Below are 55,480 nucleotides of genomic sequence, written 5' to 3' on the forward strand. Positions count from 1 at the left end.
GGTGCAAGCGTTAATCGGAATTACTGGGCGTAAAGCGCGCGTAGGTGGCTTGGTAAGTTGAATGTGAAATCCCCGGGCTCAACCTGGGAACTGCATCCAAAACTGCCTGGCTAGAGTACGGTAGAGGGTGGTGGAATTTCCTGTGTAGCGGTGAAATGCGTAGATATAGGAAGGAACACCAGTGGCGAAGGCGACCACCTGGACTGATACTGACACTGAGGTGCGAAAGCGTGGGGAGCAAACAGGATTAGATACCCTGGTAGTCCACGCCGTAAACGATGTCAACTAGCCGTTGGGGTCCTTGAGACTTTAGTGGCGCAGCTAACGCAATAAGTTGACCGCCTGGGGAGTACGGCCGCAAGGTTAAAACTCAAATGAATTGACGGGGGCCCGCACAAGCGGTGGAGCATGTGGTTTAATTCGAAGCAACGCGAAGAACCTTACCAGGCCTTGACATGCAGAGAACTTTCCAGAGATGGAGAGGTGCCTTCGGGAACTCTGACACAGGTGCTGCATGGCTGTCGTCAGCTCGTGTCGTGAGATGTTGGGTTAAGTCCCGTAACGAGCGCAACCCTTGTCCTTAGTTACCAGCACATCATGGTGGGCACTCTAAGGAGACTGCCGGTGACAAACCGGAGGAAGGTGGGGATGACGTCAAGTCATCATGGCCCTTACGGCCTGGGCTACACACGTGCTACAATGGTCGGTACAAAGGGTTGCCAAACCGCGAGGTGGAGCTAATCCCATAAAACCGATCGTAGTCCGGATCGCAGTCTGCAACTCGACTGCGTGAAGTCGGAATCGCTAGTAATCGTGAATCAGAACGTCACGGTGAATACGTTCCCGGGCCTTGTACACACCGCCCGTCACACCATGGGAGTGGGTTGCACCAGAAGTAGCTAGTCTAACCTTCGGGAGGACGGTTACCACGGTGTGATTCATGACTGGGGTGAAGTCGTAACAAGGTAGCCGTAGGGGAACCTGCGGCTGGATCACCTCCTTAATCGATAGATCCCAGCTTTGGCATAAGCTCCCACACGAATTGCTTGATTCACTGAAATAAAGACGCGAGATGAGTCAAGACTCAAGCGTTAGACGATTGGGTCTGTAGCTCAGTTGGTTAGAGCGCACCCCTGATAAGGGTGAGGTCGGCAGTTCGAATCTGCCCAGACCCACCAATCGATGGGGCCATAGCTCAGCTGGGAGAGCGCCTGCTTTGCACGCAGGAGGTCAGGAGTTCGATCCTCCTTGGCTCCACCATCTAACACCGCGTTAAAGCTCAGAACTGAGTGCTTACCCCCCCCCTAAGGGTTGGGTCGGAGCATTGACTTCTGAACTTTGTTTTCAGACTGTTCTTTAAAAATTTGGGTATGTGATAGAAGTACGAACACATAGGCTGTTTCACTGCAGACTATGTGGTCAAGGTAAATTTGCGAGTTCAAGCGCAAGTTTTCGGCGAATGTCGTGTTCCAAACCAGACATAACTTCAGATTCTTTGGGGTTATATGGTCAAGTGAATAAGCGCATACGGTGGATGCCTTGGCAGTCAGAGGCGATGAAAGACGTGATAGCCTGCGATAAGCTTCGGGGAGTCGGCAAATAGACTGTGATCCGGAGATCTCTGAATGGGGGAACCCACCTGACATAAGTCAGGTATCTCACACTGAATCCATAGGTGTGAGAGGCGAACCAGGGGAACTGAAACATCTAAGTACCCTGAGGAAAAGAAATCAACCGAGATTCCCTAAGTAGTGGCGAGCGAACGGGGGCTAGCCCTTAAGCTCAATTGATTTTAACCGAACGCTCTGGAAAGTGCGGCCATAGTGGGTGATAGCCCCGTAGGTGAAAGGATCTTTTGAGTGAAATCGAGTAGGACGGCGCACGTGAAACGTTGTCTGAATATGGGGGGACCATCCTCCAAGGCTAAATACTACTGACTGACCGATAGTGAACCAGTACCGTGAGGGAAAGGCGAAAAGAACCCCGGAGAGGGGAGTGAAATAGAACCTGAAACCGTATGCGTACAAGCAGTGGGAGCCTACTTTGTTGGGTGACTGCGTACCTTTTGTATAATGGGTCAGCGACTTATATTCAGTGGCAAGCTTAACCGTATAGGGAAGGCGTAGCGAAAGCGAGTCTTAATAGGGCGTTTTAGTCGCTGGGTATAGACCCGAAACCGGGCGATCTATCCATGAGCAGGTTGAAGGTTAGGTAACACTGACTGGAGGACCGAACCCACTTCCGTTGAAAAGGCAGGGGATGACTTGTGGATCGGAGTGAAAGGCTAATCAAGCTCGGAGATAGCTGGTTCTCCTCGAAAGCTATTTAGGTAGCGCCTCATGTATCACTCTGGGGGGTAGAGCACTGTTTCGGCTAGGGGGTCATCCCGACTTACCAAACCGATGCAAACTCCGAATACCCAGAAGTGCAAGCATGGGAGACACACGGCGGGTGCTAACGTCCGTCGTGAAAAGGGAAACAACCCAGACCGTCAGCTAAGGTCCCAAAGTTGTAGTTAAGTGGTAAACGATGTGGGAAGGCTTAGACAGCTAGGAGGTTGGCTTAGAAGCAGCCACCCTTTAAAGAAAGCGTAATAGCTCACTAGTCGAGTCGGCCTGCGCGGAAGATGTAACGGGGCTCAAACTACACACCGAAGCTACGGGTTCATCGCAAGATGAGCGGTAGAGGAGCGTTCTGTAAGCCTGTGAAGGTGAGTTGAGAAGCTTGCTGGAGGTATCAGAAGTGCGAATGCTGACATGAGTAACGACAATGCGAGTGAAAAACTCGCACGCTGAAAGACCAAGGGTTCCTGCGCAACGTTAATCGACGCAGGGTGAGTCGACCCCTAAGGCGAGGCTGAAAGGCGTAGTCGATGGGAAACAGGTTAATATTCCTGTACTTCTAATTACTGCGATGGGGGGACGGAGAAGGCTAGGCCAGCTTGGCGTTGGTTGTCCAAGTTTAAGGCGGTAGGCTGACTGTTTAGGTAAATCCGGACAGTTAAGGCCGAGAGCTGATGACGACTCTTCTTATGAAGAGGAAGTGGTTGATGCCATGCTTCCAGGAAAAGCCTCTAAGCTTCAGGTAATTAGAAATCGTACCCCAAACCGACACAGGTGGTCGGGTAGAGAATACCAAGGCGCTTGAGAGAACTCGGGTGAAGGAACTAGGCAAAATGGCACCGTAACTTCGGGAGAAGGTGCGCCGGTGAGGGTGAAGGACTTGCTCCGTAAGCCCATGCCGGTCGAAGATACCAGGCCGCTGCGACTGTTTATTAAAAACACAGCACTCTGCAAACACGAAAGTGGACGTATAGGGTGTGACGCCTGCCCGGTGCCGGAAGGTTAATTGATGGGGTTAGCGCAAGCGAAGCTCTTGATCGAAGCCCCGGTAAACGGCGGCCGTAACTATAACGGTCCTAAGGTAGCGAAATTCCTTGTCGGGTAAGTTCCGACCTGCACGAATGGCGTAACGATGGCGGCGCTGTCTCCACCCGAGACTCAGTGAAATTGAAATCGCTGTGAAGATGCAGTGTATCCGCGGCTAGACGGAAAGACCCCGTGAACCTTTACTGTAGCTTTGCACTGGACTTTGAGCCTGCTTGTGTAGGATAGGTGGGAGGCATTGAAGCGAGGACGCCAGTTCTCGTGGAGCCATCCTTGAAATACCACCCTGGCATGCTTGAGGTTCTAACTCTGGTCCGTTATCCGGATCGAGGACAGTGTATGGTGGGCAGTTTGACTGGGGCGGTCTCCTCCTAAAGAGTAACGGAGGAGTACGAAGGTGCGCTCAGACCGGTCGGAAATCGGTCGCAGAGTATAAAGGCAAAAGCGCGCTTGACTGCGAGACAGACACGTCGAGCAGGTACGAAAGTAGGTCTTAGTGATCCGGTGGTTCTGTATGGAAGGGCCATCGCTCAACGGATAAAAGGTACTCCGGGGATAACAGGCTGATACCGCCCAAGAGTTCATATCGACGGCGGTGTTTGGCACCTCGATGTCGGCTCATCACATCCTGGGGCTGAAGCCGGTCCCAAGGGTATGGCTGTTCGCCATTTAAAGTGGTACGCGAGCTGGGTTTAGAACGTCGTGAGACAGTTCGGTCCCTATCTGCCGTGGACGTTTGAGATTTGAGAGGGGCTGCTCCTAGTACGAGAGGACCGGAGTGGACGAACCTCTGGTGTTCCGGTTGTCACGCCAGTGGCATTGCCGGGTAGCTATGTTCGGAAAAGATAACCGCTGAAAGCATCTAAGCGGGAAACTTGCCTCAAGATGAGATCTCACTGGAGCCTTGAGCTTCCTGAAGGGCCGTTGAAGACTACAACGTTGATAGGTCGGGTGTGTAAGCGCTGTGAGGCGTTGAGCTAACCGATACTAATTGCCCGTGAGGCTTGACCATATAACACCCAAACAATCTGTTGTTTGGTAAAGACCAGCCGAAAGCTTGGTTGAACCGCAAAATACCAATCACATACCCATTCGGGGAAACGACTAGACACCGGTTCCCCACCCGAATTGCTTGACGACCATAGAGCGTTGGAACCACCTGATCCCTTTCCGAACTCAGAAGTGAAACGATGCATCGCCGATGGTAGTGTGGGGTTTCCCCATGTGAGAGTAGGTCATCGTCAAGCACCTATACCCAAAACCCCCAGGCCTAACCGCCCGGGGGTTTTGCTTTTGTGGCAGGAAATAAAAAAGATAGGCTGCTTTTCCTACGCGGCCTACAAGAGCTGCTTATTTGCTGCCACCTGTCTCTCCGCCTGGTTTGCGGATCAGGGATAATGCCTGGTTGGCCGAGGCGATGCACTTCTTGGTATCACCTGCTTGTTGATGCTTTACCGCCTCTTCATGAAGCTCTTTGATACGTTGCACCTGGACATTGGAGTCTGTTGCGGTAGCGGTTGCCATTGATGGTGTGGTTTTCATGGCGTCATCAATTTTTTGCAGCTGAATAGCGCAAAGATCTTCAGCAAAAACAGGTGAAGCCATTAGGGCAGCTACGGCAGCTACTAAAGCGGTGCGTTTCATAGACATCTCCTTGAACATGAATGACGTAAGCGAATTTCCAGGCTAAGTCAGAAGGACCTTGCTGGCTCCATTAAAGGACTAACCAGCCTCATACGAGTGGACTGCTATCGGCCGCTTACGTTTCATTTATCTTTTAAAGAAATACTTCAAATACCCTTACAGAAGCGCGCTCCAAACCGCTATGTAAGTTAAGCATCTTCAATTATTAGGACGACCAAATCCTTGGGACCATGTGCGCCGTACGCTAGTACTTGTTCTATGTCAGCGGTTTTGGATGGCCCGGAGATGAGCAATGCATTGGTAGGCATACTTTCCGGCCACTGGTATTTGTCGTGAAACGTATAAAGGTTGTCTTCGATCTTGCTGGCCTGTAGGAGAGCAATGTGAACGGGTGGAACCAGACTCATTAGTCGAGGTTCTTCACGGGTTGGCCAGAGCACTAGGCTACCTGTTGCTGCTATGGCTCCGAGCGTCCCCGTTAAGCTGGCTGGGGTCTCGTTGAAGAGTTCCGCTTTCCATTCCTCAATTGGGCGGTCATAGGCCTTGAGAAAAGGAAGTCCCGCTTTATCTTTCCAATAGGCCGTAAGCTGGTCGCCATGGGGTGTCTGAGGGGCTATAAGCAGGCTAGGAATTTGTTTGTCGTGAAGAAGTTGTTCGACCAGTGCGGGCCAACGTTCTTTTGTGGTGAGGTGTATCTCTGTATGAACCGCCTCCATAAGTGCTCGTAGTCGACTGATGCGCTCCTCAGGCGCATAGCTCCAGGGTTGGGTTACTAGTGATACGTCATAGTCATCTTTCACAGGCGTTGTGCCAGCCAAGCTTTTCCGAAGTTTGCCTAAAATATTGCTGCGGGCATTCATGCTTTGTCCTCCCCTAGGTGCTCACGAGCCAACTCGTGAAGTGATCTTGAGGCGGGTTTGGGCGCAGCATGGTTCTCGCTCCATGGCCCAACATTTCCGGGAGTAAGATTTCGAAAGCGTGTTGCGAGGTAGGCAAAAGATTTATAGAGCGTTGGGGATGTGTAGAGTGTCTTCCAGCCTTTCCAGGTCAGTCTTTCACGCGGAGAGAACTTGCTGCCTTGGCCGCGCATGAGATAAGGGGTAGCTTCCGGTGGCTTAACGTTTTCTTCCCTTAAGCGGCGTAACAGCGCGGGAATGGGGATTTTTACGGGGCAGACTTCTCCGCAGGCACCACACAGCGATGAAGCACTGGGGTGATCCGGCGTGTTTTCCAGCCCCAGTAAGTGTGGCGATATGATCTTCCCAATAGGGCCAGGGTATACCGTGCCGTAGGCGTGACCACCAATACGGGTATAGACCGGGCAGTGATTCATGCAGGCCCCACAGCGAATGCAGTTAAGTGTCTGTCGCAACTCTCCATCAGCAAAGGCCTGACTGCGGCCATTGTCTAGAAGAACAAGGTGCACTTCTCGTGGCCCATCCAGCTCATCGGATTTGCGTGGGCTTGAGATCATATTCACGTAGGTAGTTATCGGCTGGCCTAATGCTGAGCGTGTCAAAAGCGATAGCAACGGCACGACGTCACGCAGGTTTTCCACAACTTTTTCTATTCCAGTGACAGCGATATGTACGTTAGGAACGCTTGTGGACATGCGGCCGTTCCCTTCGTTTTCAACAAGCAGCAGAGTGCCTGTTTCAGCTACTGCGAAGTTAACGCCTGATATGCCGATATCTGCTTCGAAAAATTTTTGTCGTAATACGCGCCGGCCCGTTTGAATTAGTTCATCGACATCTGTGGTGTATTCGGTGCCAAGGGTGTTGCTGAATAGTGAGGCCACCTGGGCAGCATTCATGTGAATCGCAGGCATGATGATATGCGAAGGTTTCTGCCCGGCCAGCTGGATGATGTACTCACCCATGTCTGACTCAAGGCACTCTATACCTTGCTTTTCCAGCACATGGTTCATGTTCATCTCTTCGCTGACCATGGACTTTCCCTTGATCAGGCGTGTGGCCTTGTGTGCCTCGGCGATTGACTGAACGATAGCGTTGGCTTCGTCTGTCGTTTCTGCCCAATGAACCTGAATACCGTTGCGTGCCAGGTTGGCTTCCAGCTTTTCAAGGAGGTCAGGCAGCTTGGAAAGCGCCCTTGCACGAATGCGATTGCCCATCTCTCGTAGCCGCTCACGCTCATCAGGATCACTCATAATGGCCAGGCGTTTGGTCATCAGTGAATCCATGGCAACACGGAAATTACGGCGCAGCTGCTCATCGTTCAGCGCTTGGCGCGCTCGCGTCTTGAAGGGTGGTGTGGGAATCTCCAGAGCGGGAATTCGGGTCATCTGGTTCATACGCTATCTCCGGTTCGCTGCCAGATGAAACTGGCAAGATGCTGCCCACGCAATGTAGCGTTCTGCTTTTCCAGGGCACCATTGATGTTCATCAGGCAGCCGCAGTCAGCGGTCACGATTTGAGCAGCACCCGATTCCTGAAGAGCACGTGTCTTGTCTGCCACCATGGCACCAGAGATATCTGGCATACGGACCGAGAAAGTGCCGCCAAAGCCGCAGCATTCGCTTTCATGGTCATGATCCACCCGTTGGACCGCCTCTAGCTGAGCGAGTAAGGCTCTGCCATGGAGGTGTGTATTCATCTCGCGGCGTGCGCTGCAGGAGGTATGAAGTGCAACCTTGGTAGGCGCCCCGCGATCCTTGAGGTCAACTTTACAAACGTTGAGCAGGAATTCGGCCAATTCATAGGTTCGGTCGGCCAGTGCTTCGATTTGACGAAGCGTAGCAGGCTCATGTTTGAACAATTCCGAATAGTGATGACGAATCATGCCTGCGCATGATCCCGAAACAACAACCAGCGGCCAGTCCTGACGGAACAGGCCCAGCTGTGCTCGTGCGACTTCGCGTGCTTCCTCGGTATAACCGGAAGTATAGGCAGGCTGCCCGCAGCAACTTTGACTTTGGGGAAAATGGACCGTAATACCTTCACGTTCCAGCAGACGGATACTGTCCATGCCTGCTTCTGGATAAAACAAATCGACAACACAGGTACCAAATAAATAAACGTGTTGCGGCTTCTGCGCGGGGTATTCCCGCTGCTTTGGAATGGGTGGCGCGATGCGGGTGGCATTGGGCGCTGCGTTATAAAAAAGCTCACTCATTCAGGCGTCTCCGGGTTTGCCCGGTTATCCATCCTGTGGGATGGGGTTATGGCAGTGCCGGGACGAGCCCGGCACCGGTGTCTTGGCGGCAACTTCTTAATTCGCCTTTATCTGTTAGTGAAGGATCATGCCGGTGAGTACATAGGCTTGGACCAGCGTGATAAGGCCTACAATAGTGGCGAAGATCAGGCTGTGTTTCAGGGTGAAACGGAACAGGTCAGATTCTTTCCCAACCATGCCGGTAGCAGCACAGGCAACGGCAATCGACTGTGGTGAAATCATTTTGCCTGTTACGCCGCCGCTGCTGTTAGCCGCAACCAGCAGGGTGTCCGATACTCCAATTTGATGGGCAGTGGTGGCCTGTAGAGAGCCGAAGAGAGCGTTTGAAGAGGTATCCGATCCTGTTAGAAAAACCCCGAGCCAACCGAGAAATGGTGAAAAGAATGGGAAGAGCGCTCCTGTTCCCGCCAGTACTAAAGCGAGTGTTGTCGACATGCCGGAATAGTTGGTTACGAACGCAAAGGCCAGCACCATGCCAATCGAAAGGATTGGCCATCGCAACTCCACCAGCGTTTCCTTGAATGTGGACAGTGCTACGCCAGGCTTGATCTTGAGGATTGCCATGGAGATAAGAGCCGAAATCAGGATCGCTGTACCTGTGGCAGAAACAGGATCGAATTTGAAGACCGCAGCTATTGGAGTAGGGTCTGTCGCAATCGGTGCAGTCTTGAGAACAAGCTTGTCCAGGAACGGCACCGAAATATTAATGACCAGACTGTAGAGTGAGCCACCTGCGACAAACATTGCTTTGAAGGGTTTGAGTGTCCAGACGGTAACCAGCGCGGTCAGGATCAGGAAGGGCGACCAGGCTTTGATGATCTGTCCCAGTGTATAGGGCGAAGGTGTGCGGTTGCCTGGTGCTCGGCCAAAGCCGGGGCCGCCGCCCAGGGTTGCTGCCCCGCCTGCACTGACCCCGACCACCTCTTGGGCGACGGCGTGACGGCTTTGACGCAGCTTCAGGTAGGCGGTCAGCGAAGCCATGCTGAACAGGGCCGAGGTGATGTCGGGTAGCTCAGGGCCAATGTAGTTCGAGGTAAAGTACTGGGAAACGGCAAAGCTGCTACCGCATACGAGGGCTGCCTGCCAGGTTTCACGCAGACCACGCATGCCATCCATCATGGCCATGAGCCAAAAGGGGACCAGCAGAGACAGCAGTGGAAGCTGGCGACCGGTCATGGCGCCCAGTTTGAAAGCATCAATGCCGGTTACCTGGCCCGCTACGATTGTTGGAATACCTAGAGCGCCGAATGCAACCGGGGCGGTATTGGCAATCAGGCATAGACCTGCCGCCTTGAGCGGATTATGTCCCAGACCCACCAACAGGGCTGCGGTAATGGCGACGGGTGCGCCAAAGCCTGCGGCGCCTTCAAGAAAGGCTCCAAAGCAGAACCCAATAAGCAGCACCTGCAGACGTTGGTCATCCGTAATGGAAAGGACTGAGCTGCGGATGACATCGAACTGACCGCTTTTGACGGTCAGTTTGTAGAGAAAAACCGCTGCGACGATGATCCAGGCGATTGGCCATAGGCCATAAAGGAATCCATACCCGGCCGCTGCCAGCGCTTTTTCTACCGGCATCCGGTAGACCAGAATGGCAATACCAAGGGATAGCGCCAGGGTAATGGTTCCGGCGAGATGGCCCTTCATGCGAAAGACAGCCAATGCAAGAAAGAAAAACACGATAGGGACAAGTGCTGCCGTCGCGGACAAGCCCAGACTGCCAAGCGGTGTATACAGCTGTTGCCAGGTTTCCATGTAGAGCTCCCTTGATTGTTGTTGTGTAGGGGGCGGTGCTTCCGATAGGCGTATCGGTTTCTTAATGCCTAAATTGGTCATACCAATTTACAGTGGCTGACAGTTGAGGTTAAAAGTTGCCTAGCAAGTCTGTCAAACCTTGCTTTTTAAGACTTTAGTCTGGATGCGCGAAGGCCGTTTGGCTCAAAATCAACGCCGCCGCTCTGGCAGGCACATCAGAGGATGGAGATGGGGTTCGATCAGGTACGCCAACGTCGTTTGTCGGATGACATCGTTGAACATATTGAAGCGCTGCTTGTTGAGGGTTCACTGAAGGCCGGTGAGCGGTTGCCGGCCGAGCGGGTGCTGGCGGAGCGCTTTGGTGTGTCACGGCCCTCGCTACGCGAGGCGATTCAGAAGCTGGTTGCTCGGGGAGTATTGATCAGTCGCCAGGGCGGCGGAACTTACGTTGCTGCCTCGTTCGGCTCCACGTTTAGCGATCCCTTGCTTCAGTTACTCGAAAGTCGTGAAGAAACACGGCAGGACCTGCTCGAGTTTCGCCACATGCTTGAGGGTTCTTGCGCTTATTACGCCGCCTTGCGTGCGACCGAACTCGATCATCAGCGTTTGACGCAGGCCTTCAAGGCTTTGCAGGACTGCTATGCGCAACCTGAAACGATCTCCCGCTCGGAAGAGGGATCAGCAGACGCCAGCTTTCACCTGGCTATTGCCGAAGCCAGCCACAATGCTATCCTGCTGCATACCATTCGCGGTCTGTTCGATTTGCTCAAGCGCAATGTAGTGACCAATATCGGCGGTATGTACGCACAGCGTAGCGAGACACGGGATATGTTGATGCAGCAGCACCGGGAGCTGTATCAGGCCATCATCGAGCGGCGTGCTGACGATGCACGGGAAATTGCCAGCCGACACATTCATTATGTGCAGGAAGTGCTGGAAGAAGCACAGGAAGAAGCGCAGCGTATCGCACGCTCACAGCGCCGACAGAAGACGGAAGACTTTTCGAAGGTATAAAAAGGCGCTTGGAGCGCCTTTTATTATTTCTGATCCTTGTGCATAGCACGTTGGATCTCTCGATTCGAGTCGCGCTCTTTCTCTGTCGCACGCTTGTCGAATTCTTTTTTACCTTTCGCCAGGGCAATTTCGCATTTGATCAGGTGCTTTTTCCAGTAAATGGACAACGCAACGCAGGCGAAGCCTTTCTGTTGCACTGCACCAAACAGCTTGCCTAGCTCTCGTTTGTGTAGAAGCAGCTTGCGAGTGCGCTGAGGATCGGCAATGACGTGGGTGCTGGCTGTCTGCAGGGGGGTGATGTGGCTACCAAGCAGCCAGGCCTCGCCATCCTTGAGCAGAACATAGCTGTCTGTCAGTTGTGCCTTGCCTGCGCGCAGGCTTTTGACTTCCCAGCCGGACAGGGCAATGCCTGCCTCGAAGCGGGTTTCGATGAAGTAGTCGTGCAGCGCTTTCTTGTTCTGCACGATGGTTCCGGAAGAGATTTTCTTTTGTTTGGCCATAGACGCGCATTATAGGGGAGTCAGTGGGGCAACCGCCATGTGCTTGAGAGGGAGCGGTGAAAGTCGGACAATAGCCAACTTTTTTGAGTACCGATAACTTCAATGGCAAATGATCAGGTTTCCGTGCATGGCGGGTGGGCTAGCCGCTGGGTGTTTATATTAGCCGCGACCGGCTCCGCTGTAGGCCTGGGGAGCATCTGGAAGTTCCCTTATATGACAGGGATTTATGGTGGCGGTGCATTTGTCATTATGTTCCTTGTCTGCATCGCCTTGATTGGCTTGCCTGTCATGTTGGCGGAAACGCTGATTGGACGGCGTGCCCGGCAAAGTCCGGCCAATGCCATGCGTGATCTGGCAGTAGCCGCTGCCCGATCACCAAGATGGTCCTGGGCAGCGCTGGCCGGCATGGTCAATGCCTTGCTCATCCTATCGTTCTACAGCGTCGTTGGCGGTTGGTCGCTTGACTATATTCTTGGTGTCGGCCGTGGCGATTTTCAAGGTGTCGATGGACCTAAAGCCGGTGCACTGTTTGGTGCGTTGACCTCCGATCCCTGGCGAATGACCTTGTGGCACACCCTGTTCATGGTGTTGTCCGCCTGGGTTATTGCCAAGGGGGTGGTGAATGGCCTGGAAAAAACCTTGCGTATCCTGATGCCGCTGTTGTTTGTGCTGTTGCTGCTTCTGCTGGGCTATAGCATGACAACGGGACATTTCATGGAAGGGCTGCACTTCATGTTCCATTTTGATACCTCGCGGCTCATGGAGGGCCTGCTTCCTGCGATGGGGCATGCGTTCTTTTCGCTGAGCGTAGGCGTAGGTTCGTTGATGATCTACGGTGCGTACATGCCGAAGTCCTCTTCTTTGGGCAAGACCGTCGTAGCGGTTGCCTTGCTGGATACATTCGTCTCGCTCCTGGCGGGTGTGGCGCTCTTTCCAATCGTCTTTGCGGCAGGCCTGAATCCTGGTGAGGGACCGGGATTGATGTTCGTGACGCTGCCGTTGGCGTTCGGCAGTGTGACCATGGGGCAGATCGTGGGTCTGGTGTTCTTTGTTCTGGTGGCGATTGCCGCTTGGACCTCGGCAATCTCTTTGCTTGAGCCGATGGTGGCCTACCTGATCGAGCGCACCCGACTGAGCCGCGTCTGGGTGACTGTCATTCTGGCTTTCATCTGCTGGCTGGTCGGGCTAGGCACAGTGTTATCGTTCAACCTGTGGGAGCAGGCCAAGTTCTTCGTAAGCGAGGCGGGGCACTTCCACTTGTATCAATGGGGCGCTGAAGGCGGGTTGAATTTCTTTGGCGTCATCGACTTTCTGACGTCGCGAATCATGTTGCCGCTCGGCGGTCTGTTCTTTGTAGTGTTCGCAGCGTGGGTAATGGGGCGTGAGCAGGTGAGGGATGAGTTGTCGGTGCGCAGCCCGGCCTTATTCGCTCTGGCGCTTTTCCTGATGCGCTACGTTGCCCCTCTAGGCATTCTCATTGTGTTTGCCGCACAGTTTTGGAATTGAGGTACCAATGACTACGCATATACAACGCTCGGCTTTATTGCCTTACCCCGCCTCGGCGCTCTATGCGCTGGTAAATGACGTGGAGCGTTACCCGGAATTTCTGCCCTGGTGTTCGTCTGCCCAGATACTGGAGCAGGGCGAAAACGAAATGCGTGCAGGATTGACGGTCGCCAAAGGTGGGCTTAGCCAGCAGTTCACGACACGCAATACGCTGACGCCGGATCAATGCATCGTCATGGATCTGGAAAAGGGGCCTTTTAGTCAGCTGCATGGCGTCTGGCAGTTCAAGGCACTGGGTGAGAAAGCCTGCAAGATCTCGCTGGACCTGTCGTTCGAGTATCAGGGCGCTTTGATTCGGGCTACCTTGGGCCCGCTGTTCAATCAGGCTGCAAACACCATGGTTGATGCCTTCTGCCAACGGGCTAAGCAGCTGTATGGCTGAGCGGATAACCATCGAGGTTGCGCTGGCCTTGCATGACGAGCAGGCCCTGATTGCGCAGGAGGTTCCGGTAGGTACCACCGTACGTGAAGCCTTGGAGCTGTCCGGAATGGCTGAGCGCTTTCCAAAGGTGCCGATCGATACCTTAGCTGTCGGGCTCTTTGGAAAGGTCATTCCTGATGCAGATACGCGCGTACTGGAGGCAGGTGATCGGATTGAGCTTTATCGACCGCTGATTGCAGACCCCAAGGAAGCCCGCAAGCGGCGCGCCGAGTTGGCAAAGGCCAGGAAGGAAGGCGGGGCGGATTAGCCAAGAATAAAAAGGCCTTCATATGAAGGCCTTTTTGCCGGGTACTGATTAGAACTTGTAGCCCAGACCTACCATGTAGACCCAGGGATCGATATCGACATCAACCTTTACGCGACCCAGCGCCGAGTCGGCGGTCGCCTTGGTGTCGATATCGGCGTACCAGACGGCGGCGTTGAACAGCAGATGATCCGTTAACTGATAATCCACGCCTGCCTGAAACGCATAACCCCAGGAATCGTCCAGGCTCAGATTGCTGAAGCCGCCACCGGCTGCGGATTTGCGGCTGCTGGTCAGATCCTCGTCAAAGAAGAGGGTGTAGTTGATACCGGCGCCTACGTACGGCTGAATACGGGACTGAGGGTTCAGCGGATAGTATTGAAGCGAAAGGGTGGGTGGCAGCTGCTTGACATCTGCCAGCTTGCCATCCAGAGCGCCCAGGCCTTTTACACCGATCCGATGATTGAACGGCGTTGCGGCCAGCAGCTCGATGCCGACGTGGTCTGTGATCATATAGGCCGCTGCCAAGCCAAGCTGAGTATCGGAGTCAACGGTGGCCTTGGTCCCTGCAACCTTGCCGCCCGCTGCTGCGGCCGAGATATTGCCGCTGTCTTCATGTGGATCCACGGTCGCTGCGCCAGCACGGATGATGATGTCACCGGCCTGGTGGGCAAGGGCGAGCGGAGAAACAGCGGTGAGGGCCAGCAGGGCGGCGGTTAGGGGCAGCTTGCGCATGATGCACTCCAAAGCATGTTGTTTAGTTGGCTAACGACATGTTAAGGATGAGAGATGCATCATATGTTGACTTGGCTCAACGAAACGCTGATTACAGCGAATAATGAGTTACCTGAGTGGCTTGCATCTGATAACCGACTTCAGCCATGTCCGTACTGGCTGAATCAACATGCAACGTACCTTCTACCCAGTACGGAAGATGTAGCTGGGCCAGTTCAACGCCCTTGGCGCCTTTGACATAGACGATCTGGTTGGACGGAGGCGGAGGTACATGAATGCAGGCACCGTAATAAGGTACAAGCAGGAACTCGGTGACTTCCCCTTCCTCAGTCACCATGATTGGCACGATGTAGCCTGGGAGCTTGACCTCCTGACCTTCCAGCGCTTTTACCACGGGAGCATTGGGTGATTGCTGCAAGGCGGCAGGCCCACTTTCATCCAGTGAGCCCTGATGCAAGGGTACAGGTGGCGGAGGCGGCGGTGCGCCCTCCGGGATCAGCTCCCCCCAGGAAAGCGCGCGAGGCGCTGCCCAGATGGAGGAGGTGAACAGCAGGGCAAGCACCAACAGCACGCGATACATGGACGCTCCGGTCTTTGAGGCTATAAGCGAACGGACAGGCCGTCGGCCAGGGATTGACGGTAAGCGCGCCAGGCAGGAACACAGCCCATCAACAGCGCAGCGATCAGGATACCGCCCAGTAACGTCCACTCGTAACGTGAAGGCCATTCCAGAGGCAGATACAGGCCATAATAAGCCTGTACGGGTGCCTGCGCGATAGCAATCGCCACATAGAGAAGGGCAAGCCCGGCCACGACACCTGCCAGTGCCAGCGCGAAGGCTTCGGCTACCAGCAGACTGAAGATATGCCACGGGCGGGCGCCCACCGAACGCAGGATAGCCATCTCTCGCCGCCGCTCATTAAGGCTGGTCAGAATAGCCGTCAGCATGCCGATCAGGCCGGTTAGAACCACAAACAACGAAACGATGAACAGCGCCTGCTCGGCGGTGCCCATCAGGCTCCAGAGTTCCTGGAGCGCAACACCGGGCAATATGGCCATCAACGGCTCTCCCCGGTATTCATTGATGGCGCGCTGGAGACCAAAAGTGGCGACTTTACTATTGAGGCCGAGTAGCACGGCGGTAATGGCCTTGGGTGTCAGGTCCATCTGGCGGGCTTGGTCTGCGCTAATCTTGCCTGCGCCACGTGCCGGTGCACCGTTCTGCCAGTCCACATGAAGAGCCTCCATGCCCTGAAGGGAGATATGCAGTGTTCTATCCACTGGCGTGCCCGTCCGCGCGAGGATACCCACTACCGTGAACGGCTTGTCCCCATGCTCGACCAGGCTGATTGTGCTGACTCCATGGGCCAGGACAATGTGGTCGCCCAGCTTGTAATGCAGGGCTTGAGCGACTTCGGCACCGAGCACTACATCATAGATATCCTGGAAAGGCTTGCCTTCGCTGAGCGTGAGCGCCTGGTTGCGCCCATAGTGGTAATGCTCGAAATAGGCCTGGCTGGTACCCAGCACCCGATAGCCGCGGTGGGAGTCGCCCAGTGAAAGCGGAATGGCCCATTTGACTTTGGGGTTTTCGGCCAGCTGGGTATAGCTGTCCCAGCGAATGTTGTTGGTAGCGTTGCCAATGCGAAACACCGAATACAGGAGCAGGTTGACCGCTCCGGAGCGTGCGCCAACCACTAGGTCAGTTCCGGAAATGGTACTGGCAAAGCTGGCCTTGGCCTCGGTGCGAACACGTTCGACTGCCAGCAAAAGACAGGCTGATAGCGCGATGGCGAATACGGTCAGGAGGGCAGTAAAGCGACGATTGGAAAGGCTGGCGAGTGCCAGGCGAAACAAGTACATCTCACACCTCTGCCGGTCGCGCCGCGCGGTTGAGTTCAAGCAGGGACAGGCTTCGGTCAAAAAGCGGAGCCAATCCCTGGTCATGGCTGACAAAGAGCAGGCTTGAGCCGGCGGCGCGGCATTCGGCGAATAACAGGTTCAAAAAGGCCTCTCGAGTATCGGCATCAAGCGCTGAAGTGGGTTCGTCTGCAATAACCAGTTCGGGTTGACCGATCAGGGCGCGCGCTGCCGCTACACGTTGCTGTTGCCCAATCGAAAGAGCTCCTGCGCGACGCTCTCCCAGGGTACGCTCACCCAGCCCCAGAGCGGAAAGCAGGGCACGCGCCGCTTCTGCCTGGCTGCCATGGCGCTCTTTGGCGCGCTGCGAGCGCAGGGCCGAAAAATGGCAGGGGAGTTCGACATTCTCCTGAACAGATAGAAAGGGCAGCAGGTTGAACTGCTGAAAGATATAGCCGGTATGGTCGACGCGGAAGTGATCACGACGCGCAGAAGACAGGCTGGAGAGGTCTTCTCCTAATAACCTGACGTGTCCACGGTTTGGCTTGTTTACACCGCCGAGCAGGCCCAGCAGGGTAGTCTTGCCACTACCTGAGGGGCCTTTTAGAAAGGCGGCTTCGCCGCGCTGCAACTGAAAATGAGGGATATCCAGTAGCTCGGGCTGATCGGGCCAGGCGAAGCCCAAGTCGTTGAGTTCGATTAATGCGCTCATGGTGGCCTTGGCATAAAAAGAACGGGCAGCAAAGTAGGGAGGCTACCCGTTTTAAGGGGAACGGTTATAGCGCGAGGCGAGTTTGGGCAGGCGTCAGCTCTTCACCTTTCTGGCCTTGAGCGGTAATGGCTTGGACATTGACCTTGTGTGTGGCCGGGAATTGCTTGAACAGGCCCGCCAGGTCCAGCGCAGTCAGCGCTTTTGGATTTTCACAGGCGAGGGTGTAGTCCGCGTCGATGTCGCTATGAGCGTGCTCGTGCTCGCCCTTGGCATGGCTATCATGATCGTCATGGTCATGGTCATGGTCATGGTCATGGTCATGGTGCTCTTCAGAACCAAATAGGGGGCTGTCCAGATCAGTCTTGCTTACTTTGCAGCCTGCGGCGGCTGGGATGCCAAACAAGGTAATCGGGTTGGCCAGCTGCTGCTTGGCCATTTCGACGGCTTTCTTGTCCTGATCGGACTGGGCCTTATGCTCAAAGCCCACCAGGTTCATGGCAGGGCTGTGTAGTTCCAGTTCCAGCGAGTTGCCATCCAGCGCGACGTTGAGTTGTGCGACGCCATGCTCATGGGCGCTCAGGCTTCCATGTGAGTGATCATGTTCATCGTGGGCAAAGGCAGCAGTAAGAGGCAATACGGCAAACGGCAGGGCAAGCAGCAACGAACGCATGGTCAGCTCCATTGATGGATTTGACTGTATGTTATGTCGTAACAAAAGATGACCGCAATAGAAATGCTCTCACTCGATGGCACGTGGCATCATAAGACATGGTTCAAAAAAGGCGATAACGATGATCCGTATCCAAGGGAAAATAGGCACGTGGCCAGTGGATCTGACGGTCGAATTGGAAGCAGAAGACTGGACGCGTCTTGCCGAGGGGCTTAACCATGCTCAGCCTGTGCCGTCCAATACACTTGTTCCGGTGCCAAAGACCCATAGCGATCCCCTGTGGGAGTCGGTGCTTGCGTTGGTTGAGCAGGAGCGGCGTATCGAGGGGCCTCATCTGCTGAGTGCGCTGGAAAAGCTGGCGGGTAACGTGGGGTCAGCCAAGCAGCTGATTGTACGGCTGCGGCATAACCCGAATATCCGGATCGAGAAAACAGACGAGGCACAGGTGTTTGTGTGGGCGGGCACCGGCCAGGAGCCAGCGCCCGACGGGCATCAGTAAAGCGCCTGATAGAGACGACGACGGTAGGTTGCAACCAGCGGGTGTTCGTTGCCGAGTAGATCGAACACCTGCACCATGGTCTTGCGAGGAAGGTCCTCACCATAGGTGCGGTTGCGCATGAATAGCTTGAGCAGGGCATCCAGGGCCGCTTCATATTGCTGGCGCGCCAGTTGCTGGACGGCAAGCTGATAGGTGGCTTCGTCATCGGATGGATCCTGAGCCAGGCGCGCCTTCAGATCGGCTGCATCAGGCAGGCTGGCAGCTTGGCGCAGGAACGTCAGCTGTGCCTTTGCACCTGCCAGCGCCTGCTTGTGATCGTCACCAGTGACTGCACCCAGTACCGTTTCAGCCTCATCCAGTTCGCCGCGCTCGGCAAGGCAGCGCGCATAGAGAATCAGCGCGGGCGCATTGGTATTGTCTTCACCTAAGAGCTGCTTGAGTACGGCCTCCGCTTCGCCAGCACGACCTTCATCAAACAGCAACTGTGCGGCGTCCAGCGGGTTCTCGGCCTCGGGTGCAGGCGCCTGTACATGCGGCTCCAGCATGGCGCGAACGGCAGATTCAGGCTGTGCACCCGCAAAGCCGTCAACCGGTTGGCCGTCCTTGAACAGGACGACCGTCGGCAGGCTGCGAATGCCGAAACGCATTACCAGTTCCTGCTCGATATCACAGTTGACCTTGGCCAGATGCAGTGCACCGCCAAAGGACTCGGTGATGCTGGCCAGCATAGGCATCAGTACCTTGCAGGGCGCACACCACTCGGCCCAGAAATCAACCAGTACGGGCGTGTTGAACGACTGCTCCATGACCTTCTGTTCGAAGTTCTCAAGCGTCGCATCAAAAATGTAGGACGTGTCCTGGCTCATAGACAGACTCGGGTAACGAAAAGATGAACTATATGTGGAGACGCGCCTGCCGAAAACAACCTTCAGCAAGTACGTTGTGCGTGGTAGAGATTAACCCATCTGAATTCAGCCGGCTCGGCAAGGTCCGGCCAGGTGCAGGCCTCCCGGCTTGCTAGCGCTGTATACCTAGGGTGGTCAAAATTCTTGACTCGGGAATCCGCTATCAGCACGCTTTGTCCGCGGCTCAGAAAATCGTCCAGCAAGGGCAGGTTCGCACGGTCGTACAGCACATCGGCCACAATGATCAAATCGAAACGGTCGGCCTCAGCAAAGAAGTCGTCGAAGTATTCCAGCGTCACCTGATTCAGGTCCGCATTCGCTCGGCTGGCGGCCAAGGCCAGCGGATCGCAGTCACAGGCCACTACTTCAGCGGCCCCCGCCTTGGCAGCAGCAATCGCGGCAACCCCTGACCCGCTGCCAAAATCGAGCACGCGCCTGCCTTGTACCCACTCCGGCTGCTCGGCCAGCCAACGGGCCAGTACCAGACCGCTGGCCCAGCAAAAACTCCAGTAGGGTGGGGACGCCAGCAGTCGTTGTGTTTCTTCGGGTGAAAAGGCCCGCTCCATGTTGGCGGGATCGATCAACCAGAGCGCGATGTCGCATCCCGGCAGGGATTGAATACTCAGTTCAGCATCACCCAGCAGATCCCTTAGCGCTGCTCGCAGGGTGGCGGGTGGGGTCATGGAGTCTGATCCAGCACTAATTCGCCCAGAACCTGGGTATTAGGCTGACTGATCTTGACGGGAGACAGGTAGCAGACCAGCTGACCGGATTGACTGACGCGAGCGTGCAGTTCGACCTTGGCGTTCTGGGGAAATACCTCTGGATTAAAGGGCAGGCGGAACGCCAGGGCCTTGCCATTGCCTGTCAATGTCTCGCTGGCGAGCAGCCGCTGGGGACGGTCCTGACTGTCGATCACCAGCATGGCCACTTCAACTTGTGCACCTGGTGCGATGGCGCCGTCTGGTGTCCGTAACGTTCCAGAGACCTCCCGCAGATTTCCGGGACGCGGCGCACCGGCCACCGGCTCGGGTTCTTTGGCAGGTTCTGCCGGTGCAACAGGCTTTTCAGAGCAGGCTGCAAGCAGGCTTATCAACAACACGGGCAACAGCGGGCGCAACGACATGGTAACGGCTCCAGGGCAGATTCGGCGGCGCATTCTTATACAACCCACGACCGGCGGGAAGAGGATTGTGTCACGGAGCCGCCAGACGTGTTCTGTCGATTCTTGAGGCCTTGCAAGGTTCCTTCTCAGGCAGGATGCGCTACCATGGCCCTCCGTTTATTTCGGCTGCTTCTGACATGCACTGTCCTTTTTGCGGTGCCCACGATACCAAGGTCATCGACTCACGCCTGGTTGCAGCAGGCGAGCAGGTGCGCCGTCGTCGTGAGTGCCTGAACTGCCAGGAACGTTTTACAACGTTCGAGACCGCTGAGCTGGTCATGCCGCGCCTGATCAAGCAGGACGGTACTCGCCAGCCTTTCGACGAAGAAAAACTCAGGGCCGGTATGCAGCGTGCGCTGGAAAAGCGCCCGGTCAGTATCGAGCGTCTGGAAGAGGCGATTGCCTATATCAAGCACAAGCTGCGCGCGACGGGCGAACGCGAGATCAAATCCCGTGTCGTGGGTGAATTGGTGATGGAAGAGCTACGCAAGCTTGATGAGGTTGCCTTTATCCGCTTCGCGTCCGTTTATCGTCAGTTTCAGGACCTGTCCGAGTTTCGTGAGGAAATTGATCGGCTGGCCCGTGATCCGAGTAAAGCCTGACCGCTGCAGTGGGTCATTTGTCGCTAGCCCATTGCTGGCAGAGGCTCTACTTCGCTATAGTCGCTCCGGTCTTCAGGGCGGGGCGAGATTCCCCACCGGCGGTAAACCACGTGGTGGCAAGCCCGCGAGCGCTCCGATGCGTCGGAGGTCAGCAGATCTGGTGTGATTCCAGGGCCGACGGTCATAGTCCGGATGAAAGAAGATGCGTCTGTCTGCGCGTGCCGGAAAGCGTACGCGTGCAGCTTTTGCCTATTTGCCCTGAAACGTTCACTCATGTTTAGCGAGGACGTTTCATGTCTACTGTCGATTCCTCTGATCATGCTGGCGCCGCCAGCCGCGGAGGCAATCCCAACGCTTCGGAACCGGCCGATCAGTTCTACATGACCCGTGCGCTTGAGTTGGCGCGTCAGGGTTTGTACTCCACCCATCCCAACCCCCGCGTGGGCTGTGTCATCGTCAAAGATGGCCAGGTCATTGGTGAGGGCTGGCATGTGCGTGCTGGCGAACCCCATGCCGAAGTCCATGCGCTGCGTCAGGCAGGCGCGCGTGCACAGGGCGCGTCCGCCTATGTCACGCTGGAACCCTGCAGTCACTTTGGCCGTACGCCGCCCTGTGCCGACGCCTTGGTCAGTGCTCGGGTCGGACGCGTGGTGGCTGCCATGCAGGATCCGAATCCACAGGTGGCCGGCCGTGGTCTCAAGCGGCTCGCAGAGGCAGGTATTCAGGTGGCCTGTGGCGTACTCGAAAATGAAGCCAGGGCGCTTAACCAGGGATTTATCAAGCGTATGGTCACGGGCCTTCCGTTCGTACGCGTTAAGCTCGCCATGAGTCTGGATGGCCGAACAGCGATGGCCAGCGGTGAAAGCCAATGGATTACCGGCCCGGCCGCTCGTACTCAGGTGCAGCGGTTGCGTGCGCAGTCCAGCGTCGTATTGACCGGTGCCGATACGGTATTGATGGACAAGGCTCGGCTGACCGTGCGCGCTGAAGAGCTTGGCGAGACGGTGGAGCAGGCTGCGCTTGCCATGGGCCGCCAACCCCAGCGTGTACTGGTGGACAGCCGATATCGCGTCCCGCTGGATGCGGCGTTCTTTCAAGCAGGACCTGCCTGGGTCGCGGCCCTTTCAACTGAGCGAGCAGCGCAGTACCAGTCCCAAGGGCATGAGCTGCTGGCGCTTCCCGGGGATCAGGGGCATATCGCCCTGCTGCCGTTATTACAGCTTCTGGCTGACCGTGGCGTGAATGAGGTGCTGGTCGAGGCTGGCCCCCAGCTGGCCGGTGCGTTCGCGCGGCAGGGGTTGGTCGACGAATTCCATTTCTTCATGGCGCCCAAGCTGCTGGGCTCGACGGCGCGTCCGTTGCTGGCGTGGCCGCTCGAGATCATGAGCGAAGCGCCTGAGCTTGAAATCATCGAGATCACGCCCGTGGGCCGTGACTGGCATATCGTGGCCAAACCCATTTCAGGCGCCCCGGCGCCCCTTATTTCTGACGTTTCGAGGTAGACATGTTCACTGGCATCATCGAAGCCATAGGCTCGATCGCCGCGCTGACGCCTAAAGGTGGCGACATGCGCGTGTATGTACAGACCGGCAAGCTGGATCTTGCCGATGTAAAGCTGGGTGACAGTATTGCCGTCAGTGGCGTATGCCTGACGGCCGTAGAGCTTCCCGGTGATGGCTTCTGGGCGGACGTAAGCCGCGAGACACTGGCGCGTACGGCCTTTGTTGATCTGAAGATTGGCAGTCGGGTCAATCTTGAGAAGGCTCTGATGCCAACCAGCCGTCTGGGTGGTCATCTGGTTAGCGGGCATGTGGATGGCGTGGGTGAAGTGGTTTCACGCCAGGATAATGCCCGCGCCGTACAGTTCCGTATCCGTGCTCCTCGCGAGCTGGCGCGCTATATTGCCCTGAAGGGGTCGATCACCGTTGATGGCACCAGCCTGACCGTTAATGCGGTGGATGGCGCCGAGTTTGAACTGACCATCGTACCGCATACCCTGGCCGAGACCATCATGGCGGACTATCGCCCCGGCCGTAAGGTCAACCTGGAGGTAGATCTGCTGGCCCGCTACCTGGAGCGCCTGCTCATGGGTGACAAGGCTGCCGAACCGCAGAAGGGTAGCGGTATTACCGAACAATTCCTGGCCCAACACGGCTATCTCAACTCCTGAGCGTAAAGGAAGACCTCCGTGGCACTGAACAGTATCGAAGAAATTATCCAGGACATCCGTGAAGGCAAGATGGTCATCCTCATGGATGATGAGGATCGCGAGAACGAAGGCGATATCATCATGGCGTCTGAATGCGTGCAGGCTGAGCACATCAACTTCATGGCCAAGCATGCTCGTGGTTTGATCTGCATGCCGATGAGCAAGGAGCGCTGCGAGGCGCTGAACCTGCCGTTGATGGCAGCCCGCAATGGCTCGGGTTTCGGCACCAAGTTCACCATCTCCATCGAGGCGGCCGAAGGGGTGACGACAGGTATTTCCGCTGCAGACCGCGCACGTACCGTACAGGTGGCTGCGGCTAAAAAAGCAACGGCCGCCGATATCGTCAGCCCAGGCCATATCTTCCCGCTCATGGCTCAGCCGGGCGGTGTGCTGGCCCGTGCCGGACATACCGAGGCGGCTTGCGATCTGGCGCGCATGGCAGGCTTTGAGCCGACCGGGGTGATCTGTGAGGTCATGAACGATGACGGCACCATGGCCCGTCGTCCGGAGCTCGAAGCCTTTGCCGAAGAGCATGGGCTGAAGATCGGTACGATTGCCGATTTGATCCACTATCGTCTGCTGCACGAGCATACCGTCAAGCGGATCGACGAACAGCCACTGGAAACCGAGCTGGGACGCTTTAATCTGGTCACCTACCGTGACGAGGTGGAAGGTGACGTTCATCTGGCGCTGACTATGGGTACCATCAAGAGTGATGAACCGACCCTGGTGCGCGTGCATAATATGGACCCGCTGCGCGATCTGCTGCTGGTGAATCAGGAAGGCCGTTGGAGTCTGCGCGATGCCATGACCAAGGTCGCGGAAGCTGGCAAAGGCGTGGTGTTACTGCTGGGGCATTCCCTGGCAGGCGACGACTTGCTCACTCACCTGCGCGAGCCGGTCAGCAAGCCCAAGCCGCAGAGCACATACAGCACCGTAGGCGCTGGTTCGCAGATCCTGCGTGACCTGGGCATACGTAAGCTTCGTCTGCTCAGTGCACCGATGAAGTTCAATGCCATATCCGGCTTTGACCTTGAAGTTGTAGAATACCTGCCTCCCGTATAAACCGGCCTACGGATGGCCTGAACGGTGCGATGGTTGATGACCGTCGCGCCGACGATCGGATTTATTTGCGGGGCGTACGAAAACGCCCCGGTTCTTTAACAGACGAGACCTGCTCATGACCGTGAAGACCATTGAAGGTACTTTCATTGCCCCAAAAGGCCGCTTTGCCCTGGTGGTTGGCCGCTTCAACAGCTTTGTGGTTGAAAGCTTGGTTGAAGGTGCCGTAGATGCCCTGGTACGCCATGGTATCCGCAAGGAAGACATCACCATTATCCGCGTTCCTGGCGCCTTTGAAATTCCGCTGGCTACCCTGAAGGCTGCTCAGCGTGACGAATATTCCGCCATCATCGCGCTGGGCGCTGTGATTCGTGGTAGCACTCCGCATTTTGACTACGTTGCTGGCGAGTGCACCAAGGGCCTGGCGCAGGTTTCCATGGAGTTCGGTGTGCCGGTCTCCTTTGGCGTGTTGACGGTTGATTCTATCGAGCAGGCCATCGAGCGTTCGGGCACCAAGGCGGGTAACAAGGGTGCCGAAGCGGCGCTGTCTGCTCTTGAAATGGTGAGCCTGCTGTCGCAGCTGGAGGCCAAGTGAGCGCTGTAGACGGCCAAAAGCCCAAAGCTCCGCGCGGCAAGATTGCTGCGCGTCGTGAAGCCCGCAGCCTTTCGGTTCAGGCGTTGTATCAGTGGCATATGGCGGGGCAGGCGATCAACGAGATCGAAGCCCAGTTCCGTGTGGACAACGATTTCGCCAATGTTGATGGCGCTTATTTCCATGAGATCCTGCATGGCATTCCCGGCCTGAAAACCGAGATCGATGATCTGATCACCCCTTGCCTGGACCGCCCACTGGAAGACGTTGATCCGGTTGAACTTGCGATCCTGCGCATGTCCTGCTACGAACTGCGCAACCGTATCGATGTTCCCTATAAGGTCGTTATCAACGAGGGTATCGAGCTGGCGAAGGTGTTTGGTGCAACCGACGGGCACAAGTTCGTCAACGGTGTACTGGATAAGTTGGCGCCCAAGCTGCGCGCTGCTGAATTACGCGCCAAGCGTTGACTGTAGCCATGACCGAGTTCGAGTTGATCCGCCGTTATTTTGCTGCCGCGCGCTGCGCACAGCCACGTAAGGATATCGCGCTCGGTCTGGGCGACGATTGTGCCTTGCTGATGCCTCGCCCGGGCGAGCAACTAGCGATTTCTACCGATACGCTGACAGCCGGGGTGCATTTTCCTGAAGTCTGCGATGGCTTTCTGCTGGGGCAACGTGCCCTGGCTGTCAGCGCCAGCGATCTGGCCGCCATGGGGGCCGCACCCCTTGGTTTCACCCTGGCGTTGACGCTGCCGGATGTTGATCCAGGCTGGCTGGAGCGGTTTGCTCAAGGACTCGATCACATGGCTGCGGCCTGTGGCCTGGCCTTGATCGGCGGTGATACAACCCGTGGGCCGCTCTCTCTGACCCTGACTGTCTTTGGCTCCGTACCCCACATGCAGGCGTTGACGCGGTCGGGTGCCCAGCCGGGCAATTTACTCTGTGTCGGCGGTGCGCCTGGAGAGGCTGGCGGAGCCTTGCCCTTTGTCTTGGGACAACGCCAGGAGCGGGGCGCCTACGTTGATACGCTCGTGGCGCGCTACTGGTCGCCGGCGCCTCAGTTCGAGTTGGGGCTTGCGCTAAGAGGTCGGGCTACCGCAGCGCTGGATATATCCGATGGACTCCTAGCTGACTGCGGTCATATCGCGGCCGCTTCGAACGTCAAGCTGATCATTGAGAATGAAAGGTTGCCGGTCAGCCCTGCATTGGCGGCACTGTTCGAGCCTGAGCAGATTCGCTCACTGGCAATGTCCGCCGGTGATGATTACCTGCTTGCCTTTACATTGCCTGCACAGTATCTCAAGTCATTGCAGGCAGACTTCCCCCAGGTAGGTGTCATTGGGCGCGTTGCCTCTGGGCAGGGGGTCCAGGTACAGGACGCCATTGGCCGGGATGTCACACCCTTGCGGGGCGGTTATCAACATTTTGCGATGAAGCCATGACGTATCGTGCTGGTGATTTATCTGTCCTGGGAGCCCTCTCGTGAACAGACCTGTTACCTCAGGGCCGGCTACACCGGCGGTGTGGCGTAATCCCTGGCATTTTCTAGCCTTTGGCTTTGGCTCAGGTACGTTGCCTAAGGCACCTGGTACCTGGGGCTCCCTGGTGGCGTTGCCCTTTGTCCCGCTTTGGCATCTGTTGCCGGACTGGGGCTATTGGCTGCTGCTGGTTGCGCTGATGATATTCGGTTTCTGGCTGTGTGGCCGTGTTGCGGATGACATGGGTGTGCACGATCACGAAGGTATCGTCTGGGACGAAATGGTAGGCATCTGGATCACTTTCTGGATGGCTCCGGCCGGCTGGGCCTGGTGGCTGGTGGGGTTTGCCGTGTTTCGTTTCATGGATATTCTGAAGCCCTGGCCGATCAGCTGGCTTGATCGTCATGTTCAAGGCGGCGTCGGTATCATGATTGATGATGTGCTGGCCGGTGTGTTTGCCTGGGCAGTCATGCAGGGACTGGGCTGGAGCTGGGCGCATATCGGGACGCTGTCCTGATCGCAGGCGCTACAAGGAGGCGGTGTGGTGCGCAAATGGATCGGTATCGGTGTATTGAGTCTGCTGCCTGCGCTGGTAACTGCCGCGCCTCAGGTTCAGGTGGTAGGTCTGTTCAACGGCGCAGCCGTAATCAATATCGATGGTCAGCGCAAAATGCTCAAAGTCGGTCAGCGACAGGGCGAGGTCGAGCTGGTCAGCGCGACGAGCCGGGAAGCGGTGCTGCGGATTGGAGAAACCAATCAAACGTTCATGCTTTCACGTGAATACAGTGACGGCTTTGCTGCGCCGCATAAGCGCCAACTTAGCATTGCTCGCCGAAATGACGGCCACTATTGGACGTCGGGCTCTATAAATGGCCAGCCTATCGAGTTTCTGATCGACACCGGCGCTTCGACTGTTGCCATGAACGAAGAGCAGGCGAACCGTCTTGGGTTGGATTACCAGAAAGGGCGGCCGGTACAGGTCAACACGGCAGGCGGAACCCGAAGGGCCTGGCTTGTACGCCTGGATCGCGTCAAGGTTGGCACCATTGAGGTGCTGGGTGTCGAGGCCATGGTGTTGGCAGGCGGTCATCCGACAGAAACGCTACTGGGCATGAGTTTTCTCAACCGGGTTGGCTGGCGCGAGGATCAGGGCGTTCTGTATGTCGAGGCCAAGAACTGACGTGATAGCTTCAAGCGCAATAGCCTCATAGCCTTTATGACTGAGCCGTCTCTGTTCATGGATGGTATACTATAACCCTCTTTCCGATAGGAGCCTGACGGTGTCTGTCGTTTTCGTCGCCGCATCCCAATTACCTACGCCCTTTGGCATTTTTACCATGCATGGCTTTCTCGATGAGTCCGATGGTAAGGAGCACGTGGCGCTGACCTTTGGCGATATTGCCAACGGTGAGCCGGTGCTGGGGCGTCTACATTCCGAGTGTCTGACGGGTGATGCCCTGTTCAGCCTACGCTGCGACTGCGGCTTTCAGCTGGAGGCGGCAATGCGGGCCATTGCTGAAGAAGGCCGTGGCGTTATCCTGTACTTGCGTCAGGAGGGGCGTGGTATTGGTCTCTTGAACAAGATCCGCGCGTATGAGCTGCAGGACGCAGGAGCTGATACGGTTGAGGCCAATGAACGTTTGGGATTTGGTGCAGACCAGCGTAACTACAGCCTGTGCAAACCAATGCTCAAGCATCTGGGCGTCAATGCATTGAAGCTGATGACCAATAACCCTCGCAAGGTCAAAGCCCTAGAGGATCTGGGAATTACCGTAGCACAGCGTGTACCGCTGCAGACGGGCCTCAACCCTCATAACAAGCGTTACCTGGCCACCAAGGCTGGCAAGCTGGGCCATATGCTCGGCAATATCCATCAAGGCGAAGTCCTTCCTTCCTGATGAAGGCAGGCAGGCGCTGTTCGGTTCTGACCGGCGTCTGCCTGCTGTTCTGCTGCGTTCTCTCCCAGGCCGCCGAACGCGTCATCAGTCTGGCGCCTTCGATGACCGATATCATGCTGGAGCTGGGCGTAGAGAGCCGCTTGGTAGGTGTACTGGATGCAGGCAAGCGTCCTGCTTCCTTGTCCGGGCTGCCTTCCGTTGGGCGTTATGGTCAGGTCAACATCGAAAAGATTGTCTCATTGCACCCTGACCTTATTCTGCTCTGGCCTGGTGCAGTTCCGCTTGCCCAGCGCGAGCAGCTCAGGCAGTTGGGCTATACCATTGAAACCCTGGATGTTCATCGGTTGGATGACCTGGCAGACGGGCTCGCTCGAATCGCTCAGGTGGTAGGTGTTCCTGATAAAGGGCAGCACTTGGCGATCCAGTTTCGTGAGCGACTCGCCGATATGCACGAGCGCTACAGGCAATTACCGACAGTGCGCGTGTTCTATCAAGTCTGGGACAAACCACTGTATACCGTAGGAAGCACGCAAATTATCAGCGATGCCATACAGGTATGTGGGGGCAGGAATATATTCGCTAATCTCTCACAACCGGCGCCGCAGGTGGGTGTAGAAGCTGTGCTCACAAGAAACCCCGAGGTGATACTGGCCATGGATCAGGCTCAGCTCGAACCATGGCGACAGTGGCCAACATTAAAGGCGGTGGCACACCACCAACTCTGGGCTGTAGGTGACAAGCGGCTTGAACGGCCCAGCTATGGCATGCTGGACGCAGTGGTCAGGCTGTGTGAGCTGATAGACAAGGCCCGCTAAGCGGGCCTGTCCCAACGTGTCCCGTCAGGGATTGCGTGAAGCGAGTACAAGCGGAACGGGCTCGGAAGCTGTATTGGCTTCAAGCTGTGCCAGGCGCTGCGTAACGGCCTTTTCGATGCCAAGTGCATCCAGTCCGCATTCAGCCAACATTTCACTCGGCTTGGCATGCTCGACGTAGTAATCGGGCAGGCCCAGATTCAAGATCGGCTTGAGCAGGTTTTCTCGGGCAAGGAACTCATTCACGGCGCTGCCTGCACCGCCCATGATGCTGTTTTCCTCGATCGTAACCAGCAGGTCGTGGCTGTCTGCGAGTGCCCGGATCAGGGCTTCGTCCAATGGCTTGACGAAGCGCATGTCGGCCACGCTTGCATCAAGGCCTTCTGCTACCTGCAAGGCCTCTTTCAACTGTACGCCAAATACCAGGAAAGCAACCCTGTGGCCTTGACGGCGAAGAACGCCTTTGCCGATTTCCAGTGGCTCAAGCCCTGGCTCAATGGCTGCGTTAGGGCCGCTGCCCCGTGGATAGCGAACAGCCGCAGGCCCCTTGAACTGGTAACCCGTTGTCAGCATACGGCGCATTTCGTTCTCATCGCTGGGCGCCATGATCACCATACCGGGAATACAGCGCAGGAACGACAGGTCGAAACTGCCGGCATGTGTAGGGCCGTCTTCACCCACCAGACCGGCGCGATCGATGGCAAACAGCACATCGAGGTTCTGTACGGCTACGTCATGGATCAGCTGGTCGTAGGCGCGCTGCAGGAAGGTGGAGTAGATCGCCACTACCGGCTTGGCACCATCACAGGCCAGACCAGCTGCCAGCGTCACGGCGTGCTGTTCGGCGATCGCAACATCGAAATAGCGGTCTGGATACTGCTCGCTGAAGCGGATGAGGTCGGAGCCTTCCTTCATGGCAGGTGTTATACCTACCAGTTTTGGGTCAGCTGCCGCCATGTCACATAGCCAGTCGCCGAAGATGTTCGAATATTTAGGACTACTAGGCTTCTTGGGTGCCGCATTCAAGGGCTCAAGCTTGGTGATGGCGTGATATTCGATAGGTGCTGCTTCGGCAGCGCTGAAACCCTTGCCTTTCTTGGTCACGATATGCAGGAACTGCGGACCTTTGGCGTCACGCAGGTTGCGCAGGGTAGTGATCAGCGTCGGCAGGTCATGCCCATCGACGGGGCCAATGTAGTTCCAGCCCAGCTCTTCAAACAGGGTGCCCGGAACCAGCATTCCTTTGGCAGCCTCTTCGGTACGGCGGGCGATTTCCCACGCACCAGGCAGCTTGGCCAGTACCTTTTTCCCACCCTCGCGCATGTTCTGATACGTGCGACTGGACAGGAGCTTGGCAAGGTAATTCGACAGACCTCCCACGTTATGGGAGATCGACATGTCGTTGTCATTGAGAACGACGAGCATGTCGGCTTCTACGTCGGAGGCGTGATTGAGCGCTTCGAATGCCATGCCTGCGGTCAGGGCGCCATCACCGATCACCGCAACGGACTTGCGCTTGCTGCCTTGCATGCGGGCAGCAATGGCCATGCCCAGCGCCGCGCTTATCGAGGTGCTGGAGTGGCCAACCCCAAAGGTGTCGTACTCACTTTCAGAGCGACGCGGAAAGGCAGCGACCCCGCCTTTCTGGCGCAGTGTACCCATCTGGTCACGGCGTCCGGTCAGGATTTTGTGCGGGTAAGCCTGATGGCCGACATCCCAGACAAGGCGGTCGTCGGGTGTATCGAACACATAATGCAGCGCAACGGTCAGTTCGATGACCCCGAGGCCGGCACCAAAATGCCCGCCGGTCTGCCCGACGGTATAGAGCAGATAGTGGCGCAACTCATCGGCGAGCGTTTCCAGCTCGTGCTCGCTCAGGTGGCGCAGCGCAGCCGGGGTGTCGATGCGGTCGAGCAATGGCGTGGCGGGCCGCTCGCGTGGAATCTCGTGCAGCGTCTTGGGCATCAGGTCATCGTTATAAGGTATGAAAGATCGAAGTTTACCCGAAGCCCTCCAGTCACCCAACAGTGAACCGTCATATAGAGCTTCGAGCTGTTCTGTGTGTGACTAGTGGCGGCGTTGGACGATGTAGAGTGCTAATGCCCGCAAGGGTTCGGCAGACTCGCCAAAGTGCTGCAAGGCCTGCTGGGCTTGTTCACACAATAGCTGCGCATAATGCTTGGCCTCATCCAGGCCCAGCAGGGCCGGGTAGGTTGGCTTGTCCCGCGCAACATCTGCGCCCTGGCGCTTGCCCAAGGTGGCGGTGTCGCTTTCTACATCCAGCACATCGTCCTGTACCTGAAAGGCCAATCCTACTGCGCGGGCATAGTGGCTCAGGGCATCCAGCTGCTCGAGCGTGGCCTTGCCGCTGGCCAATGCACCCAGGCGGACACTGGCCTCGATCAGTGCGCCAGTCTTGTGACGATGCATGATTTCAAGCGCCGTCTGGTCTATCTGTCTACCAACGGACTCAAGGTCAATGGCCTGACCGCCTACCATGCCGGCAGGGCCAGAAGCCTGAGCCAGGACATTAAGCATTTCCAAACGTGTCTCGGCCGTTTGCGGTGCGTTGGTCAGTATTTCAACTGCAAATGTTTGCAGTGCATCGCCTGCCAGAATGGCACACGCTTCGTCGTAAGCCTTGTGCGTAGTCGGACGGCCACGACGCAAGTCGTCGTCATCCATAGCCGGCAAGTCGTCATGCACAAGTGAGTATGCGTGGATCAGCTCGACGGCGCACGCAGCATTGTCGGCCTGAGAGGGCTCTCCCCCAAGGGCTTCGCAGGCGGCATAAACCAACAGGGGGCGCACACGCTTGCCGCCACCCATGACGCTATAACGCATTGCCTCATACAGGCGATCGAGCTCCGGACGTGGCGAGACGAACAGGGTGTCCAGCATGGCGTCGACACGTGCCTGACTGCGAGCCTGATAATCCTTGATCATGTGTCGTCGCCCTGTACGTCGAAGGGGGCTTCGGTCATGACTCCGTCGCGCTCGAGCAGAATCTGGACTTTCTGCTCAGCCTGACTCAGTGCACTCTGGCATTCACGGGTCAGGCGAATACCCTGTTCGAAGGCGCCCAGTGATTCTTCGAGGGAAAGCTCACCGCTTTCCAGGCGCTCGACCAGGGTTTGCAGTTCTGCCAGGGAGTGTTCGAAATCGGGAGCTTTCTTGCGGGCCATTGGCAATCTCGGGGGTGATACACAATCGCGGGACACTAGCAGAGGCGTGGAAGCCGAGTAAATACTTGCAGCGGAAATAAGAACGGCCCTGTCCAGGAGCCGATGGGGTAAGCGCTAGGACAAGGCCGTATACGGCTGGACAGACGCCAAGGCATCGGTCCGGGAGGAAGTGCACTCTATAAGGTGTTACCAAGCGAAACTGTTTGCTCGCTGGCCAATACACATAGCAACTATCGCGCCAGGGCATGACAATTTGATTTCAGGGGCTTTCTACCTGAAAAAATAGAAAACAGATGCGCTTTTGTGGAGCAAAAACCGCTGTCTGAGTATTTCATGGCGCAGTTGAAACTATCTCCTCGCTACAGCGTTACGTGAGCGTCGAGCACGGGATCTGCTTTTTGCTAAGCGAGGTGACGTTCCTGATATCGGCTATCGACTCAGCTCATACGCACACATGTTGACTGTTGATGCCAGGTTCAGCGATTCGATAGCGCCGCATCCGGGAATGGTAAAAGGTCGCGCATTAAGTACGGTCAATTGCTCATGGGGTACGCCGCGTGCTTCATTGCCGAACAGATAGCAATCGAATGTCTTAAACGCTGCCGATTGAACGTGATCACCACTCATATCCAGACAGGCAATGCGGTCAAACCGTGTGCGCAGCGAATCTATTTTCACGTCCAACTCAATGGATGCATGAAAAATGGCGCCCATGCTGGAGCGAACAACTTTAGGGTTGTACGGATCAACACTGCCAGGGCTAAGCAAGCAGCGAAAGTTACCGAACCATACCAGCGTGCGCAGGATGGTGCCGAGATTGCCCGGATCCTGAATTTCATGCAGGTAAATGGCGCGCTCGTTATCAGCAAGCGCGCAACCCGGTGCGTTAGTGGCCGGCATCGGTACCAGCGCAATAACGCCTTGCGGTGTTTTGGTATCGGATATCTGCGCCATTTGGCGGTCACTGATCACATGGGTTTCAAACGAGCTTGCCCAGTGTTCATAGGCCTCGGTTACATAGAGCTGACTGCTCTGTAGCAGCGGATTCTGTAGCGCCGCCTTTTGTAACTCCAGCAGCAGGTGTTCGCCCTCCACCAGAAAATAACCGAACTCGGCCCGGTATTTCTTCTGGTGAAGTTTTTTGACGTCATCGAATTTCATCAAGACGCCGCTCGGCTGGGCTGCATGTTCGCCATCTCAAAGTCCGATAGAAGCGATTTGGCCAAAGCCTCGGCAACTTTAATTCCATCTACGCCCGCCGACAAAATGCCCCCCGCATAACCGGCACCTTCACCAGCCGGATACAGGCCGCGCAGGTTGAGGCTTTGCAAGGTCTCGTTGTCGCGAGTAATGCGGACTGGAGAGGACGTGCGGGTTTCGATACCTGTGAGAATGGCATCATCACGATCAAAGCCACGAATCTGCTTGCCGAATGCCGGCAACGCTTCGCGGATGGCCTCGATGGCATAGTCTGGCAGCGAGGGCGCAAGATCACCCAAGCGTACGCCGGGTTTGTAGGAGGGCTCTACCTCGCCAAGTTCGGTCGACGGCACTCCACGGATGAAGTCGCCCACCAATTGTGCTGGTGCGCAGTAATCGCTGCCCCCCAGCTCGTAGGCCCGGGACTCAAGGCGTTCTTGCAGATCCAGGCCAGCCAACGGGTCGCCTGGGAAATCCTGCTCCGGGTTGATACCCACAACAATGCCTGAGTTTGCATTGCGCTCGTTGCGCGAGTACTGGCTCATGCCATTGGTCACGACGCGCCCCGGCTCGGAGGTGGCGGCCACTACGGTTCCGCCGGGACACATGCAGAAACTGTAGACGGCACGACCGTTTTTGGCGTGATGCACTAATTTGTAATCGGCGGCGCCCAGCTCCGGATGGCCGGCGTATTTGCCCAGGCGAGCCTGATCGATCATGCCTTGCGGATGCTCGATGCGGAAACCCACCGCAAAAGGTTTGGCTTCGATATATACGCCCTGGCGATGTAGCATGCGGAAGGTATCGCGAGAGCTGTGGCCCAGCGCGAGCACCACATGGCGGCTGCGGATTGTCTCGCCATTGGCTAACACCACACCTTCAAGCTGGCCGTTGTCGACCAGCAGATCGGTCACTTTACTCTCGAAGCGCACTTCGCCACCCAAGGCGATGATCTCCTCTCGCATCGCTGCGACCACGCCGGTGAGACGGAAGGTGCCGATATGCGGCTTGCTCACATACATGATCTCTTCCGGCGCGCCAGCGCGGACGAACTCGTGCATCACTTTGCGGGCGTAGAACTTGGGGTCCTTGATCTGGCTATAGAGTTTACCGTCCGAGAACAGGCCGGCTCCTCCCTCACCAAACTGCACGTTGGATTCCGGCGTCAGGATCTTTTTACGCCACAGCGCCCAGGTATCCTTGGTGCGTTTACGTACATCCTTGCCGCGCTCCAGTACGATGGGCTTGAATCCCATCTGTGCGAGCAGCAGCGCCGCGAACAATCCACAAGGACCAAAGCCTACGATTATCGGGCGCTCCCGCAAGTGGGCGGGCGCCTGAGCTACTGGGTAGTAGTGAGTATCCGGTGCTGGACGTACATGATTGTCATCGGCAAAGCGCGCCAGGATTGCCGCCTCGTTGCGTGCCTCTAGATCGATGATATAGATGAACAGAATGACGCTGTTTTTCTTGCGTGCATCGTAGCTGCGCTTGAATACAGTGAAGTTCAGCAAGTCGGCGTCGCTGATGCCCAGGCGTTTGACAATGGCCTTGCGCAACTCATCCGAGGAATGATCAAGAGGCAGGGACAGTTCGTTGATGCGAATCATGGCGGTAATCCTGGCCGGTGACTCCGGCAAAGGAAGCTTTAGAAAGGATGGGGTAAGAGGCGAATTATACCTCTCTCTATCCCTCCCTGACAGTCCTGCCTAAGGGGTGCTACACGATCCCTGCCCACCAGTCTTATATTATCGGTTTATAATCATTGCCATTGTGCGTCCAATCGCTTTCTGTTTTTCCCAGGCGTTGGTCTGCTTCTCCCATTGAATTTTCCGTGCTTGGCTCCCTCATGAAACGATCCAAAAGCAGCCGCCGTTGGCTGGATGAACACGTCAACGATCCTTATGTTAAGCGGGCTCAGAAGGATGGCTTGCGTTCTCGTGCCAGTTACAAGTTGATCGAGCTGAACGAGAAGGACAAACTGATACGTCCCGGCATGCTGGTCATGGACCTTGGCTCCGCACCGGGCGGTTGGTCACAGGTGGCTGGCGGTCTCGTAGGCGAGAAGGGACGGGTTCTGGCTAGTGACATTCTGCCGATGGACCCGCTGGAGAACGTCGACTTCATCCAGGGCGATTTCACCGACGACGCGGTGCTCCAACAGATTCTCGACAAGCTCGATGGCAATCAACCTGATCTGATCATCTCTGACATCGCTCCCAATATCAGTGGCATCGCTGCTGCCGATCAGGCGTCCTCGATGTATCTGGTCGAACTCGTCCTTGATATGGCGCGTCAGGTGCTCAAGCCCAACGGTAACCTTGTAGCTAAGGTATTCCAGGGAGAGGGCTCTGACGAGTTTCTGAAAGACGTTCGCACCTCATTCGAGAAGGTGATGATCCGCAAGCCAGAGGCATCTCGGCCGCGCTCAAGGGAGGTTTATCTGGTGGCAAAGGGGTTTAAAGGATAAGGCCCCGTGGTGCGCTCTTCCAGAGCTTGACGCTTCGCTGGGTTGCGCACAGTCCAGCGATGACAAAAAACTAAAAGGGCACTTTTCGCTGAGCGCTATACCCTCCCTCACTATTCGCTAGATGGCCGCCTTGGATAGCGCTCAACGAGTCGATCAGAGCCAAAGGTCTGGCTTTGTTCAGGTTTGACCGAAGCCGGGTAAAGCGATAGGCATTAAAAAGCCGGCTTGTGGCCGGCTTCGTGAGGTAGTAGCGACTTATTTTTGGTAAGCCGCGACTGCCTTTAAGATCTCCGCACGGGCTTCTTCAGCATTGCCCCAGCGTTCAACTTTTACCCACTTGCCTTTTTCAAGATCCTTGTAGTTCTCGAAGAAGTGCTTGATCTGCTCCAGCAGCAAAGCCGGCAAGTCAGTGTATTCCTTTACATCATGGTACAGCACAGACAGTTTGTCATGTGGAACGGCAACTAATTTTGCATCGCCACCGGCTTCGTCGGTCATGTGCAGTACGCCAACCGGACGTGCGCGAATAACGGCGCCCGGTGTAACCGGGTAAGGCGTTACGACGAGCACGTCGAGGGGATCGCCATCATCAGCCAGTGTGTTGGGGATATAGCCATAGTTGGCCGGATAAAACATCGGGGTCGCCATGAACCGGTCGACAAACAGAGTATCGCTGTCCTTGTCGATTTCGTATTTGATGGGTGCATGGTTAGCCGGGATTTCAATCGCGACGTAGATGTCGTTCGGCACGTCTTTGCCGGCCGGAATCTTGCTATAGCTCATAGAGCGACTCACCTTTGTTGGTAGGCCAAATTGATGTGGTTTGGAGTATAGGCATATTTGACCCGCGATTCGAGCCTTGGGGTGGGATAAGGTTCAAAGCAGGAACTTTGTAACGGTAACGGACCCGAAAAAAGAGGCCTGCCTGTTAGAGGGCGGGGCAGCTTTCCTCTGAATCGGAGACAACATCGGCATGTTCCAATGGATCAATGAGGCGACAGCCATCAACCTGGCGCTTGCACTTGTCATTACTATCATCAGCTATGGCGTCATTCGCCGGCTCGTTACAGCCGTTACCAGTCGCGTTGTAAATTGGTCCTCCCGGGCAAACAGCGGTTGGGCACATTACGTAGGCGAGATCATTGGTCGAACCAGTCGCTTGCTGATTCTGCTCATGGCTATTCAGATCGGACTGTATGTCATTGATCTAAGCCCAGGCTGGGAGGCACGCGTCAGCCATATCTGGTTCCTGGTCATGGCTCTACAGTTCGGGCTGTGGGTCGATGGCGCAATTCTACTGTGGGCACGTTCGGCACTGCAGAACAGGAATGGCCATCAGCGCAGCCAGCTCACCATGACCATGATTTCGCTGATGGTCCGGGTAGCCTTGTGGACGGTGGTTCTGCTTGCAGTACTCTCCAACCTGGGTGTCGATATCACGGCGTTCGTCGCCAGCCTGGGTATTGGTGGTATTGCCGTCGCGCTGGCCGTTCAGAATGTGCTGAGTGACCTGTTTGCCTCGCTGTCCATTGGTATCGACAAGCCTTTCGAGCAAGGTGATTTCGTCGTATTTGGCGATATTGCCGGCTCCATTGAATACATCGGTCTCAAGACCACGCGGATTCGCAGCCTTAGCGGTGAGCAGGTGGTCTGCTCCAACACGAAGCTGCTGCAGCAGACGATCCATAACTATAAGCGGATGTCCGAACGGCGGGTGCTGTTCCAGTTCGATATCAGTTACCGCACACCTGCCGATCAAGTGGGTGAAATTGCTCCACTCGTAAAGCAGATTGTCACGTCATTGGAGAACACCCGTTTCGATCGTGCGCATCTGCTGGCACTGGAAAGCAGCGCCTTGAAATTCGAGGTGGTGTATTACGTGTTGAGCGCGGACTACAACCAGTACATGGATATTCAACAGAACATCAATCTGGCACTGCTCAAGGAGCTGGACCAGCGTGGCATCAAGTTCGGTATGCCTGTTCGGTCGCTGGAGTTTCTGGAGGAGGTTCCCTTGGCCTATCAGGGTTCGCCGGACGCTCCTCGTGGAGGTGACTCGGCTGCGGGAATTGAAATCCGCTGAGCCAATGCCTGTAGCCGCGTCAGTGGATCCTGACGGAAAAACTGACGTAGCTGCATATAAACATCCGGGTATGCCTGATCGAGTACATCAGGTGCGGTAAAGAAGTATTCACAGCAGACGGCAAAGAACTCAGCAGGATGCTCGCTGGCATAGGGATCGATCAGTGTTTCCTTATGGGTATCAATCTGTCGGTTGAGGTCATCGTAAGCAGCCTGCATGACCTCAGCCCAGCGAGGAAGCGACATGTCCCGGTGCAGTGGGGGCAGGCCATTGGCATCGCCGTTGAGCATGTCGAGCTTATGCGCCAATTCATGAATGACCAAGTTGTAACCCGTCCAGTCGCCGCTCTCCTGAACACCCGACCACGCCAAAATCACTGGACCTTGTAGCCAGGCCTCACCGCTATGGCTTTCGCTTCCCTCATGTTCGATTCCGCTATCGTCACGGTAGCGTTGTGGGCTGACAAAGTCCGAGGGGTAGAGGATCAGCTCGTGGAAGTTGCCATACCAGTCTTCCTCAGGCAGGTATAGCAAGGGCAGTTGGGCCTGGGCAGCCAGGGCCAGGCGGTCAACGTCAGCAAGCGCAATGTCACCCAGTAGCGTCAGGCGTTTATGCGCCAGAAAAAGGATGCTGCGCTGCTGAAGCCGTTGATCAGATTCAGGCGGGAGTCCGTCGAGGAAAGGCAGGCGGGAATGAACTTCATCCCAGAGCGCCGGCGGGATAACGGTCCGTTCAAGGACACGTCGATCCCGCCAGGCGCGCAGGGACCACATGCGTTAGCCGATTTCGCTACGGCTGGGGCTCGGCCGCAGGCGACGGCTGACCATGCTGATGACCATGGGCAGCAGCGAGATGGCAATGATGGCGATAACCAGCATGGACAGGTGCTGCTTGATGAACGGCACATTGCCAAAGAAGTAACCCAGGGTAACCAGACCGCCTACCCAGAGGAACGTGCCCAAGACGCTGAAGCCCAGAAAACGGAGATAGTGCATGCGACCGATGCCCGCCACGAATGGCGCGAACGTTCGGATGATGGGCAGGAATCGCGCCAGGGTAATGGTCTTGCCGCCATGCAGGGCATAGAACGCCTGGGTGCGCTCCAGATAGTCACGACGGAATATCTTGGAGTTTGGTCGCGAGAAAAGCTTTTCACCCAGGGTTCGGCCAATGACATAGTTTGTACTGTCACCGGCAACGGCCGCAAAGGCAAGAAGACTACCCAGAAGCCAGGGGTCCATGCCGCCTGTTGCGCAAATGGCACCAGCAATGAACAGCAATGAGTCACCGGGCAGGAAGGGCATGACTACCAAGCCCGTTTCGCAAAAAATGACCAGGAACAGGATGAAATAGATCCATGACCCATAGTTGCTGACCAGCATTTCCAGGTAAACGTCGAGGTGGAGGATCAGATCGATCGGGTTAAAGTCCATGTACAGCCTATCTATGGCAGCGGGTCGAAGCTCCATTATAGGGCGAAGGCTCTAGGTCGCGAGTAGCCATTAGGGTAAACGGTAGGGTGGGATTTGCGATCTACCGCACGGATATCTGCTTTCTTCTCTTTCAAGGCCGGAGCTCGGCTGGGATCAGATGGAATTTCGTGATTCACGAGGCGGATGAACCCATAGAGTCCTGACGGCGCTGTGCTAACCTTCGGCTCGTTTTCAATGGGGCTGCCAGGGCCTCGCTTGTCAGGGGTTATTCATGCATATCCACATTCTCGGCATCTGCGGGACGTTCATGGGCTCTCTGGCCGTGCTGGCCAAGGAGTTGGGTCATCGAGTGACCGGTTCCGATGCCAATGTCTATCCGCCCATGAGTACGCAGCTGGAGGCACAGGGTATCGAGCTGATGCAGGGATACGAGCCTGCCCACCTTGAGCCGGCACCGGATCTGGTCGTGATCGGCAATGCACTCTCCCGGGGTAATCCGGCTGTGGAGCATGTCCTGAACAAGGGGTTGCCCTATGTATCCGGACCGCAATGGCTGGCAGATCATGTATTGCAGGGACGCTGGGTTCTGGCTGTAGCGGGTACCCACGGTAAGACCACCACCACGAGCATGCTAGCCTGGGTGCTGGAGCATGCAGGCATGAGCCCGGGCTTCTTGATTGGCGGTGTACCCCAAAATTTTGGGATATCCGCCCGGCTGGGCGGAACGCCTTTCTTTGTCGTAGAGGCTGACGAGTACGATAGCGCCTTTTTCGATAAGCGCTCCAAGTTCGTCCATTATCGACCGCGCACCGCTATCCTGAATAATCTCGAGTTCGATCATGCCGATATCTTTCCTGATCTGGCAGCGATCGAGCGGCAGTTTCATCATCTGGTGCGTACGATTCCAAGTGAAGGACTCATCATTCATCCAATTGCTGAAAAAGCGCTGTCTCATGTCCTGACGATGGGGTGCTGGACGCCGGTTCAGACGACAGGAGAGGGCGGGCAGTGGCAGGCCCGCTTGCTCCATGAGGACGGCTCGCGGTTTGAGGTAATCTTCGATGGGAAGACACAGGGAACGGTTGAGTGGAGTCTGACCGGCCAGCATAACGTGGCCAATGCTCTAGCCACATTGGCCGCCGCGCGGCATGTAGGCGTCGTGCCGCCTCAAGGGATCGAGGCGTTAAATGCATTCAAGAGCGTCAAGCGCCGAATGGAAACGGTTGCCGAAATCAACGGCGTCACGATCTATGATGACTTCGCCCATCATCCCACGGCCATTGCCACTACGCTTCAGGGATTGCGAGCACGTGTAGGGGAGGAATCCATCATTGCAGTCATCGAGCCACGGTCCAACTCGATGAAGTTGGGCGCCCACCGTGACGGCCTGCCGGACAGTGTTCGACAGGCCGACTCTGTTATCTGGTATGCGCCGCCGAACCTGGGGTGGGATCTGGCCGAGACAGCAGCGAATTGCCCTGTCCCGGCGGTTGTTTGCGACTCGCTTGAGGCCATTATCGCGCGCGTTAAAGAGGCGGCGAAAGGCAGGACCCATGTAGTCATCATGAGTAACGGCGGGTTTGGTGGTCTGCACGGCAAGCTGGCTGCTGCGTTGCGTGAAGGAGGCCCTGCATGAGCGGACCGGAACGTATCACCCTGGCAATGACCGGCGCTTCTGGCGCTCAATACGGATTACGGCTGCTTGACTGTCTGGTGCAGGAGGAGCGTGAGGTTCACTTCCTGATCTCCAAGGCTGCACAGCTGGTCATGGCCACTGAGACCGATGTGGCGCTACCGGCCAAACCTCAGGCCATGCAGGCATTTTTGACGGAATACACTGGTGCTGCGCCCGGGCAGATTCGAGTCTTTGGCCAGAGCGACTGGATGGCGCCCCCGGCGTCAGGTTCCAGTGCGCCGGCAGCCATGGTGGTTTGCCCATGCTCGACCGGTACGCTGTCCGCCATTGCAACAGGTGCCTGCAATAACCTGATCGAGCGCGCTGCCGATGTGGCCATCAAGGAGCGGCGCACCTTGGTTCTAGTGCCTAGGGAATCACCGTTCTCCAGTATTCATCTGGAAAACATGCTCAAGCTGTCCAACCTGGGCGCGACGATTCTTCCGGCTGCGCCAGGGTTCTATCACCAGCCGCAAACGGTGGATGATCTGATCGACTTTGTCGTGGCCCGGATTCTTAATACATTGAGTATTCCCCAAGACATGCTGCCCCGGTGGGGCGAGCATCATCTGGTGAGCGATGAGTAAGTTCCTCTGTGCGTGCCTGGTGCTTGTGCTGAGTGGCTGCGCCAGCGTCAGCACGCTCAACGCCAGCAAGCCGGGCGCTCCGATCGTTTACTCGGGAACCCGGCTGGACTGGTATGCTATTCAAGGGGGCTGCTGTCCAACGGAGCGCTTTGGCGTAGAGGCTCCTGCCTATCCAGGGTTCGATCTGCCGGGCAGTCTGCTGGTGGACACGGTGTTATTCCCCCTTGCCCTGGCAAAGGTGTTGGGTATCGGGCTGAACGTTCGCGGAGGCAGTTGAGATATCCCAGGCATTGGCGAAGGCGGCTTCACTTCGTTATAGTCGGTCGGGTCTTCAGGGCGGGGTGAGATTCCCCACCGGCGGTAAACCACATGGTGGCAAGCCTGCGAGCGCTCCGATACGTCGGAGGTCAGCAGACCTGGTGTGATTCCAGGGCCGACGGTCATAGTCCGGATGAAAGAAGATGCGTTTGTCTGCCTATGCCGCCTGGCATAAGTGGCGTCTGCGCTTTTTGCCCTGAAACGTTCACTCACTCCAACGAGGACGTTTCATGCCTATGCTCGACCCACAACGCCATTCCCGCCTGTATGCTGCTGTAGCAGCCTACCGCGAGGGGCGTCCAGTGCTTCTGCTGGATGATGCCGACCGCGAAAACGAAGCTGATCTGGTAGCCGCTGCCGAAAACCTCACCTTGAGCACGATGGTAAAGATGATCCGGGATGGCAGCGGTATTGTCTGCCTGTGCCTGGATGATGCCAGTGTGCGGTGCCTGGACCTGCCACCCATGGTCAAGAATAACCAGGCACGTCATGGAACAGGGTTTACAGTTTCCATCGAGGCGGCGGAAGGTGTGACTACCGGTGTTTCGGCTGCTGATCGGATGATCACTATTCGGGCCGCGCTGGACTCCTGCGAAGGTCGGAGCCGAATCGTCAGCCCCGGGCATATCTTTCCCTTGCGCGCGCGTGAAGGTGGGGTGCTGACTCGGCGCGGTCATACCGAGGGCTCGGTAGAGCTGGCCATGCTGGCAGGGCTACGTCCGGCGGCCGTATTGTGCGAACTGATGAACCCTGATGGCAGCATGGCGCGTGGTACTGATGTCGAGCACTACGCGCAGCAGCACGGGATACCGGTGCTGACCATTGAGGAGATCGTGCGTTACCGTGAGGAGGAAGCACTATTGGCATCCCAGTCGGTCAGCGTCGTCTGATGTAGCGCCAATGTCTGCCAGCTACTCGGTCGGTTCCTGGCAGACATCCACCCATTGGGCCTCGACCAGTTCGGCCAGCCGTTGCGGGGTAATGCGCACGGCGCTGTGGATTGCGCCAGCTGCCGGCAGGACCTCATCAAAAGCCTTGAGCGAGCAATCGCAATATACCGGCATGGGCGTTGCCAGTCCGAATGGGCAAACGCCGCCTACCGGATGGCTGGTCAGCAGCTGCACGCGCTCGCCATCCAGCATCTTGGCTTTGCCGCCAAACGTAGCCTTGAGCTTTTTATTGTCCAGTCGTGCATCGCCTCGTGCCACGAGCAGCACCTCAAGCTCACCAATCTTCAGTCCAAGCGTTTTGGCAATTCGCCCCGGCTCGACGCCATGTGCTTCGGCCGCCAGGGCAACGGTTGCGGTGCTGGTTTCAAGCTCAATGATGTGAATATCCGGGGCGTGGGTCGTGAAAAAGTCGCGGACTGAATCCAGGCTCATGAGGGGCTCCCATTCGGTAGAGCCTGGATTCTTGAAAAGCCGGGCGCGTGCGTCAACCCTTGATCAGCATTCAACCATGCTGACAGCGAGCCCGCCCCGAGAGGTTTCCTTGTATTTGTCCTGCATGTCGGCACCGGTATCACGCATGGTACGAATGACTCGATCCAGCGAGATGAAATGTTCTCCGTCACCGCGTAGCGCCATCTGGGCGGCATTGATGGCTTTCACGGCGGCAATGGCATTGCGCTCGATACAGGGCACCTGAACCAGTCCTCCCACCGGGTCGCATGTCAGGCCCAGGTTATGCTCAAGGCCGATTTCCGCAGCATTTTCCACCTGTTCTGGCGTCGCGCCCAGCAGCTCGGCTAGTCCGGCGGCGGCCATGGCACAGGCCGAGCCCACTTCGCCCTGACACCCCACCTCGGCGCCCGAGATCGAGGCATTCTTTTTACACAGAATACCTACTGCGGCTGCGGCCAGCAGATAGCGCACAACATCTTCATCGTTAGCATCCGGGTTGAATTTCATGTAGTACATCAGTACCGCAGGAATGATGCCTGCTGCGCCGTTGGTAGGCGCCGTTACCATGCGACCTCCTGCGGCATTTTCCTCGTTGACCGCCAAGGCGAACAGGTTGACCCACTCCATGGCTGAAAGCGTCGAGCTGATAACGCTCGGGTTGGTCATCGCCCGCAGGCTACGGTGTAGGCGAGCAGCGCGACGTGGGACTTTAAGGCCACCCGGCAGTACACCTTCGTGAGCCAGCCCATTCCGGATACATTCGCGCATGGTCTGCCAGATATGTAAAAGGTTTGCGCGAATGTCATCCTCGCTGCGCCAGGCTTTTTCATTGGCAAGCATAAGGGCGGAGATGGACAACCCATGCTCGCGGCATAAACGGAGCAGCTCCGCTGCGCTGGAGAAGTCATAGGGCAGGGTAGTGGTATCCTGATCACGCTGACCGCTGGCCGCCTGCTGGCTGTCGATAACAAAACCGCCGCCCACGGAATAATAAGTCTCCTCGAACAGCTCTCCGGTCTCGCCAAATGCGGTGATGGTCATTGCATTGGGATGGTAAGGCAGGTTCTCATGGAGCAGATGCAGGTCTCGGGTCCAGACGAACTCGATAGGATGGCTACCCCCGAGCATAAGCGTGTTTTCAAGCTTGAGCGTCTGGATGCAGGGCTCGACCCGGTCGGGATCAACCCGGTCTGGCCACTCTCCCATCAACCCCATCAACGTTGCACGGTCGGTCCCGTGCCCGACACCTGTTGCGGACAGGGAGCCATACAGGCGTACTTCTACCCGGCGAGTCTGCTCCAGGCATTGTTGCTCACGTAAGGTGGAGACGAATAATGCACCGGCTCGCATGGGGCCTACCGTGTGAGAGCTGGAAGGACCCACGCCGATTTTAAACAGGTCGAATACGCTGATGGCCATGCTGAAGTCCTGGATATGAGGTTCAATGGTGACCGTAACGTACGTAACAGTCTGAGGATCATCATGGGAAAAGCGGCCTCCCTGCACAATCGATACGTTCTAAGCGACCCTTTAGTAGAGCTAAACCCATGAGCCGGATCCTGAACGCGCAAACGCAAGCCTGGCTTCAAGTATTTGCCTGTGCGGCACGCCACCTGTCCTTTACCCGCTGCGCCGAGGAGTTGCACGTAACGCCAGGCGCCATTAGCCAGCAGATGCGACAGCTGGAAGAGCGGTTGGGGTTCAAGCTGTTTCACCGAATGGCCCGAGGGCTGGAGCTGACGGCGGAGGGGCAACGGCTGGCCTCAACAGTCAATCAGGCTTCCGGGCTTGTGGATGCAGAGCTGCGGCGGCTGAATGCCGGTCAGTTTGGCGGCGTGCTCCGGCTACGCTCGATTCCTTCCTTTCTCGGCAAATGGGTCATGCCGCGGCTACCCAAGCTGCAGGCTCGCTTTCCGGATATCCAGCTTCGGGTCGTTGCTGAGGACAGTTCATGGTCACTGCGCGAGGGCGAGTTTGACCTTGCCATTGATCTTAATGACGGTAGTTATCCTGGTCTTGCATCCACGTCGTTGCTGGACGAGCAGATATTTCCGGTGTGCGCTCCTTCGCTGTTGGAGGGGCGCCCGCCACTTGATCGTCCCGAGGCGCTGGATCATTACCCATTGCTGCATGACATCACTGCCTGGCGCGGCAGTTATGAGTATGCCGAGTGGGAGTTTTACCTAGCGTCCATTGGCGCCCCTGCACTGGATGTCAGGCGAGGTCATACGTTCAATCGCAATCACCTGACTATTGAGGCGGCCATTGCCGGCATGGGGGTTGCCATCGCGCGGCGCCATTTGATCACTAACGAGCTGGAGCGGGGTGCGTTGGTTATTCCCTTCGGGGTATCCGTACCGGCGCGCAAGCGTTATGTTCTGCTTTATGCGCAAGGTGCTCTCGCTGATCCACGTGTACGTTCACTGCATGACTGGCTGGTTGAGGAGGCCCTGGCCAGTGCGTCAACGCCCCAGCCGGCGTAACTCGTCCGACTCGACAAAACGAACACCGTCGCCTTCCTCCAACGCGAGTCGCCAGAGTGCTCGTGCCAACACGCAGACCTCAATGCCATGCCACTTGCCAGGCAGCAGCTGGGAGAGCGGGGCGGCAATCTGCTCGCCCAACCGCGGCTCGTTACGGGGGCCGAGCAACAGCGAGGGGCGTGCAAAGGTGATCTGCGGCCAGCCTTGATCCTGTAGTGCCTCTTCAAGCTCACCTTTTACCCGGTTGTAAAAGATCGAAGAGGAAGCATCGGCACCAATGGCACTGATAACCACAAAGTGTCTGGCACCCAGTTCGCGTGCGCGACGTCCGACAGCGATGGGCAGGTCATAATCAATGGCGCGAAAGGCTTCCTGTGAGCCAGCTTTCTTGATCGTGGTGCCCAGGCAGCAAAAGGCCGTGTCCAGCGGGCCGGTGAGCTGAGACAGCATATCCAGCAATTCGCCGACCGGGTTTTCCAGGCGTGGATGAGCAGGAAGTGGTCGGCGGGTGGGCGCCAGGACACGTTGAATGGTTGGCTCATTCAGCAGGCGATCCAGTAAGTGTTCGCCGGTAAGCCCCGTGGCGCCTGCAATCAGGACATGTTGCGGAGTCAGGTGCATCGCAAAGCTCCTTTCGATGAGCATGACTGGCGGAGCAGGTAGGCGGCCCGCGCTTCTGTCCGGTCCGCTTCGTTGTAATGCCCGCCCTTATCCCATCGGACAACATTTAAGGGCGAAAGGCTCATTGCTCTGCAACGTGGCTGGTTGATCCGGCGCGATAGGCCTGCCATTTTTTCAGAACAGCAGGCGGCGCCCAGATCTGCGGCTCCGATGGCTCGAACCCTTGTGCCGCCTCGCGCTCGGCGACACGCTTGCTGGCGATCGAAAATGCCTGCTCGGGATCGTCTGTTGCCTGGAAGGCTTCTGCAAACAAGGCCTTGCCAAAATAAGTGAAGTCCGCTTCGTCCGTGCAGCCAAAAGACGTCCGGTCCGCGCGTGAGGCGGTAATGACCACGGTATGGTCATCCTGCAGCGGGGGAAGGAAGCCGCCGCTGTAGCAGGCTGAAACGACAACGATCTTGTCACGGTTCTTCAGCGGCTCAAGCAGGGACGCAAACTCAATGGCCGGCAAGCTGGCCAGTTGCAGACCCGGCTCGCTCAAGGATAAACGATGGTCGGAGGAGCCATGGCTGGTGAGGTAGACAAAGATCAAATCCTCAGGCCCTGAGCGCTCGGCCAGGGTGGCAATGGCGCGATGAAGATTTTCCCGCGTTGCCAGTGGGGTTACGCTTTTAAGATCACGCTGATTGATCAGGCGAACCACGCTACGGGCATTAAAACGATTGACCATCAGCTTGGCGACATAATCGGCTTCACGTTGAAACACGCGCTGATCGCCATCGCCTGCTAGAGTAATACCGTAAAGCTCGGTACTGGCCGTAGAGGGACGGACGTTATTGAGTTCCTGACCCAGGCGCTCGCCTTGTTCCAGTAGCGCAACTTCCATGGGGTCAGGTTGGTAAACACCGTCATCGCTGCGGATGAACTGGCCTTCGCTCCAGAGCCCGCTTTCGCGGCGCCCATCGGCATGGGTGTAGGTGCCATTGCCATCGAACTGGCCGTTCAGGAAGTCACCGATATACACGCTGCCGTCTGCCTCGGTGTATTGCCCCAGCCCATGGTACTGCCAGCTTTTGAAGCTGCCGCTGTAACGGCTGCCATCGCTGCCATGGTACTTGCCTTGGCCGGTCATTTCCCCTTTCTGGAAGGACCCTTCCCAGACATTACCATCTACGCTTTGATAGCGACCCTGGCCGGAGAAAGCACTGTCAACAAAGTTGCCTTCGTACAGATTGCCTTCCTGATCGACCCATTGACCTCTGCCGTTCAGGCGGCCATCCGTGAAAATGCCGTTATATTGACTGCCGTCGCTTTCAGTCCGCGCGCCGCGGCCCTGCATGCGGCCCTCGAAGAAATCACCTTCGTAACGCCAGCCGTCATTGGACTCCAAGACCCCTTTGCCATGGTACATCCCCCGGTGGAAGGAGCCTTCGTAACGTCCGCTGGGGGAGGTCAGCTGCCCCTGGCCTTCATAGAGGCCATGGTGAAAGCGGCCTCGATAGCGGGTGCCATCCACAAAAAACCGCTCGCCCAGGCCTTCGGCCAGGCCGTCTCTGAACGAGGCCCGCAGCCAGTTGCCATTGGCCCAATCGAGGCGCCCCTCACCTTGCAGGCGTCCGCGCTCCACATCGCCGTGGTAGACCGAGCCATCCGGCAGACGGATCTCGGCTGCCTGAGCGAAAGGGGCGGGAAGAATTACGAGGCTCATGGCGAGCCCCAGGGGAAGAAGCGCTCGGGTCGCCCGATAGGGCGGCCTTACCATCCAGAGGGAACGGCCCTGATGGATGCGGGCCGCCAGCCGGCGTGTGCCGGCTTTAACGGGATTCGAGACGAACCAGATGGCGTTCAAGGGTAGACGAATAGGGTTCAAGCAGGCGTTCGACACAGCTGGCACCTTCTGGACTCGCAATAGAGCGGATTCGGGCACGCTGGCGCAGCAGTTCATCATCGGCGATGCTGTGCTCGACCAGGAGCAGGTTGCGACTGTGCCGACTGAGTGCGATAGCGTTCCGGACCGTATCGTTATTGAGCAGCTCGGGCAGCTTCAGGTTCACCAGACGTTCGCCCTGCGTCAGACCCAGCTGCAGCTGCAGCGTGATCCCGCTGTCGGCTACTTCGACCTGAAGGGCATGGCCTAGCGCTCGCATGATTTCACCGCAGCACAAGGCATGAGTCAGATAATCATCTTCGCCCTGGGTTTCGTGGAAAAGGATCAGGCTGCCGCCATCGATGAGGCTATGCAGTTCACCCTTGTACAGCGAGGTGGCCTGCTCCAGGCAATCCCTGTAACGCTCCAGAAGACTGACCAGGCGCGCACGGGGCAGCTTGCGTAACTGCTCTTGAGACCCGAGCTGGATCGCCAGTACCGCGCTGGAAACGATGTCGGGTTCTGACGCCATGGCCGGTGTAACGGGCTCGGCGGCTGCCGCTGTCTCTACAACTTCGTTTTCTGCCTCGTCCGGCATGACATCGGCAAAGGCGTCTTCGTCGAACTCGTCGTCACCGTCTTCGGTAGTCACCGGTGCTTTGGCCGGTTTCTTAGCGGCTGCGGCAGCCTTGCGTGGTGAGGTGGAGCGAACCTTGATACCGGCGCTTTCATCGAGGAACGGGTTGTCCTCGTCGCCTTCTACCGGAGCTGCTGCCTTAGCTTTCTTGGACGGTTTAACCGGTGCCGGTTTGGGTTTTTCCGGGACCAACCGCGCCTGGAGCTGACGTGCCAAGTCACCAATTTCATCCTGACGACCAACGCTGGGAGCCGGATCATCCGGGTCACGCAGCCAGACGCGCAGCTCCAGCAGGGGCGTGGAAATGTTGCGGCCCAGGCGAAGGCTGAGAATCAGAGTCAGCATTAACAGGATAAGCGCCAACAATCCCATGTTTTGCAGGCTGATCACCATGGGTTGCTGGAACTGATTCATGTCCAGACTGATACGCAGCTGGCCAGTGGTCACGTCTTGAAACTTGATTGATGTGGAGTAGATGCCTTCCGCCTCGCCCAGAAGATTGCGCGTCGGGCGGGTGCCTGCTTCGGCCAGTACACGATTATCCGGGCTGAACACTGCCGCATGGGCAACCAGCGGATTACGCGCCAGATTGCCCAAGAGCACGTTGAGGCTCAGCGTATCGTTGGATACCAGCAGCTCCGTCGCTGAGGCGGCCGTCTGGGTAACCAGCGTCTGACCTACGGCATCGGCCTGTTGCTGCATGGCATGCCGGAACTGCAAGGCCACGACAACGGCATAGATCACCAGGGCGGCGATGACGAGAATAAGGCTATGGGAAACAATGCGGAGCGCGATAGGAACACGGCGCTGGCGCATTGCACGAAACAGCAGAACGAAGAAATTGTCGGGCTTGACGGTCGCGTGCCGGGTCACTGGTGAATTCTTTGGGCAAAAATGTGGAGCGAAGTATAACCAGCGACCAGAGGTCGTTAAAGCGTACTAACCGAGTCCGTCAACCACTCGTCTGCGTATGGGTGGTTCTGCACCGTTTTCGGAAACAGGTAGAATCGAGTTTTTGACCCCTTGGTGGAGGCTGCGCCTTGCGAGACATTCTTCTCATTACCAGCACCGGGTATGCCGGCCCCGGCTTGAGTGCTGCATTGACGAGCGTAGTGGCCGAGTCAGGCGCAGCGTTGCTGGATATTCGTCAGAGTCGTGTGCAGGGGGCCGTAACACTTGCGTTGCTCATCAAGTTGCCCGAAGGCGCTGATGCCGCTGCCTTGGGTGAAGCGCTCGAACTACGCGCTGCGGCCGTGGGGGCCAGAGTGCACCTGGCTGCTCTGGATGCAGAGGCTTATGCCGCGTGGCAGGCCAACGAGTTGGCTCCTCGCCATATCCTGACGCTCATGGGACGCCAGCTGGACGCCCACCAGGTTCAACATGTGAGCGAACTTGTCGAGTCCCACGGTATGACCATTGAGCGTATCGAGCGGCTGTCGGCACCTGACGCCAGGGAGCGTGCTGCGCTGGAATTCACGCTGGCGGGTGAGCCGCAGGATCTGGAGGGGCTCAAGGCTGCCTTTTTCACTGCGACCCAGAACCTTGAGATGGATATCGGATTTCAGGCTGACACGCTGTTCCGCCGCCATCGGCGACTGGCCGTATTCGACATGGATTCAACATTGATCCAGGCGGAAGTCATTGATGAGCTGGCCAAGGCCGCTGGTATCGGAGAGCGGGTTGCCGCCATCACCGAGCGAGCCATGCGCGGTGAGCTCGATTTCAGGGCCAGCTTCAAGGAGCGACTCGCCCTGCTCAACGGCCTGCCTGAAACGGTACTCGAAGACATCGGTGCAGGGCTGCGTCTGACCGAAGGCGCCGAGCGACTGTTTTCCGAGCTCAAGCGATTGGGATACAAGACCGCCATCCTGTCCGGCGGTTTTACTTACTTTGCCCGTCAGATCCAGGCTCGGCTGGGCATCGATTATGTCTATGCCAACGAGTTGGAAACAGTGGACGGCAAGGTGACCGGTGTGGCGGTAGAGCCCATTGTGGACGCGCAGCGCAAGGCCGATCTGCTGCGTGAACTGGCCATGAAGGAAGGGCTGAGCCTTGAACAGACCATTGCCGTAGGGGATGGGGCAAACGACTTGCCTATGCTGGGTCTGGCCGGGTTGGGCGTTGCCTTTCGCGCCAAGCCGCTTGTGCGTCAGTCGGCGCGCCAGTCAATTACAACACTGGGTTTGGATGGCGTGCTGTATCTGCTGGGTGTCAGAGACCGAGACCACGTGCTTTGATCAGGCGCTGAAAGAAAAGCCGGCTATTGCCGGCTTTTTCATGTCTGTCGCTTATTCGTCCGCGACGAATTCATAGTTCATTGCCTGGCTGGGTTCCTGCAGGTAGTAACCCTGGATGTAATTCACACCGGACTGCCAGAGCGTTGCGAGGATCGTGGCGTTTTCAACGAACGGCACGATGCACAGCTTTTTGTGTTCCTGAATGCCGCTAATGAGGTTTTTCAGCGTTTCCTGGTTTTCCGGATTGCCCAGGTCGCGGACAAACGAGCCGTCTACCTTGAGGAAATCGATTGGAACCTGCTTGAGAATATTGAACGGCGCCAATGCACAGCCGAATTGACCCAGAGTGACGCGATGCCCCAGCTTTTTCAGGCCGTTGGCCATGATCTTGGTCTGGTTGAGGTGAGCCAGAGCATTGGCCTCGCTAATTTGGAAGATCAGGGATTCAGACGGTAAGCGAGCGGCCTGCAAGGCCGCCTGCAGCCAGAGCAGGAGTCTTGCGTCCTGTAGCGAGGCGGCGGACAGGTGAATGAACAGGCAGGTATCGTGCCCACGGGCGCGGTGGTCGACCAATACCTTGATGGCGTTATGGATTACCCATCGGTCTATCTTTGCACTTAGTCCGCTTTCTTCCGCTACCCGGAAGAACTCGGCCGGCGGTACTTCTTCGTTCTGAGTATTGTTCAGGCGGAGCAGCACTTCATAGTGCTCGCGGCTGTCACCACGCAGGCTGATGAGTGGCTGGAAGAGCAGGCGGAAACGGCTCTGTTCCAGCGCCTGTTGCACAATGGCAATCAGGCTGCCTCGGCTGGCTGCTGCGGCCAGTTCTTCTGCCGGGTCGTATCGTTTGATGGCATTACCGCCCTGTTTAGCAATCGCCAGGGCGCAGCGGTGAGCGCGGTCCATGATTTCGTGCGCATTGACGGTCTGCTCATCAAGAGCCGTCAAGCCAATGGAATAGGAGGGTTGCAAGGCCCGCTTGTTGATTTCGATAGGCTGTGACACCGCTTGACGGAGCAGTGGTTTCAGGCGGCTTTCAAGCTGCTCGGCAGTGCTGCCCTGAACCAGGACGGCAAATGCATCGTCGCTGAACCGTGCAAGCAGTGCTGGCGGTGCGAAGTGCTCTTTCAGCTGGTTGGCCAGGGCGGCCAGCAGCGCATCAATGTCGGAAATGCCGATTTCAGCGAGGATGGCCGCGTACCGGTCCAGCTGCAGGTAGGCGAAGCTGGCTGTCTGACCGTGCTGGACCACTTTCTCCATTTCCGCTTCCAGCGCCTCTACAAGCCGGGTGCGATTCAGCAGGCCGGTGACAGGGTCTACGCTGGTGGCTTCCCGCAACTTTTCTTCCAGCTCGGCATCGTTCTGGTTGCCGTCACGGATGACAACCTGAATGCAGGGCTCATCTTCGTAGGTGGCTGGAGAGAAGCTCATGTCCGCCGTGAAGGTAGAGCCATCGGCGCGCAAGCCCTGGCAGAGGAATCGGGCTGTGCCGTTGGCTTCGGGATCGTTGGAGTATTGCTTGAGAAAATCGCGAAACGCCTGCTGATCATCGCTTGCCACCAGATCAATGACCGGCATCCCTTCCAGTTCTTCCACATCCGTATACCCGAATAGCTGCAGGTAAATGGGATTGGCATGAACATGCATCCCGTCATGGACATAGGCGATGGCATCTTCGGAGCTTTGCAAAAGTAATTGGCATCGCTTTTCTGCTTCATGCAGGGCTAGTTCGGCGGTGCGATAGGCACGCCGCACTTCCAGATTGCCAATCTCGCGCCGGGATACGAGCACGAGTCGTTCGTCTTCACCCAGCGGAACGGCATCCTGAGCCCCATTCAGTAAAGCCTGGGTAATCGCGTCGGGCTCTTCAGGGTCGACCAGCTGGATAACCGGAATATCCTTGGCCTGGCGCTTGATGGTCTTGAGCGCCTCGTGAGGAGAAAGCTCTTCACAGTTGGGCGCCGCAATGAGCAGGTCCCAACTCTGCTGAAGTGCAGTGGCCAGCTCGTCCGGCTCTGTGACGCACTGTGCCCGGGTTGCGCAGCCCGCATTTCGAAACAGACTTACCAGTCGCTCGGCTTCATTCTGTGACTCCTCAACAATGAGCAGGCGGATGGTCTTCTTTTCGATAGCCATAGGTCTACGTATGAACCCGGACAGTTAAAGCGGTTAATAATCGAAGAGGCTGGAATCTACAGAGACTTCCATAAGGAGTCAAAATCGTCCTCTGTGTTGGAGGACGGTCCCTGGCTTCCCGGCCTGGGTGTTTCTGGCGTCGGTCGCGCCTGCTCCAGCAGACGGTATTCGAAGACGCTGAAGCTAACGGTAGCATTTTGACGCCTTGTCAGCATGCCTTGTTGCTCGACTCCCTTCTGATTGATCTGAATCTTGCTGCCTTCTTGGAAGGGCAGACGCGGGGCAACGAGAGAGGGAGACTGGTCTATGGCCTTGATTTCTGGAAGCAGCAGGCCTCTCAGATATTGGCTGTGTTGCTCGGTCTTGCGAAGCAGCTGCAATCCACAGGGGCGAGCCGTAGGCGCCAACAGCTCGACGCCCATCTGGGTACCGCTGCCAGGGACCTGGCGTATCCAGCGAATGACTGCAATCCCCCAGCTGTTCTCGTTCAGGCCGCGCAGCCCCAGCACTTCACCCGCTTGCAGTTGGTCCGGCACTTCCCCAGGCCAGCTGACGCAGTAGCCGCCCGGACTGTGATTGACGATGGGCAGCGAGAAGAGGGGGTAGGTTTTATCCAGCTCAATCTGTTCGCTTTTCACATCCACAGGCGTGTCGTAGTGGATTTCCTCATGCGCGTCCAAACTTGTATTGTGCTCGGCATCGAAGGCCAGTGACCATACATCCGACGTCTTCTCGGCCGGGGCAAAGTCCGGCTTGGACTTGGGCGGTTCCGGCAGGTTGAGCGTCTGGGCAAAGGCTACGCGACCCGAAAGGTGATAGTGCAGCGCACTCATGCCAATGCAGATCTCCAGGCGTCCTTGACCCGGGGTGCGCTGAAAGGCCCGGTCGGATTCCTGCCCCCATGCCGCGCGCAGGTGTTGCAGCAGGTCCGTGCTGATGTCCGGCTGCACTGGCAGGCGTGCACGGCTGCGCTCCTCCGGTGGCAATGCCAGATAATCAGAAATCTGGCTGACCAATACCTGTGTTGACAGGCCTAGCAGGCCGCTCAGGCTGGCCTCCTTGAGGAGGGTTCGGTAACGTGGCGGCGCATCGATCTGAGGTGCGACTACAAACAGTACGCCTGGCTGGTCAGCGGGTTTTATCTGCACGAGATTTGCCCATTGATCGAGGTACTCGACCAGCTGGGCAATCTGACGCTGGCGCATCTGGTTACACCGCGCTGCCCCAAATAACAGCGGGACAGCATAGGCCTCCTGCAAACTCTGGCCGTCAGGGCGCGTCAGTAGGTCGTCCCGTACACGCTGGCCCTGCAGGTTGAGACGCAGGGCGATCTGGAAGAGCTGATGCAGCTCCAGCCAGAGATGATCGGCTGCTGGGGTATACAATTGGGCTGCGCGAATCAGCGGGCCGTAAAGGCCTTTCATGGCGCGCTGTAGGGCCAATGGCAACAGGCTGGCCCGATCACGCGAGGGCGTATTGAGTTCGTCGACCACCACCAACTTGTAGCCTGCCGCCATATGGTTCTGTAGCGCCTGACACAGGTTGGCTACCTTGCGTGAGCGCTCGTCCAGCACAATGGGCTGGTCAAGAACATGGCGTTCGAGCATGACACACGTCCGGTTCACTTCCGGTCGCAATAACTCAAGCATGCGCAGACGTTGATCGTTCGACTGGATCAGCTGGTTGATTTCCAGCATCCCCTGGTACAACAGACGCGCCACTTCCCCGAGCTTTGCTCGCGGCAATTGGTCCAGCCAGCGTTTCAATCCGGCGGGGCTGGCTTCGCAGAACGTAAGGCTCCGCTGCGTGGGCGTCGGTACCCGCAGCAACTGCTGAGGGCCTTTACTATCCATTGACTGTCGGTTCTCCAGACTGAGCGGCGATAACAGTCATTATCCCCAATATTCAACTACTGGACGCCAGCGGTATCGGGCTAGCGTCCCTGTGTCGCAGGTGTCAGACGTCTCCCAACAGAGGCTCGATAACCTCGGCGACCTTGGGCGAGCCAATCTGCTGTCCCATATTGACCGTGCTGAAGGCGCCTAGCTCCTGAGCCCAGTTCACTTGATCAGGGCCAAACAGGACGATAACCGTGGAGCCCAGCTTGAAACGGCCCATTTCTTCACCTTTTTCCAGATGAATGAGCGCACGTGCCGCTTCGTCGTAACGTGTTGTTTTCAACATGCGCTTGGGTGGTGTCA

General features: G+C 56.9%; 54 protein-coding genes, 2 tRNA genes, 3 rRNA genes and 2 riboswitches (2 of these 61 running past the window's edge). Of the genes, 29 read left to right on the forward strand and 30 right to left on the reverse strand.

Translation table 11 applies throughout. From position 1 onward, the window contains the following. The 5 genes from HMPREF1487_RS11665 to rrf all read left to right on the forward strand — a co-directional run. A 16S ribosomal RNA gene (locus tag HMPREF1487_RS11665) occupies window positions 1–1,003 on the forward strand; it begins 534 nt to the left of the window's first position. 98 nt (window positions 1,004–1,101) lie between these two features. Continuing rightward, window positions 1,102–1,178, forward strand: a tRNA-Ile gene (locus HMPREF1487_RS11670). Window positions 1,179–1,184: 6 nt separating this feature from the next. Next, a tRNA-Ala gene (locus HMPREF1487_RS11675) sits at window positions 1,185–1,260 on the forward strand. A gap of 247 nt (window positions 1,261–1,507) precedes the next feature. Continuing rightward, window positions 1,508–4,398 (forward strand): 23S ribosomal RNA (locus tag HMPREF1487_RS11680). Window positions 4,399–4,517: 119 nt separating this feature from the next. Then, window positions 4,518–4,633, forward strand: a 5S ribosomal RNA gene (gene rrf / locus HMPREF1487_RS11685). The 16S, 23S and 5S rRNA genes sit together here with 2 tRNA genes alongside, the layout of an rRNA operon. 103 nt (window positions 4,634–4,736) lie before the next feature. Here rrf and HMPREF1487_RS11690 read toward each other — a convergent pair. The 5 genes from HMPREF1487_RS11690 to HMPREF1487_RS11710 form a co-directional block, all read right to left on the reverse strand. Beyond that, a complete protein-coding gene (locus tag HMPREF1487_RS11690) occupies window positions 4,737–5,030 on the reverse strand; it encodes a hypothetical protein (RefSeq protein ID WP_010796854.1) in 294 nt (97 codons plus the stop codon). Window positions 5,031–5,218: 188 nt separating this feature from the next. Continuing rightward, window positions 5,219–5,890 (reverse strand): LutC/YkgG family protein, encoded by a 672-nt coding sequence (locus tag HMPREF1487_RS11695; RefSeq protein ID WP_010796855.1) that lies wholly within the window; start codon window positions 5,888–5,890, stop codon window positions 5,219–5,221. Then, window positions 5,887–7,341: a LutB/LldF family L-lactate oxidation iron-sulfur protein gene (locus tag HMPREF1487_RS11700; protein ID WP_010796856.1), complete on the reverse strand. Its 1,455-nt coding sequence runs from the start codon at window positions 7,339–7,341 to the stop codon at window positions 5,887–5,889. Before HMPREF1487_RS11700 ends, HMPREF1487_RS11695 begins: the two co-directional genes overlap by 4 nt. Then, entirely contained in the window at window positions 7,338–8,162 is an 825-nt protein-coding gene (locus HMPREF1487_RS11705; RefSeq protein WP_010796857.1) for a (Fe-S)-binding protein, read from the reverse strand. Before HMPREF1487_RS11705 ends, HMPREF1487_RS11700 begins: the two co-directional genes overlap by 4 nt. Before the next feature lie 114 nt (window positions 8,163–8,276). After that, window positions 8,277–9,977 carry a lactate permease LctP family transporter gene (locus tag HMPREF1487_RS11710; RefSeq protein ID WP_010796858.1) on the reverse strand — a complete coding sequence of 567 codons (1,701 nt, stop codon included), beginning with the start codon at window positions 9,975–9,977 and terminating at the stop codon, window positions 8,277–8,279. Window positions 9,978–10,205: 228 nt separating this feature from the next. Between HMPREF1487_RS11710 and HMPREF1487_RS11715 the strand changes: the two genes are divergently transcribed. Further along, window positions 10,206–10,991, forward strand: coding sequence for an FCD domain-containing protein (locus tag HMPREF1487_RS11715; protein ID WP_010796859.1), 786 nt, complete (start codon window positions 10,206–10,208; stop codon window positions 10,989–10,991). A 23-nt stretch (window positions 10,992–11,014) separates the two neighbouring features. Here HMPREF1487_RS11715 and smpB read toward each other — a convergent pair whose 3' ends face one another. Further along, on the reverse strand, window positions 11,015–11,491 hold the full coding sequence (gene smpB, locus HMPREF1487_RS11720; RefSeq protein WP_010796860.1) for an SsrA-binding protein SmpB: 477 nt from the start codon (window positions 11,489–11,491) through the stop codon (window positions 11,015–11,017). Window positions 11,492–11,593: 102 nt separating this feature from the next. Here smpB and HMPREF1487_RS11725 point away from each other — a divergent pair, with 102 nt between their 5' ends. From HMPREF1487_RS11725 to HMPREF1487_RS11735, 3 genes are read left to right on the forward strand one after another with little or no spacing between them, the layout of a single operon-like run. Continuing rightward, window positions 11,594–12,997, forward strand: a complete 1,404-nt coding sequence (locus tag HMPREF1487_RS11725) for a sodium-dependent transporter (protein ID WP_010796861.1) — start codon at window positions 11,594–11,596, stop codon at window positions 12,995–12,997. Between the two features lie 7 nt (window positions 12,998–13,004). Further along, window positions 13,005–13,439 carry a type II toxin-antitoxin system RatA family toxin gene (locus tag HMPREF1487_RS11730; RefSeq protein ID WP_010796862.1) on the forward strand — a complete coding sequence of 145 codons (435 nt, stop codon included), beginning with the start codon at window positions 13,005–13,007 and terminating at the stop codon, window positions 13,437–13,439. Next, a complete protein-coding gene (locus HMPREF1487_RS11735) occupies window positions 13,432–13,746 on the forward strand; it encodes an RnfH family protein (RefSeq protein WP_010796863.1) in 315 nt (104 codons plus the stop codon). The genes HMPREF1487_RS11730 and HMPREF1487_RS11735 overlap by 8 nt, the downstream gene beginning before the upstream one ends. A gap of 48 nt (window positions 13,747–13,794) precedes the next feature. Here the strand turns inward: HMPREF1487_RS11735 and HMPREF1487_RS11740 are convergent, their stop codons facing one another. The 5 genes from HMPREF1487_RS11740 to HMPREF1487_RS11760 all read right to left on the reverse strand — a co-directional run bounded on the left by HMPREF1487_RS11740 (window position 13,795) and on the right by HMPREF1487_RS11760 (window position 17,720). Beyond that, window positions 13,795–14,478 carry an OmpW/AlkL family protein gene (locus HMPREF1487_RS11740; protein ID WP_010796864.1) on the reverse strand — a complete coding sequence of 228 codons (684 nt, stop codon included), beginning with the start codon at window positions 14,476–14,478 and terminating at the stop codon, window positions 13,795–13,797. Between the two features lie 91 nt (window positions 14,479–14,569). Beyond that, complete coding sequence (locus HMPREF1487_RS11745; protein ID WP_010796865.1) at window positions 14,570–15,058, reverse strand: DUF3299 domain-containing protein; 489 nt, start codon at window positions 15,056–15,058, stop codon at window positions 14,570–14,572. 20 nt (window positions 15,059–15,078) lie between these two features. After that, on the reverse strand, window positions 15,079–16,341 hold the full coding sequence (locus HMPREF1487_RS11750) for an ABC transporter permease (protein ID WP_010796866.1): 1,263 nt from the start codon (window positions 16,339–16,341) through the stop codon (window positions 15,079–15,081). Between the two features lies 1 nt (window position 16,342). Continuing rightward, entirely contained in the window at window positions 16,343–17,050 is a 708-nt protein-coding gene (locus HMPREF1487_RS11755) for an ABC transporter ATP-binding protein (protein ID WP_010796867.1), read from the reverse strand. A 64-nt stretch (window positions 17,051–17,114) separates the two neighbouring features. Continuing rightward, entirely contained in the window at window positions 17,115–17,720 is a 606-nt protein-coding gene (locus tag HMPREF1487_RS11760; RefSeq protein WP_010796868.1) for a DUF2796 domain-containing protein, read from the reverse strand. Between the two features lie 121 nt (window positions 17,721–17,841). Here HMPREF1487_RS11760 and HMPREF1487_RS11765 point away from each other — a divergent pair, with 121 nt between their 5' ends. Next, window positions 17,842–18,219 carry a hypothetical protein gene (locus HMPREF1487_RS11765; protein WP_010796869.1) on the forward strand — a complete coding sequence of 126 codons (378 nt, stop codon included), beginning with the start codon at window positions 17,842–17,844 and terminating at the stop codon, window positions 18,217–18,219. On the opposite strand, the gene trxA is transcribed toward HMPREF1487_RS11765, so the two are convergent. The 3 genes from trxA to HMPREF1487_RS11780 form a co-directional block, all read right to left on the reverse strand. Further along, window positions 18,213–19,085, reverse strand: a complete 873-nt coding sequence (trxA, locus tag HMPREF1487_RS11770; RefSeq protein ID WP_010796870.1) for a thioredoxin — start codon at window positions 19,083–19,085, stop codon at window positions 18,213–18,215. The genes HMPREF1487_RS11765 and trxA overlap by 7 nt on opposite strands. 62 nt (window positions 19,086–19,147) lie before the next feature. After that, window positions 19,148–19,807, reverse strand: a complete 660-nt coding sequence (locus HMPREF1487_RS11775; protein ID WP_010796871.1) for a class I SAM-dependent methyltransferase — start codon at window positions 19,805–19,807, stop codon at window positions 19,148–19,150. Next, window positions 19,804–20,250: a YbaY family lipoprotein gene (locus tag HMPREF1487_RS11780; protein WP_010796872.1), complete on the reverse strand. Its 447-nt coding sequence runs from the start codon at window positions 20,248–20,250 to the stop codon at window positions 19,804–19,806. Before HMPREF1487_RS11780 ends, HMPREF1487_RS11775 begins: the two co-directional genes overlap by 4 nt. Before the next feature lie 176 nt (window positions 20,251–20,426). Between HMPREF1487_RS11780 and nrdR the strand changes: the two genes are divergently transcribed. From nrdR to HMPREF1487_RS11835, 11 genes are all read left to right on the forward strand, one after another. Next, entirely contained in the window at window positions 20,427–20,891 is a 465-nt protein-coding gene (nrdR, locus tag HMPREF1487_RS11785) for a transcriptional regulator NrdR (RefSeq protein WP_010796873.1), read from the forward strand. Window positions 20,892–20,955: 64 nt separating this feature from the next. Continuing rightward, a riboswitch (FMN riboswitch) is annotated at window positions 20,956–21,099 on the forward strand. A 172-nt stretch (window positions 21,100–21,271) separates the two neighbouring features. Next, complete coding sequence (gene ribD / locus HMPREF1487_RS11790; RefSeq protein ID WP_037030721.1) at window positions 21,272–22,393, forward strand: bifunctional diaminohydroxyphosphoribosylaminopyrimidine deaminase/5-amino-6-(5-phosphoribosylamino)uracil reductase RibD; 1,122 nt, start codon at window positions 21,272–21,274, stop codon at window positions 22,391–22,393. A 2-nt stretch (window positions 22,394–22,395) separates the two neighbouring features. Then, window positions 22,396–23,061 carry a riboflavin synthase gene (locus HMPREF1487_RS11795; RefSeq protein ID WP_010796875.1) on the forward strand — a complete coding sequence of 222 codons (666 nt, stop codon included), beginning with the start codon at window positions 22,396–22,398 and terminating at the stop codon, window positions 23,059–23,061. Window positions 23,062–23,079: 18 nt separating this feature from the next. After that, window positions 23,080–24,165, forward strand: coding sequence for a bifunctional 3,4-dihydroxy-2-butanone-4-phosphate synthase/GTP cyclohydrolase II (ribBA, locus tag HMPREF1487_RS11800; RefSeq protein ID WP_010796876.1), 1,086 nt, complete (start codon window positions 23,080–23,082; stop codon window positions 24,163–24,165). 115 nt (window positions 24,166–24,280) lie between these two features. After that, window positions 24,281–24,757, forward strand: coding sequence for a 6,7-dimethyl-8-ribityllumazine synthase (gene ribE / locus HMPREF1487_RS11805; protein WP_010796877.1), 477 nt, complete (start codon window positions 24,281–24,283; stop codon window positions 24,755–24,757). Next, the gene (gene nusB / locus HMPREF1487_RS11810; protein WP_010796878.1) at window positions 24,754–25,224 is read left to right on the forward strand and encodes a transcription antitermination factor NusB; all 471 of its coding nucleotides are present in this window, start codon (window positions 24,754–24,756) and stop codon (window positions 25,222–25,224) included. The genes ribE and nusB overlap by 4 nt, the downstream gene beginning before the upstream one ends. An 8-nt stretch (window positions 25,225–25,232) precedes the next feature. Beyond that, complete coding sequence (gene thiL / locus HMPREF1487_RS11815; RefSeq protein WP_010796879.1) at window positions 25,233–26,198, forward strand: thiamine-phosphate kinase; 966 nt, start codon at window positions 25,233–25,235, stop codon at window positions 26,196–26,198. A 40-nt stretch (window positions 26,199–26,238) separates the two neighbouring features. Next, window positions 26,239–26,751, forward strand: coding sequence for a phosphatidylglycerophosphatase A family protein (locus HMPREF1487_RS11820; RefSeq protein ID WP_010796880.1), 513 nt, complete (start codon window positions 26,239–26,241; stop codon window positions 26,749–26,751). 24 nt (window positions 26,752–26,775) lie between these two features. After that, on the forward strand, window positions 26,776–27,414 hold the full coding sequence (locus HMPREF1487_RS11825) for a retropepsin-like aspartic protease family protein (protein WP_010796881.1): 639 nt from the start codon (window positions 26,776–26,778) through the stop codon (window positions 27,412–27,414). A 100-nt stretch (window positions 27,415–27,514) separates the two neighbouring features. Then, window positions 27,515–28,132: a GTP cyclohydrolase II gene (gene ribA / locus HMPREF1487_RS11830; RefSeq protein ID WP_010796882.1), complete on the forward strand. Its 618-nt coding sequence runs from the start codon at window positions 27,515–27,517 to the stop codon at window positions 28,130–28,132. Then, window positions 28,132–28,947 carry a cobalamin-binding protein gene (locus tag HMPREF1487_RS11835; RefSeq protein WP_010796883.1) on the forward strand — a complete coding sequence of 272 codons (816 nt, stop codon included), beginning with the start codon at window positions 28,132–28,134 and terminating at the stop codon, window positions 28,945–28,947. Before ribA ends, HMPREF1487_RS11835 begins: the two co-directional genes overlap by 1 nt. A gap of 24 nt (window positions 28,948–28,971) precedes the next feature. On the opposite strand, the gene dxs is transcribed toward HMPREF1487_RS11835, so the two are convergent. The 5 genes from dxs to HMPREF1487_RS11860 all read right to left on the reverse strand — a co-directional run bounded on the left by dxs (window position 28,972) and on the right by HMPREF1487_RS11860 (window position 34,939). Next, the gene (dxs, locus tag HMPREF1487_RS11840) at window positions 28,972–30,909 is read right to left on the reverse strand and encodes a 1-deoxy-D-xylulose-5-phosphate synthase (protein WP_010796884.1); all 1,938 of its coding nucleotides are present in this window, start codon (window positions 30,907–30,909) and stop codon (window positions 28,972–28,974) included. A gap of 102 nt (window positions 30,910–31,011) precedes the next feature. Then, window positions 31,012–31,890 carry a (2E,6E)-farnesyl diphosphate synthase gene (gene ispA / locus HMPREF1487_RS11845; protein WP_010796885.1) on the reverse strand — a complete coding sequence of 293 codons (879 nt, stop codon included), beginning with the start codon at window positions 31,888–31,890 and terminating at the stop codon, window positions 31,012–31,014. Further along, window positions 31,887–32,129: an exodeoxyribonuclease VII small subunit gene (locus HMPREF1487_RS11850; protein ID WP_010796886.1), complete on the reverse strand. Its 243-nt coding sequence runs from the start codon at window positions 32,127–32,129 to the stop codon at window positions 31,887–31,889. Before HMPREF1487_RS11850 ends, ispA begins: the two co-directional genes overlap by 4 nt. A gap of 429 nt (window positions 32,130–32,558) precedes the next feature. Continuing rightward, window positions 32,559–33,290 (reverse strand): TrmH family RNA methyltransferase, encoded by a 732-nt coding sequence (locus HMPREF1487_RS11855; protein ID WP_010796887.1) that lies wholly within the window; start codon window positions 33,288–33,290, stop codon window positions 32,559–32,561. After that, window positions 33,290–34,939, reverse strand: a complete 1,650-nt coding sequence (locus HMPREF1487_RS11860) for an NAD(P)/FAD-dependent oxidoreductase (RefSeq protein ID WP_010796888.1) — start codon at window positions 34,937–34,939, stop codon at window positions 33,290–33,292. Before HMPREF1487_RS11860 ends, HMPREF1487_RS11855 begins: the two co-directional genes overlap by 1 nt. A 239-nt stretch (window positions 34,940–35,178) precedes the next feature. Here HMPREF1487_RS11860 and rlmE point away from each other — a divergent pair, with 239 nt between their 5' ends. Further along, the gene (gene rlmE, locus HMPREF1487_RS11865) at window positions 35,179–35,799 is read left to right on the forward strand and encodes a 23S rRNA (uridine(2552)-2'-O)-methyltransferase RlmE (RefSeq protein WP_010796889.1); all 621 of its coding nucleotides are present in this window, start codon (window positions 35,179–35,181) and stop codon (window positions 35,797–35,799) included. Window positions 35,800–36,054: 255 nt separating this feature from the next. Here rlmE and ppa read toward each other — a convergent pair whose 3' ends face one another. Next, window positions 36,055–36,582: an inorganic diphosphatase gene (gene ppa / locus HMPREF1487_RS11870; protein WP_010796890.1), complete on the reverse strand. Its 528-nt coding sequence runs from the start codon at window positions 36,580–36,582 to the stop codon at window positions 36,055–36,057. A gap of 190 nt (window positions 36,583–36,772) precedes the next feature. On the opposite strand from ppa, the gene HMPREF1487_RS11875 reads away from it, so the two are divergent. Continuing rightward, on the forward strand, window positions 36,773–37,882 hold the full coding sequence (locus HMPREF1487_RS11875) for a mechanosensitive ion channel family protein (protein ID WP_010796891.1): 1,110 nt from the start codon (window positions 36,773–36,775) through the stop codon (window positions 37,880–37,882). Here HMPREF1487_RS11875 and HMPREF1487_RS11880 read toward each other — a convergent pair. Further along, window positions 37,822–38,655 carry a M90 family metallopeptidase gene (locus HMPREF1487_RS11880; RefSeq protein WP_010796892.1) on the reverse strand — a complete coding sequence of 278 codons (834 nt, stop codon included), beginning with the start codon at window positions 38,653–38,655 and terminating at the stop codon, window positions 37,822–37,824. The genes HMPREF1487_RS11875 and HMPREF1487_RS11880 overlap by 61 nt on opposite strands. A 3-nt stretch (window positions 38,656–38,658) precedes the next feature. Next, window positions 38,659–39,315: a DedA family protein gene (locus HMPREF1487_RS11885; protein WP_010796893.1), complete on the reverse strand. Its 657-nt coding sequence runs from the start codon at window positions 39,313–39,315 to the stop codon at window positions 38,659–38,661. A gap of 271 nt (window positions 39,316–39,586) precedes the next feature. Between HMPREF1487_RS11885 and mpl the strand changes: the two genes are divergently transcribed. The 4 genes from mpl to ribB all read left to right on the forward strand — a co-directional run bounded on the left by mpl (window position 39,587) and on the right by ribB (window position 42,785). Continuing rightward, the gene (mpl, locus tag HMPREF1487_RS11890; RefSeq protein ID WP_010796894.1) at window positions 39,587–40,951 is read left to right on the forward strand and encodes a UDP-N-acetylmuramate:L-alanyl-gamma-D-glutamyl-meso-diaminopimelate ligase; all 1,365 of its coding nucleotides are present in this window, start codon (window positions 39,587–39,589) and stop codon (window positions 40,949–40,951) included. Then, on the forward strand, window positions 40,948–41,577 hold the full coding sequence (gene ubiX, locus HMPREF1487_RS11895) for a flavin prenyltransferase UbiX (RefSeq protein ID WP_010796895.1): 630 nt from the start codon (window positions 40,948–40,950) through the stop codon (window positions 41,575–41,577). Before mpl ends, ubiX begins: the two co-directional genes overlap by 4 nt. Then, window positions 41,570–41,854, forward strand: coding sequence for a YceK/YidQ family lipoprotein (locus HMPREF1487_RS11900; protein WP_010796896.1), 285 nt, complete (start codon window positions 41,570–41,572; stop codon window positions 41,852–41,854). The genes ubiX and HMPREF1487_RS11900 overlap by 8 nt, the downstream gene beginning before the upstream one ends. A gap of 46 nt (window positions 41,855–41,900) precedes the next feature. Then, window positions 41,901–42,044: riboswitch (FMN riboswitch) on the forward strand. 81 nt (window positions 42,045–42,125) lie between these two features. Next, complete coding sequence (gene ribB / locus HMPREF1487_RS11905) at window positions 42,126–42,785, forward strand: 3,4-dihydroxy-2-butanone-4-phosphate synthase (protein ID WP_010796897.1); 660 nt, start codon at window positions 42,126–42,128, stop codon at window positions 42,783–42,785. A gap of 21 nt (window positions 42,786–42,806) precedes the next feature. Here ribB and HMPREF1487_RS11910 read toward each other — a convergent pair whose 3' ends face one another. After that, entirely contained in the window at window positions 42,807–43,277 is a 471-nt protein-coding gene (locus tag HMPREF1487_RS11910) for a YbaK/EbsC family protein (protein ID WP_010796898.1), read from the reverse strand. 63 nt (window positions 43,278–43,340) lie between these two features. Next, window positions 43,341–44,717 carry an L-serine ammonia-lyase gene (locus HMPREF1487_RS11915; RefSeq protein ID WP_010796899.1) on the reverse strand — a complete coding sequence of 459 codons (1,377 nt, stop codon included), beginning with the start codon at window positions 44,715–44,717 and terminating at the stop codon, window positions 43,341–43,343. A 128-nt stretch (window positions 44,718–44,845) separates the two neighbouring features. On the opposite strand from HMPREF1487_RS11915, the gene HMPREF1487_RS11920 reads away from it, so the two are divergent. Continuing rightward, entirely contained in the window at window positions 44,846–45,781 is a 936-nt protein-coding gene (locus HMPREF1487_RS11920; protein WP_010796900.1) for a LysR substrate-binding domain-containing protein, read from the forward strand. On the opposite strand, the gene HMPREF1487_RS11925 is transcribed toward HMPREF1487_RS11920, so the two are convergent. The 3 genes from HMPREF1487_RS11925 to HMPREF1487_RS11935 all read right to left on the reverse strand — a co-directional run bounded on the left by HMPREF1487_RS11925 (window position 45,761) and on the right by HMPREF1487_RS11935 (window position 49,779). Beyond that, window positions 45,761–46,402, reverse strand: coding sequence for an oxidoreductase (locus HMPREF1487_RS11925; RefSeq protein ID WP_010796901.1), 642 nt, complete (start codon window positions 46,400–46,402; stop codon window positions 45,761–45,763). The genes HMPREF1487_RS11920 and HMPREF1487_RS11925 overlap by 21 nt on opposite strands. A gap of 121 nt (window positions 46,403–46,523) precedes the next feature. After that, a complete protein-coding gene (locus tag HMPREF1487_RS11930; protein WP_256205590.1) occupies window positions 46,524–48,287 on the reverse strand; it encodes a C13 family peptidase in 1,764 nt (587 codons plus the stop codon). After that, entirely contained in the window at window positions 48,217–49,779 is a 1,563-nt protein-coding gene (locus HMPREF1487_RS11935; protein WP_010796903.1) for a HAMP domain-containing protein, read from the reverse strand. The genes HMPREF1487_RS11930 and HMPREF1487_RS11935 overlap by 71 nt, the downstream gene beginning before the upstream one ends. 167 nt (window positions 49,780–49,946) lie before the next feature. Here HMPREF1487_RS11935 and serB point away from each other — a divergent pair, with 167 nt between their 5' ends. Continuing rightward, a complete protein-coding gene (gene serB, locus HMPREF1487_RS11940; protein ID WP_010796904.1) occupies window positions 49,947–51,143 on the forward strand; it encodes a phosphoserine phosphatase SerB in 1,197 nt (398 codons plus the stop codon). A gap of 51 nt (window positions 51,144–51,194) precedes the next feature. Here serB and HMPREF1487_RS11945 read toward each other — a convergent pair whose 3' ends face one another. From HMPREF1487_RS11945 to asd, 3 genes are all read right to left on the reverse strand, one after another. Continuing rightward, a complete protein-coding gene (locus HMPREF1487_RS11945; RefSeq protein WP_010796905.1) occupies window positions 51,195–53,279 on the reverse strand; it encodes an EAL domain-containing response regulator in 2,085 nt (694 codons plus the stop codon). Window positions 53,280–53,335: 56 nt separating this feature from the next. Continuing rightward, window positions 53,336–55,132, reverse strand: a complete 1,797-nt coding sequence (locus HMPREF1487_RS11950; RefSeq protein WP_010796906.1) for a hypothetical protein — start codon at window positions 55,130–55,132, stop codon at window positions 53,336–53,338. Window positions 55,133–55,235: 103 nt separating this feature from the next. Continuing rightward, a protein-coding gene (asd, locus tag HMPREF1487_RS11955; protein ID WP_037030727.1) for an archaetidylserine decarboxylase crosses the window boundary here: on the reverse strand, window positions 55,236–55,480 show its end. Its footprint extends 649 nt past the window's final position; the window shows 245 of its 894 coding nt (coding positions 650–894); its start codon lies off the right edge, out of view — the gene reads right to left on this strand; its stop codon occupies window positions 55,236–55,238.

Origin of the sequence: Pseudomonas sp. HPB0071 (assembly GCF_000478505.2) — a bacterium.
Taxonomy (GTDB): domain Bacteria; phylum Pseudomonadota; class Gammaproteobacteria; order Pseudomonadales; family Pseudomonadaceae; genus Chryseomonas; species Chryseomonas luteola.

Coding starts and splice junctions, on each gene's coding strand:
- HMPREF1487_RS11860 (WP_010796888.1), bottom strand. CDS start 34,939: ATGATTCGCATCAACGAACTGTCCCTGCCTCTTGATCATTCCTCGGAT.
- HMPREF1487_RS11885 (WP_010796893.1), bottom strand. CDS start 39,315: ATGGACTTTAACCCGATCGATCTGATCCTCCACCTCGACGTTTACCTG.
- ppa (WP_010796890.1), bottom strand. CDS start 36,582: ATGAGCTATAGCAAGATTCCGGCCGGCAAAGACGTGCCGAACGACATC.
- nrdR (WP_010796873.1), top strand. CDS start 20,427: ATGCACTGTCCTTTTTGCGGTGCCCACGATACCAAGGTCATCGACTCA.
- HMPREF1487_RS11695 (WP_010796855.1), bottom strand. CDS start 5,890: ATGAATGCCCGCAGCAATATTTTAGGCAAACTTCGGAAAAGCTTGGCT.
- HMPREF1487_RS11710 (WP_010796858.1), bottom strand. CDS start 9,977: ATGGAAACCTGGCAACAGCTGTATACACCGCTTGGCAGTCTGGGCTTG.
- HMPREF1487_RS11915 (WP_010796899.1), bottom strand. CDS start 44,717: ATGGCCATCAGCGTATTCGACCTGTTTAAAATCGGCGTGGGTCCTTCC.
- HMPREF1487_RS11740 (WP_010796864.1), bottom strand. CDS start 14,478: ATGCGCAAGCTGCCCCTAACCGCCGCCCTGCTGGCCCTCACCGCTGTT.
- HMPREF1487_RS11750 (WP_010796866.1), bottom strand. CDS start 16,341: ATGTACTTGTTTCGCCTGGCACTCGCCAGCCTTTCCAATCGTCGCTTT.
- rlmE (WP_010796889.1), top strand. CDS start 35,179: ATGAAACGATCCAAAAGCAGCCGCCGTTGGCTGGATGAACACGTCAAC.
- HMPREF1487_RS11855 (WP_010796887.1), bottom strand. CDS start 33,290: ATGAAATTCGATGACGTCAAAAAACTTCACCAGAAGAAATACCGGGCC.
- HMPREF1487_RS11880 (WP_010796892.1), bottom strand. CDS start 38,655: ATGTGGTCCCTGCGCGCCTGGCGGGATCGACGTGTCCTTGAACGGACC.
- ubiX (WP_010796895.1), top strand. CDS start 40,948: ATGAGCGGACCGGAACGTATCACCCTGGCAATGACCGGCGCTTCTGGC.
- HMPREF1487_RS11900 (WP_010796896.1), top strand. CDS start 41,570: ATGAGTAAGTTCCTCTGTGCGTGCCTGGTGCTTGTGCTGAGTGGCTGC.
- HMPREF1487_RS11945 (WP_010796905.1), bottom strand. CDS start 53,279: ATGGCTATCGAAAAGAAGACCATCCGCCTGCTCATTGTTGAGGAGTCA.
- ribB (WP_010796897.1), top strand. CDS start 42,126: ATGCCTATGCTCGACCCACAACGCCATTCCCGCCTGTATGCTGCTGTA.
- ribE (WP_010796877.1), top strand. CDS start 24,281: ATGACCGTGAAGACCATTGAAGGTACTTTCATTGCCCCAAAAGGCCGC.
- HMPREF1487_RS11745 (WP_010796865.1), bottom strand. CDS start 15,058: ATGTATCGCGTGCTGTTGGTGCTTGCCCTGCTGTTCACCTCCTCCATC.
- HMPREF1487_RS11705 (WP_010796857.1), bottom strand. CDS start 8,162: ATGAGTGAGCTTTTTTATAACGCAGCGCCCAATGCCACCCGCATCGCG.
- HMPREF1487_RS11920 (WP_010796900.1), top strand. CDS start 44,846: ATGAGCCGGATCCTGAACGCGCAAACGCAAGCCTGGCTTCAAGTATTT.
- HMPREF1487_RS11700 (WP_010796856.1), bottom strand. CDS start 7,341: ATGAACCAGATGACCCGAATTCCCGCTCTGGAGATTCCCACACCACCC.
- smpB (WP_010796860.1), bottom strand. CDS start 11,491: ATGGCCAAACAAAAGAAAATCTCTTCCGGAACCATCGTGCAGAACAAG.
- HMPREF1487_RS11760 (WP_010796868.1), bottom strand. CDS start 17,720: ATGCGTTCGTTGCTGCTTGCCCTGCCGTTTGCCGTATTGCCTCTTACT.
- mpl (WP_010796894.1), top strand. CDS start 39,587: ATGCATATCCACATTCTCGGCATCTGCGGGACGTTCATGGGCTCTCTG.
- HMPREF1487_RS11765 (WP_010796869.1), top strand. CDS start 17,842: ATGATCCGTATCCAAGGGAAAATAGGCACGTGGCCAGTGGATCTGACG.
- HMPREF1487_RS11775 (WP_010796871.1), bottom strand. CDS start 19,807: ATGACCCCACCCGCCACCCTGCGAGCAGCGCTAAGGGATCTGCTGGGT.
- HMPREF1487_RS11755 (WP_010796867.1), bottom strand. CDS start 17,050: ATGAGCGCATTAATCGAACTCAACGACTTGGGCTTCGCCTGGCCCGAT.
- ribD (WP_037030721.1), top strand. CDS start 21,272: ATGACCCGTGCGCTTGAGTTGGCGCGTCAGGGTTTGTACTCCACCCAT.
- HMPREF1487_RS11715 (WP_010796859.1), top strand. CDS start 10,206: ATGGGGTTCGATCAGGTACGCCAACGTCGTTTGTCGGATGACATCGTT.
- HMPREF1487_RS11850 (WP_010796886.1), bottom strand. CDS start 32,129: ATGGCCCGCAAGAAAGCTCCCGATTTCGAACACTCCCTGGCAGAACTG.
- HMPREF1487_RS11780 (WP_010796872.1), bottom strand. CDS start 20,250: ATGTCGTTGCGCCCGCTGTTGCCCGTGTTGTTGATAAGCCTGCTTGCA.
- HMPREF1487_RS11725 (WP_010796861.1), top strand. CDS start 11,594: ATGGCAAATGATCAGGTTTCCGTGCATGGCGGGTGGGCTAGCCGCTGG.
- HMPREF1487_RS11875 (WP_010796891.1), top strand. CDS start 36,773: ATGTTCCAATGGATCAATGAGGCGACAGCCATCAACCTGGCGCTTGCA.
- dxs (WP_010796884.1), bottom strand. CDS start 30,909: ATGCCCAAGACGCTGCACGAGATTCCACGCGAGCGGCCCGCCACGCCA.
- thiL (WP_010796879.1), top strand. CDS start 25,233: ATGACCGAGTTCGAGTTGATCCGCCGTTATTTTGCTGCCGCGCGCTGC.
- HMPREF1487_RS11835 (WP_010796883.1), top strand. CDS start 28,132: ATGAAGGCAGGCAGGCGCTGTTCGGTTCTGACCGGCGTCTGCCTGCTG.
- trxA (WP_010796870.1), bottom strand. CDS start 19,085: ATGAGCCAGGACACGTCCTACATTTTTGATGCGACGCTTGAGAACTTC.
- ispA (WP_010796885.1), bottom strand. CDS start 31,890: ATGATCAAGGATTATCAGGCTCGCAGTCAGGCACGTGTCGACGCCATG.
- HMPREF1487_RS11730 (WP_010796862.1), top strand. CDS start 13,005: ATGACTACGCATATACAACGCTCGGCTTTATTGCCTTACCCCGCCTCG.
- HMPREF1487_RS11795 (WP_010796875.1), top strand. CDS start 22,396: ATGTTCACTGGCATCATCGAAGCCATAGGCTCGATCGCCGCGCTGACG.
- HMPREF1487_RS11690 (WP_010796854.1), bottom strand. CDS start 5,030: ATGAAACGCACCGCTTTAGTAGCTGCCGTAGCTGCCCTAATGGCTTCA.
- HMPREF1487_RS11950 (WP_010796906.1), bottom strand. CDS start 55,132: ATGGATAGTAAAGGCCCTCAGCAGTTGCTGCGGGTACCGACGCCCACG.
- HMPREF1487_RS11925 (WP_010796901.1), bottom strand. CDS start 46,402: ATGCACCTGACTCCGCAACATGTCCTGATTGCAGGCGCCACGGGGCTT.
- HMPREF1487_RS11910 (WP_010796898.1), bottom strand. CDS start 43,277: ATGAGCCTGGATTCAGTCCGCGACTTTTTCACGACCCACGCCCCGGAT.
- HMPREF1487_RS11735 (WP_010796863.1), top strand. CDS start 13,432: ATGGCTGAGCGGATAACCATCGAGGTTGCGCTGGCCTTGCATGACGAG.